45 protein-coding genes and 1 pseudogene (1 of these 46 running past the window's edge) are annotated in these 57,671 nt (G+C 66.5%); 21 read left to right on the top strand and 25 right to left on the bottom strand.

All coding sequences use genetic code 11. The features are described 5' to 3' along the window. Both ACPUER_RS17955 and add read left to right on the top strand, forming a co-directional pair. A protein-coding gene (locus tag ACPUER_RS17955; RefSeq protein WP_425131741.1) for an NCS2 family permease crosses the window boundary here: on the top strand, window positions 1-1,060 show its 3' portion. The gene continues 290 nt to the left of window position 1, outside the view; the window shows 1,060 of its 1,350 coding nt (coding positions 291-1,350); its start codon lies beyond the left edge, outside the window; its stop codon occupies window positions 1,058-1,060. Window positions 1,061-1,106: 46 nt separating this feature from the next. Further along, on the top strand, window positions 1,107-2,207 hold the full coding sequence (gene add, locus ACPUER_RS17950) for an adenosine deaminase (protein ID WP_425131740.1): 1,101 nt from the start codon (window positions 1,107-1,109) through the stop codon (window positions 2,205-2,207). 36 nt (window positions 2,208-2,243) lie between these two features. Here add and ACPUER_RS17945 read toward each other — a convergent pair whose 3' ends face one another. Together ACPUER_RS17945 and ACPUER_RS17940 are read right to left on the bottom strand one after the other, a co-directional pair. Further along, on the bottom strand, window positions 2,244-4,469 hold the full coding sequence (locus tag ACPUER_RS17945; protein WP_425131739.1) for a penicillin-binding protein 1A: 2,226 nt from the start codon (window positions 4,467-4,469) through the stop codon (window positions 2,244-2,246). Window positions 4,470-4,566: 97 nt separating this feature from the next. After that, window positions 4,567-6,102, bottom strand: a complete 1,536-nt coding sequence (locus ACPUER_RS17940) for a PLP-dependent aminotransferase family protein (RefSeq protein WP_425131738.1) — start codon at window positions 6,100-6,102, stop codon at window positions 4,567-4,569. A 123-nt stretch (window positions 6,103-6,225) separates the two neighbouring features. On the opposite strand from ACPUER_RS17940, the gene ACPUER_RS17935 reads away from it, so the two are divergent. Next, entirely contained in the window at window positions 6,226-6,864 is a 639-nt protein-coding gene (locus ACPUER_RS17935) for an FMN-binding negative transcriptional regulator (protein ID WP_425131737.1), read from the top strand. 50 nt (window positions 6,865-6,914) lie between these two features. On the opposite strand, the gene ACPUER_RS17930 is transcribed toward ACPUER_RS17935, so the two are convergent. Further along, window positions 6,915-7,496: a thioredoxin family protein gene (locus ACPUER_RS17930; protein WP_175962110.1), complete on the bottom strand. Its 582-nt coding sequence runs from the start codon at window positions 7,494-7,496 to the stop codon at window positions 6,915-6,917. A gap of 232 nt (window positions 7,497-7,728) precedes the next feature. Between ACPUER_RS17930 and ACPUER_RS17925 the strand changes: the two genes are divergently transcribed. Together ACPUER_RS17925 and ACPUER_RS17920 are read left to right on the top strand one after the other, a co-directional pair. Continuing rightward, complete coding sequence (locus ACPUER_RS17925; RefSeq protein ID WP_111018914.1) at window positions 7,729-8,469, top strand: response regulator; 741 nt, start codon at window positions 7,729-7,731, stop codon at window positions 8,467-8,469. Next, a complete protein-coding gene (locus ACPUER_RS17920) occupies window positions 8,466-9,788 on the top strand; it encodes an ATP-binding protein (protein ID WP_310143457.1) in 1,323 nt (440 codons plus the stop codon). Before ACPUER_RS17925 ends, ACPUER_RS17920 begins: the two co-directional genes overlap by 4 nt. A gap of 18 nt (window positions 9,789-9,806) precedes the next feature. Here the strand turns inward: ACPUER_RS17920 and ACPUER_RS17915 are convergent, their stop codons facing one another. The 3 genes from ACPUER_RS17915 to ACPUER_RS17905 all read right to left on the bottom strand — a co-directional run bounded on the left by ACPUER_RS17915 (window position 9,807) and on the right by ACPUER_RS17905 (window position 11,811). Further along, complete coding sequence (locus ACPUER_RS17915) at window positions 9,807-10,541, bottom strand: metallophosphoesterase family protein (RefSeq protein ID WP_425131736.1); 735 nt, start codon at window positions 10,539-10,541, stop codon at window positions 9,807-9,809. Between the two features lie 88 nt (window positions 10,542-10,629). After that, complete coding sequence (locus ACPUER_RS17910; RefSeq protein ID WP_425131735.1) at window positions 10,630-11,166, bottom strand: GNAT family N-acetyltransferase; 537 nt, start codon at window positions 11,164-11,166, stop codon at window positions 10,630-10,632. Between the two features lie 12 nt (window positions 11,167-11,178). After that, a complete protein-coding gene (locus ACPUER_RS17905) occupies window positions 11,179-11,811 on the bottom strand; it encodes a LysE family translocator (protein WP_425131734.1) in 633 nt (210 codons plus the stop codon). 303 nt (window positions 11,812-12,114) lie between these two features. Here ACPUER_RS17905 and ACPUER_RS17900 point away from each other — a divergent pair, with 303 nt between their 5' ends. The 4 genes from ACPUER_RS17900 (at window position 12,115) to ACPUER_RS17885 (ending at window position 17,178) form a co-directional block, all read left to right on the top strand. After that, window positions 12,115-13,308 (top strand): porin, encoded by a 1,194-nt coding sequence (locus tag ACPUER_RS17900; RefSeq protein WP_425131733.1) that lies wholly within the window; start codon window positions 12,115-12,117, stop codon window positions 13,306-13,308. Between the two features lie 100 nt (window positions 13,309-13,408). Further along, window positions 13,409-13,630, top strand: a complete 222-nt coding sequence (locus tag ACPUER_RS17895; protein ID WP_175962116.1) for a hypothetical protein — start codon at window positions 13,409-13,411, stop codon at window positions 13,628-13,630. Between the two features lie 474 nt (window positions 13,631-14,104). Next, window positions 14,105-16,030, top strand: coding sequence for an SMP-30/gluconolaconase/LRE-like region family protein (locus tag ACPUER_RS17890; RefSeq protein WP_425131732.1), 1,926 nt, complete (start codon window positions 14,105-14,107; stop codon window positions 16,028-16,030). 272 nt (window positions 16,031-16,302) lie between these two features. Beyond that, entirely contained in the window at window positions 16,303-17,178 is an 876-nt protein-coding gene (locus ACPUER_RS17885) for a LysR family transcriptional regulator (protein WP_175962118.1), read from the top strand. Between the two features lie 33 nt (window positions 17,179-17,211). Here ACPUER_RS17885 and ACPUER_RS17880 read toward each other — a convergent pair whose 3' ends face one another. Continuing rightward, window positions 17,212-18,414, bottom strand: a complete 1,203-nt coding sequence (locus ACPUER_RS17880; RefSeq protein ID WP_310143432.1) for a multidrug effflux MFS transporter — start codon at window positions 18,412-18,414, stop codon at window positions 17,212-17,214. 428 nt (window positions 18,415-18,842) lie between these two features. Continuing rightward, window positions 18,843-21,020, bottom strand: a complete 2,178-nt coding sequence (locus tag ACPUER_RS17875) for a TonB-dependent siderophore receptor (RefSeq protein WP_425131731.1) — start codon at window positions 21,018-21,020, stop codon at window positions 18,843-18,845. Between the two features lie 412 nt (window positions 21,021-21,432). On the opposite strand from ACPUER_RS17875, the gene ACPUER_RS17870 reads away from it, so the two are divergent. Further along, the gene (locus ACPUER_RS17870; RefSeq protein ID WP_310143429.1) at window positions 21,433-21,879 is read left to right on the top strand and encodes a hypothetical protein; all 447 of its coding nucleotides are present in this window, start codon (window positions 21,433-21,435) and stop codon (window positions 21,877-21,879) included. Window positions 21,880-21,899: 20 nt separating this feature from the next. On the opposite strand, the gene ACPUER_RS17865 is transcribed toward ACPUER_RS17870, so the two are convergent. The 5 genes from ACPUER_RS17865 to ACPUER_RS17845 all read right to left on the bottom strand — a co-directional run bounded on the left by ACPUER_RS17865 (window position 21,900) and on the right by ACPUER_RS17845 (window position 27,750). Next, the gene (locus ACPUER_RS17865; RefSeq protein WP_310143427.1) at window positions 21,900-22,994 is read right to left on the bottom strand and encodes a porin; all 1,095 of its coding nucleotides are present in this window, start codon (window positions 22,992-22,994) and stop codon (window positions 21,900-21,902) included. Window positions 22,995-23,096: 102 nt separating this feature from the next. Beyond that, window positions 23,097-24,440, bottom strand: coding sequence for an MFS transporter (locus ACPUER_RS17860; RefSeq protein WP_425131730.1), 1,344 nt, complete (start codon window positions 24,438-24,440; stop codon window positions 23,097-23,099). 158 nt (window positions 24,441-24,598) lie between these two features. After that, window positions 24,599-25,660 (bottom strand): Rieske 2Fe-2S domain-containing protein, encoded by a 1,062-nt coding sequence (locus ACPUER_RS17855; protein WP_425131729.1) that lies wholly within the window; start codon window positions 25,658-25,660, stop codon window positions 24,599-24,601. Window positions 25,661-25,708: 48 nt separating this feature from the next. Further along, complete coding sequence (locus ACPUER_RS17850; protein WP_425131728.1) at window positions 25,709-26,674, bottom strand: PDR/VanB family oxidoreductase; 966 nt, start codon at window positions 26,672-26,674, stop codon at window positions 25,709-25,711. Beyond that, complete coding sequence (locus ACPUER_RS17845; RefSeq protein WP_425131748.1) at window positions 26,671-27,750, bottom strand: Rieske 2Fe-2S domain-containing protein; 1,080 nt, start codon at window positions 27,748-27,750, stop codon at window positions 26,671-26,673. The genes ACPUER_RS17850 and ACPUER_RS17845 overlap by 4 nt, the downstream gene beginning before the upstream one ends. Window positions 27,751-27,948: 198 nt before the next feature. Here ACPUER_RS17845 and ACPUER_RS17840 point away from each other — a divergent pair, with 198 nt between their 5' ends. Then, window positions 27,949-28,437: a MarR family winged helix-turn-helix transcriptional regulator gene (locus ACPUER_RS17840; RefSeq protein WP_175962127.1), complete on the top strand. Its 489-nt coding sequence runs from the start codon at window positions 27,949-27,951 to the stop codon at window positions 28,435-28,437. Between the two features lie 69 nt (window positions 28,438-28,506). On the opposite strand, the gene ACPUER_RS17835 is transcribed toward ACPUER_RS17840, so the two are convergent. Next, a complete protein-coding gene (locus ACPUER_RS17835) occupies window positions 28,507-29,253 on the bottom strand; it encodes a TetR/AcrR family transcriptional regulator (RefSeq protein ID WP_175962128.1) in 747 nt (248 codons plus the stop codon). 170 nt (window positions 29,254-29,423) lie between these two features. Here ACPUER_RS17835 and ACPUER_RS17830 point away from each other — a divergent pair, with 170 nt between their 5' ends. The 6 genes from ACPUER_RS17830 (at window position 29,424) to ACPUER_RS17805 (ending at window position 37,767) form a co-directional block, all read left to right on the top strand. Beyond that, window positions 29,424-30,605 (top strand): isovaleryl-CoA dehydrogenase, encoded by a 1,182-nt coding sequence (locus tag ACPUER_RS17830; protein WP_034180867.1) that lies wholly within the window; start codon window positions 29,424-29,426, stop codon window positions 30,603-30,605. A gap of 31 nt (window positions 30,606-30,636) precedes the next feature. Beyond that, a complete protein-coding gene (locus ACPUER_RS17825; protein ID WP_425131727.1) occupies window positions 30,637-32,244 on the top strand; it encodes a carboxyl transferase domain-containing protein in 1,608 nt (535 codons plus the stop codon). Window positions 32,245-32,261: 17 nt separating this feature from the next. Next, a complete protein-coding gene (locus ACPUER_RS17820; RefSeq protein WP_425131726.1) occupies window positions 32,262-33,047 on the top strand; it encodes an enoyl-CoA hydratase/isomerase family protein in 786 nt (261 codons plus the stop codon). Between the two features lie 39 nt (window positions 33,048-33,086). Beyond that, window positions 33,087-35,084, top strand: a complete 1,998-nt coding sequence (locus ACPUER_RS17815) for an acetyl-CoA carboxylase biotin carboxylase subunit (RefSeq protein ID WP_425131725.1) — start codon at window positions 33,087-33,089, stop codon at window positions 35,082-35,084. Between the two features lie 322 nt (window positions 35,085-35,406). Continuing rightward, complete coding sequence (locus ACPUER_RS17810; RefSeq protein WP_034180863.1) at window positions 35,407-35,610, top strand: hypothetical protein; 204 nt, start codon at window positions 35,407-35,409, stop codon at window positions 35,608-35,610. Window positions 35,611-35,652: 42 nt separating this feature from the next. Then, entirely contained in the window at window positions 35,653-37,767 is a 2,115-nt protein-coding gene (locus ACPUER_RS17805; RefSeq protein ID WP_425131724.1) for a phosphocholine-specific phospholipase C, read from the top strand. A 50-nt stretch (window positions 37,768-37,817) separates the two neighbouring features. Here ACPUER_RS17805 and ACPUER_RS17800 read toward each other — a convergent pair. Further along, a pseudogene (locus tag ACPUER_RS17800) lies at window positions 37,818-38,007 on the bottom strand (galactosyl transferase GMA12/MNN10 domain protein); the annotation flags it as partial. A 107-nt stretch (window positions 38,008-38,114) separates the two neighbouring features. Here ACPUER_RS17800 and ACPUER_RS17795 point away from each other — a divergent pair. The 3 genes from ACPUER_RS17795 (at window position 38,115) to ACPUER_RS17785 (ending at window position 41,355) form a co-directional block, all read left to right on the top strand. Beyond that, window positions 38,115-39,257, top strand: coding sequence for a DUF2827 domain-containing protein (locus tag ACPUER_RS17795; RefSeq protein ID WP_310143407.1), 1,143 nt, complete (start codon window positions 38,115-38,117; stop codon window positions 39,255-39,257). Window positions 39,258-40,042: 785 nt separating this feature from the next. Next, window positions 40,043-40,846, top strand: coding sequence for an EAL domain-containing protein (locus ACPUER_RS17790; protein WP_425131723.1), 804 nt, complete (start codon window positions 40,043-40,045; stop codon window positions 40,844-40,846). Window positions 40,847-40,938: 92 nt separating this feature from the next. After that, a complete protein-coding gene (locus ACPUER_RS17785; RefSeq protein WP_425131722.1) occupies window positions 40,939-41,355 on the top strand; it encodes a hypothetical protein in 417 nt (138 codons plus the stop codon). Window positions 41,356-41,527: 172 nt separating this feature from the next. On the opposite strand, the gene ACPUER_RS17780 is transcribed toward ACPUER_RS17785, so the two are convergent. The 10 genes from ACPUER_RS17780 to ACPUER_RS17735 all read right to left on the bottom strand — a co-directional run bounded on the left by ACPUER_RS17780 (window position 41,528) and on the right by ACPUER_RS17735 (window position 56,720). Beyond that, window positions 41,528-42,664 (bottom strand): DUF2827 family protein, encoded by a 1,137-nt coding sequence (locus tag ACPUER_RS17780; RefSeq protein WP_425131721.1) that lies wholly within the window; start codon window positions 42,662-42,664, stop codon window positions 41,528-41,530. Between the two features lie 30 nt (window positions 42,665-42,694). Further along, window positions 42,695-43,162 (bottom strand): DUF4019 domain-containing protein, encoded by a 468-nt coding sequence (locus ACPUER_RS17775; RefSeq protein ID WP_425131720.1) that lies wholly within the window; start codon window positions 43,160-43,162, stop codon window positions 42,695-42,697. A 25-nt stretch (window positions 43,163-43,187) separates the two neighbouring features. Next, complete coding sequence (locus ACPUER_RS17770) at window positions 43,188-44,342, bottom strand: DUF2827 domain-containing protein (protein ID WP_425131719.1); 1,155 nt, start codon at window positions 44,340-44,342, stop codon at window positions 43,188-43,190. A gap of 14 nt (window positions 44,343-44,356) precedes the next feature. Next, on the bottom strand, window positions 44,357-45,502 hold the full coding sequence (locus tag ACPUER_RS17765; RefSeq protein ID WP_425131718.1) for a DUF2827 domain-containing protein: 1,146 nt from the start codon (window positions 45,500-45,502) through the stop codon (window positions 44,357-44,359). A 391-nt stretch (window positions 45,503-45,893) separates the two neighbouring features. Then, complete coding sequence (locus tag ACPUER_RS17760) at window positions 45,894-46,562, bottom strand: OmpA family protein (protein WP_310132098.1); 669 nt, start codon at window positions 46,560-46,562, stop codon at window positions 45,894-45,896. Between the two features lie 108 nt (window positions 46,563-46,670). After that, window positions 46,671-52,868, bottom strand: coding sequence for an ESPR-type extended signal peptide-containing protein (locus tag ACPUER_RS17755; protein WP_425131717.1), 6,198 nt, complete (start codon window positions 52,866-52,868; stop codon window positions 46,671-46,673). A 1,105-nt stretch (window positions 52,869-53,973) separates the two neighbouring features. Next, complete coding sequence (locus tag ACPUER_RS17750; protein WP_310132101.1) at window positions 53,974-54,876, bottom strand: ferritin-like domain-containing protein; 903 nt, start codon at window positions 54,874-54,876, stop codon at window positions 53,974-53,976. Between the two features lie 95 nt (window positions 54,877-54,971). Next, a complete protein-coding gene (locus ACPUER_RS17745) occupies window positions 54,972-55,190 on the bottom strand; it encodes a hypothetical protein (RefSeq protein WP_034180843.1) in 219 nt (72 codons plus the stop codon). Window positions 55,191-55,453: 263 nt separating this feature from the next. After that, window positions 55,454-56,104, bottom strand: coding sequence for an NADPH-dependent FMN reductase (locus tag ACPUER_RS17740; protein WP_425131716.1), 651 nt, complete (start codon window positions 56,102-56,104; stop codon window positions 55,454-55,456). 310 nt (window positions 56,105-56,414) lie between these two features. Next, complete coding sequence (locus ACPUER_RS17735) at window positions 56,415-56,720, bottom strand: NIPSNAP family protein (protein ID WP_175962144.1); 306 nt, start codon at window positions 56,718-56,720, stop codon at window positions 56,415-56,417. Window positions 56,721-57,001: 281 nt separating this feature from the next. Here ACPUER_RS17735 and ACPUER_RS17730 point away from each other — a divergent pair. Next, window positions 57,002-57,671 (top strand): GNAT family N-acetyltransferase (locus tag ACPUER_RS17730; protein ID WP_425131715.1); only part of this gene is annotated, 670 nt, incomplete at its 3' end.

Below are 57,671 nucleotides of genomic sequence, written 5' to 3'. Positions count from 1 at the left end.
GATCGTCGGCGTGACGCTCGCGACGACGGAGCACGTCGGCTGGCAGACGGGCCTCGGCATCGCGTGCGTGTCGGGCGTGCTGTTCTTCCTGCTGACGATCCTCGGCGCGCGCGGCGTCGTGGTGCGGCTGATTCCGGTGCAGATCAAGCTCGGGCTCGGCGCGTCGATCGGGCTGTTCGTGACGATGCTCGGGCTGCGCAATGCGGGGATGGTCGTCGCGAACGCGAAGACCAACGCGTTCGCGCTCGGCGACTTCTCGCGACCGGGCGCGCTCGTCGCGCTGGTCGGCCTCGCGGTTGCGGTCGTGCTGCAGGCGCGCAAGGTGCCCGGCGCGATCCTGATCGCGATCCTCGCCGCGGCTGCGGCCGGCGTGCCGCTCGGCGTCACGCACCTGCCCGCGTCGTTCGTGTCGCTGCCGCACAGCATCGCGCCGATCGCGTTCAAGCTCGATATCGGCAGCGCGTTGAGCCTGGCGGCCGCGCCGTATCTGTTCGCGTTCTTCGCGGCGGAATTCTTCTCGACGCTCGGCACCGCGCTCGCGGTCGGCGCGAAGGCGAACCTGCTCGACGAACACGGCAACCTGCCGGACATCAACCGGCCGTTCCTCGTCGATTCGCTCGCCGCGACGATCGGGCCCGTGTTCGGCATCCCCGCGCTGACCGCGCTGATCGAATCGGCGGCGGGCGTCGAGGCCGGCGGCCGCAGCGGGCTGTCGTCGCTGGCCGCGGCCGTGCTGTTCGCCGCGATGCTGCTGTTCGTGCCGGTCGCGCTCGCGATCCCGAAGGAGGCAACCGCGCCCGCGCTGATCCTGATCGGGCTGTCGATGTTCGCGACGATCCGCCATACGCATTTCGACGACTTCACCGATGCGCTGCCCGTGATGTCGATGGTGCTGCTCACGCTGATGTCGAACAGCTTCGGCACCGGCATCGCGGGCGGGCTGCTGTGCTACGTGCTCGTCAAGCTGCTGGCCGGCCGCTGGCGCGACGTGTCGTGGGGGCTCGTCGTGCTCGCGATTCCGCTCGGTTATTACTTCTGGACCGTCGTGAAGCCGCACTGAGAGACGGCTTTCGCGACGTATCGGCATTACCCCAAAAGAGACTGACATGAAGGGAACACCAGGCAACGTCCCGGCCGCGCGCACGGGCATCGAGATCACGCCGGCCCATCGGGCCTTCTTCCACGCGCTGCCGAAGGTCGAGCTGCATTGTCACCTGCTCGGCGCGGTGCGGCATGACACGTTCGTCGCGCTCGCGGAACGCAGCGGCGCGCCGATCGAGCGCGCGGAGATCGACGCGTTCTATGCGCGCGGCGACAAGCCGGTCGGCGTGCTGCACGTGCTGCGCGCGCTCGACAAGTATCTGCTCGCGCAGCCTGACGATCTGCGAAGGATTGCATACGAGTATCTGGAGGATGCGGCCGCACACAACGTGCGGCATGCGGAATTCTTCTGGAATCCGACCGGCACTGTGCGCGTATCGGGCATCGCGTATGCGGACGCGCAGGCCGCGATCGTGACGGCGATCCGCGATGCCGCGCGCGATTTCGGGATCGGCGCACGCCTGATCCCGAGCATCGACCGCGAGCAGGATCCCGACGAGGCGGTAGCGATCGTCGAATGGATGAAGGCGAATCGCGCGGACGAAGTGGCGGGGCTCGGGATCGACTATCGCGAGAACGACCGGCCGCCGGAACTGTTCTGGAAGGCGTACCGCAACGCGCGCGCGGCCGGTTTCCGCACGACCGCGCATGCGGGCGAGTTCGGGATGCCGTGGCGCAACGTCGAGACGGCCGTCGACCTGCTGCAGGTCGACCGCGTCGATCACGGCTATACGATCGTCGACAACCCCGAGCTGTGCGCGCGCTATGCGGAACGCGGGATCGTCTTCACCGTCGTGCCGACGAATTCGTACTATCTGCGCACGCTGCCGCCGGAGCAGTGGGCGGAACGGCATCCGATGCGCAAGATGCCGGGCCTCGGGCTGAAGATCCATCCGAACACCGACGATCCGACGCTGCACAAGGTCGATCCAAGCGAGGCGTGGGAGCTGATGTTCAGCCATTTCGGCTTCACCGTTGCCGAGCTGAAGCAGTTCATGCTGAACGGGATCGACGGCGCGTGGGTGGACGACGCGACGAAGGCCGCGTGGCGTGCGGCGTGGGCGCCGGAGTTCGATGCGCTGGCGGCCACGCTCGCGGCGGGCTAAGCGCAGTTGTATGTATATGTTCCGCCGACGGCGCGCTCAGCGGAACAACTTCAGCCAGTCGAACAGGCCGGGATGCGGGCGCCGCCTCGGCGCCGGCGCGCTGCGCGGCCGGAAGTCGGGCGAGAACTGCGCACGCGGATCGATCGCACGCGCGCGCAGCGCCGCATCGTAGAAACTGCCGACGATCGGCAGCGCGCTGTGCGCGCCCGCGCCCCAGTAGTCGCTGCGAAGCGTCACGCTGCCGTCGTCGAAGCCGACCCATGCGCCGGCCACCAGTTGCGGATGCATCAGGATGAACCAGCCGTCCGTGTTGTCCTGCGTCGTGCCCGTTTTGCCGGCGACATCCACGCGAATCCCGTAGCGCGAGCGGATGTCGGCGCCGGTGCCGCGGTCGACGACATCGCGCATCACGTCGACGAGCGTCTGCGCGGCAGGCGCCGGCAACGCGCGTTCGGGCGGTGCGCTGCCGAATGCGGCGAGCACCTTGCCGTCGCGATCCTCGATGCGCGTGATCGTCTGCGGCGCGACGTACACGCCGCGGTTCGCGATCGTGCCGTATGCGGACACCATCTCCTTCAGCGTGACGGGGCTCGTGCCAAGCGCGAGCGACGGCACCGCGTCGAGCGGACTGTCGCGCACGCCCATCGCGCGCGCGAGCTGCGCGACCTTCGCGGCGCCTTCCTGCTGCATCACCTGCGCGGTGATGCGATTGCGCGACAGCGCGAGCGCGTCGCGCAGCGTCATCGGCTCGCCGGTCGGCGGCTCCTCGTCGGTCGGGCGCCAGACCGCGCGGCCGTCGATCGGGATCGCGACCGGGCGGTCGATGAACGTATCGCCCGGCTGCATGCCGTCCGCGAACGCGGCGCCATAGACGAACGGCTTGAACGTCGAGCCCGGCTGGCGCCGCGCCTGCGCGACGTGATCGAACGGCTCGCTGCCGAAATCGGGGCTGCCGACCCATGCCCTGATCGCACCGTTGCGCGGATCGATCGCGACGAAGCCGGCCTGTACCTGCGTCTTGCGTTCGCACAGCGCATGCATGAACCCGCGATTCGCGCCGAGCTGCTTCAGCGCCGCCGCATCGGCGAGCCCCGCGTCGCGGGCGCTGCGATAGTCGGGTGTCTGGCGGATGAAGCCGCGGAACAGGTCGTTGCGCAGCCCGCAGCCGGACGGGCCGCGCCATGCGTTGTCGGCAATCGCCTGCAGCCGCTCGGTCTGCTGCGTCAGCGCCTGCGTAGCCATGTCCTGCAGCCGCGCATCGAGCGTCGTACGCACGACGAGGCCGTCCGAGTAGAGGTCGTAGTTGTTGCGGTCGGCCCACGCGATCAGCCACTTGCGAAGCTGCACCGCGAAGTGCGGCGCGAGGCCGGGCTGCGCCGTCTGCGGCTCGAAGTCGACGCGCAGCGGCTGGCGCTGCAATTTCGCGAGCTGCCGCGGCGACAGCATGCCCATCGTCGCCATCCGGTCGAGCACGATGTTGCGCCGCTGTACCGCGCGTTCCGGATTCAGCACCGGGTTGTAATAGCTGTTGCCCTTCAGCATCCTGACGAGCGTCGCGCTTTCGGCGATGTCGAGCTGGTTCGCCGATTTGCCGAAGTAGGTGCGCGCGGCCATTTCGACGCCGAACGCGTTATACAGGAACGGCACGGTATTCAGGTAGGTTTCGAGGATCTCGTCCTTGCTGTACACCGTCTCGATCTTGAACGCGGTGATCAGCTCCTTCACCTTGCGCGTGAGCGTCAGCGAGCGGCCGACTTCGTCCGGATACAGGTTGCGCGCGAGCTGCTGCGTGATCGTCGAGCCGCCCTGGCGCGCGCCCGAGAACGTATGCAGCCCGGCCGCGATCGTGCGGCGCCAGTCGATGCCGTGATGCGCGTAGAAGCGGTGATCCTCGGTCGCGATCAGCGCGTCGACCATGTGCGGCGAGATCTGCTTGAGCGGCACCCATTCGCGGTTGACGGGCCGGAACTCGGCGATCAGCTCGCCGTCGGCGGACAGCACGCGCGCGGGGCGGTCGATGCGCGCCTTGCGGATGTCGCCGATGCTCGGCGTGAACGGGACGAACGCAAGCAGGACCAGCAGGCCCAGCGCCGGTATCGCGGCGAGCGTCAGCGCCACGCCGCGCCGCGTCGGATGACGCAGGCGATGCAAGGCGCCTGCGCACAGCACGCGGGTGCGCGCACGGCAGGCGGCGGCGAGCGGTGCGACACGGGCGCGGCAACGGAGCCACGCGTCTCGAAGAAACGGCACGAAGCGATTCACGGCGGCAGGGGCGTGGACGGAAGAGGCGCGATCCTAGCAAATGGCGCACGCGTGCCGGCGGCCGAAACGGCCTTTTGCTTGCAGGAGTTACAGACGATTACGTTTGTTGCCCGCGGACAACCTTTTGCGGCGCGACCGGCCGTGATTCTCCCGACGAAACCACGTCCGCGAGCCGCTGCGCGGCCGCCTCCATCTGCGCGCGGCCGAAGCCGCCGAAGCCGAGCACGAGCCCCGGCCTGGCCGTGCCCGGCGCGAACATCGGCGACACCGCGCGCACCGCGACGCCGGCCTGCGCGGCGCGCGCGACCACGTCGAGATCGTCGATCCCTTCGGCGAGCCACAGCACGACGTGCATCCCTTGGTCGCCCGGCTGCACCCATGCGCGTTCGCGCGGCAGCCGCGCGCCGAGCGTGTCGATCAGCAGCGCGCGCTGCTCCGCGTACACGCCGCGCACGCGGCGGATGTGGCGGTCGAGATGGCCTTCCGCGATGAACGCGGCCAGCACGTGCTGGTCTGCCGTCGGCGCATGGCGATCCATCAGCACGCGCGCGCCGCAGAACGCGGGCACGAGATCGTCGGGGGCGATCACGTAGCCAAGCCGCAGCGACGGAAACAGGATCTTGCTGAACGTGCCGAGATAGATCACGCGGTCGGGCGCGAGCCCCTGCAGCGACGGGAACGGATAGCCTTCGTAGCGTAGTTCGCTGTCGTAGTCGTCCTCGACCACCCACGCGCGCCGTGCGCGTGCCCATGCAAGCAGCGCGTTGCGCCGCGCCATGCTCAGCGGCATGCCGAGCGGGTACTGGTGCGACGGCGTGACGAATGCGGCACGCGCATGCGGTGCCAGGCGGATGCCCGCGTCGACGTCGATGCCGTCGGCATCGACCGGCACGCGGACCATCGCGTCGCGCCGCCCGGTGCTTTCGAGCAGCGCGGTGATGCCGCGATAGGCCGGATTCTCGACCCACGCCTGGTCGTTCGCGCCGAGCAGCACCTGGCTCGCGAGATGCAGCCCCTGCTGCGTGCCGCTCGTGATCACGACCTGGTCGGCCGTGCAGTGCACCGAGCGCGACCGGCGCACGTAGTCGGCGATCGCCTCGCGCAGCGGCAGCGCGCCTTGCGGATCGGCATAGCCGGACGGCGCGCCGGCGCCGCGTGCGCGCAGGCGGTTGCCGAGCCGGCGCCAGATGTCGTCGGGCGCGGTGAGGCCGACCGGTACCGAGATCGCGAACGGCAGCGCCGGCAGCGGACGGAATTCGCGGGCGATCCGTGCGAAGGTTGCGGCCGGCTCCGGCAGCCCGGCGTGGGCCGGGCGCCTGCGTTTGGCGGGCGGTTCGGGTTCGTCGACGGGCGGCGGCTCGGCGAGCGCGTGCGCGACTCGCGTGCCCGCGCCGCCGCGCGATTCGAGGAAGCCTTCGGCGACCAGCTGCGCATACGCGTCGACGACGGTGCCGCGCGCGACTTGCAGCGCGGCCGCCAGCAGCCGCGTGGACGGCAGCGCATCGCCCGGACGGACGTCGCCGCGGCGCACGGCGTCGCGCAGCGCCTGCGCGAGCTGGCGACTCAGGTCGCCGGCCGCGCGATCGAGCGCGCCGAGCGACGGGATTTCGACGTTCCGGGCCGTTCTTGCCACGATTCTGGTCTGCTGAAAATGTTCCAAACCGGCTCTACAGCATAAACCAGTTTGGGGTAACAATCTGCGCAAGACGGGCCCGCGCCCGAGCCATTTCAACCGCCGCACGACCGTGGAGCCGACATGTACGTCCCCGCCGATTTCAACGAGCCCAACCCCGATGCGCTGCGCGAGCTGATCGTGCAGCATCCGTTCGGCAGTCTGATCACGCACGGGAAGCACGGGCTCGACGCGAACCACCTCCCGTTCGAGCTGCTGCCCGGCGACGGCGGGCTCGGCGAGCTGCACGCGCACGTGGCGCGCGCGAATCCGGTCTGGCAGGACGTCGCGAACGGCGACGAGGTGCTCGTGATCTTCCGCGCCGGCGACGCGTACATCTCGCCGAACTGGTACCCGAGCAAGCACGTTGCGCACCGGCAGGTGCCGACCTGGAACTACGTGGTCGTGCATGCGCACGGCCGCATCACGGTGCGCGACGACGAAAAGTTCGTGCGCGGCGTGGTCGCGCGGCTGACGCGCACGCACGAGGCGTCGCAGCCGGTGCCGTGGAAGATGGGCGACGCGCCGGCCGATTATCTCGACACGATGCTGCAGGCGATCGTCGGGCTGCAGATCGAGATCACGCGGTTCGTCGGCAAGCGCAAGCTCGGGCAGAACAAGGCGGTCGAGGATATTCGCGGCGCCGGCGACGCGCTGATCGCCGATGGGAAGCTCGCGATCGGCGAAGCGATGCTGGCGGCGGCCGACGCGAAGCGCAAGTGAGCGCATGACGCACGCGCGAGGGCGGGTGCCGTGCCCGTGCGCCGGCCCGGTTACTGCGTGCGCGTCGTTCCCGCCATCCCTTCTCCCGCCTGCGCGAGCGCAGCGCGAATCGCCGCCTCGGTCTTGTCGTACCCGCCTTCGCCATAACGCGTATAGACGACCTTGCCGTTCGCATCGATCAGGTACAGCGCGGGCCAGTACTGGTTGCCGTACGCGCGCCACGTGTCGTAGCGGTTGTCCTGCGCGACCGGATACCGGATGCCGAAGCGCTTGATCGCATCGGCGACGTTGCCCGCGTCGCGCTCGAACGGATATTCGGGCGTATGCACGCCGACCACGACGAGCCCCTGGTCGCGATACTTCCGGTACCAGTCGTTTACGTACGGAATCGTATGAATGCAGTTGATGCACGAGTACGTCCAGAAATCGACCAGCACGACCTTGCCGCGCAGCTGGTCGAGCTTGAGCGGCGCGCTGTTGTGCCAGCGGTCGATGCCGGTGAAATCGGGTGCCGGCGTGCCGGCCAGCGAGGTCGTCATGCCCGCGTCGGCGCGGGTGCCGGCGAAGGCGGCGAGCCCGGCCGTGGCGGCGAGGGCGATGACGAGGGCGGCGGTCTTGAGGCGGGGCAGCATGGCGTTCTCCTGATCGGGAGGCCGCCGCTCGGAGCGGCGGCCGGACGGGTTTCGACAGGCCCCATTAGGCTGCGCCGACGTATCTGCGATGTGTCCGGCGAGCCGCGCGTGTGCAATGTTGTGTGTCGTCGCGGCCGCGCGATACATTGGGATACAAACGCGTGTCCGCCGTGCGGTATAAATGCGGACATCGCCAGCCCGAACCACCCGACACCGACAGCGACACCGACTCATGGACAAGATCGACCACGTGCTGATCGTCGACGACGATCGCGCGATCCGCGAACTGATCGCGGGCTACCTGGAGAAGAACGGCATGCGCGTGTCGCTGGCCGCGAACGGCCGCGAGATGCGCAACGCGCTGGACGACGGCGCGCCCGACCTGATCGTGCTCGACCTGATGCTGCCGGGCGAGGACGGCCTCACGCTGTGCCGCGACCTGCGCGCCGGCAAGTTCCGCACGGTGCCCGTGCTGATGCTGACCGCGCGCGGCGAGGAAACCGACCGCATCATCGGCCTCGAGATGGGCGCCGACGACTACCTGGCCAAGCCGTTCGCGGTGCGCGAGCTGCTCGCACGGATTCGCTCGGTGCTGCGCCGCGCGCGCATGCTGCCGCCCGGCATGCAGGTGACGGAAACGGCCGAGCTGCTCGCGTTCGGCGAATGGCGGCTCGACACGACGGGGCGCCACCTGCTCGACGCCGAAGGCACGCTGGTCGCGCTGAGCGGCGCCGAATACCGGCTGCTGCGCGTGTTCCTCGACCATCCGCAGCGCGTGCTGACGCGCGACCAGCTGCTCAACCTCACGCAGGGGCGGCAGTCCGACCCGTTTGACCGGTCGATCGACCTGCTCGTGAGCCGGCTGCGCCAGCGGCTGCGCGACGGCGCGCGCGAACCGCGCTACATCAAGACGCTGCGCAACGAGGGCTACGTGTTCTCGTCGGCCGTGACCGCCGTCGACGGTACGTCATGAGCGCGCGCACGCTGTGGCACTGGCCGCGCTCGCTGTTCGCGCGGCTCGCGCTGATCCTGTGCGTGGGCCTCGCGCTCGCGCAGACGCTGTCGTTCTGGCTCACGGTGACCGAGCGCGACCAGGCGACCACCAACCTGATGATGGGCTACATCGAGCGCGAGGTCGCGAGCACGGTCGCGCTGCTCGATCACCTGCCGCCCGCCGAGCGCGCCGCGTGGCTGCCGCGCCTCGCGCGGCGCAGCTATACGTTCATCCTCGGGCCCGGCGAAACGGGCACCCCGCCGGAAGCGCGGCTGTCGGCGCGCGTCGAGCGGTCGATTTCCGACGGCATCGGCGGCGACTACCCGCTGACCGCGAACGCAATCCCCGGCGACCGCGAACATCTGCAGGTGCACCTGCGGCTGACCGACGGGTCGCCGCTGACGATCGACATTCATCCGATGTCGACGGTGCCGCTGTCGGGCTGGCTGCCGGTCGTGCTCGTGCTGCAGCTCGCGGTGCTGGCCGCGTGCTGCTGGCTCGCGGTGCGGCTCGCGACGCGTCCGCTCAAGCAGCTCGCGCAGGCCGCCGACGCGCTCGGCCCCGACCTGAAGGGCGAACGCCTGAACGAAGACGGGCCGTCCGAGGTCGCACGCGCCGCGCGTGCGTTCAACGCGATGCAGGATCGCATCGCGCAGTACATGGCCGAACGCATGCAGATCCTCGCGTCGATCTCGCACGACCTGCAGACGCCGATCACGCGGATGCGGCTGCGCGTCGACGTGATGGACGACGACGTGCAGGGCACGAAGCTGCGCCAGGACCTGCTCGAGATGGAGCATCTGGTGAAGGAGGGCGTCGCGTATGCGCGGACGCTGCACGGCACCGAGGAAGCCGCGCGCCGCATCGATCTCGATGCGCTGCTCGACAGCATCGTGTGCGACTACACGGATGCGGGGCAGGACGTCGCGCTGCACAGCCGCGCGCCGCTCGCGCTCGTCACGCGGCCGAAGGCGCTGCGCCGCATCGTCGGCAACCTCGTCGACAACGCGCTGAAGTTCGCGGGCGCGGCCGAGATCGACGTGCACGCCGCGCCGGATGGCGGCGCGGTCATCGCCGTGCTCGACCGCGGGCCCGGCATTCCGGACGATCAGCTCGACGCGGTGTTCGAGCCGTTCCGGCGCGTGGAGACGTCGCGCAACCGCGAGACGGGCGGCACGGGGCTCGGTCTTGCGATCGCACGGCAACTGGCGCTCGCGATGGGCGGCACGCTCACGCTGAACAACCGGCCGGACGGCGGCGGGCTGGAGGCGAGGCTGACGCTGAGGAATGCGGGATAACGGCGCGGCGCGGGTGCGTCAGCACCGGCCGGTGCGCAGCGCGACGGCCCAGTCGTCGCGCCCGCGCGCTGCCGCGGTGGCGGCGGCCGTGTGCCAGTCGTATTCGACCGCATGGAATTCGACGCTCCAGCCGGCCGGCGTGCGCGACACCATCGCATAGCGCGCATGCGGCGAGCCGGTTTCGATCCGGTGCGGATGCGGCAGGTCGTCCGTGTACGCCTGCAGCCCGACGCTGCCCGGGTTGACGATCAGCCGGCCGTCGGCGAGCTTTGCGGTGCGTGGCACATGCGTGTGGCCGCACAGGATCAGCGACGCCGGCGTGTCGCCCGCGCGCTGCGCGATCTCGTCGGGCGTGGCCGCGCGGCAGCCGTCGGGCGTGACCGTTTCGAGGAAATAGACGAGGTCGCTGGCCGGCGTGCCGTGCACCATCAGCACGTCGTCGTCGAGCGTCACGCGTTCGGGCAGCGCGGCGATCCAGTCGAGATGGTCGGCGCGCAGCGTGTCGCGCGCCCAGCGATCCGACAGCCCCATCGACTCGCGATCGCCGGCGAGCAGTTGCCGTTCGTGATTGCCCTTGACGGTCGGCAGGTCGAGCGCGATCAGGCGGTCGGCCGTTTCGGCCGGATGGAGCGCGCCCGACACGATGTCGCCGAGATTGACGATCACGTCGGCGCCGCGGCGGCGGACGTCGTCGAGCACAGCGTCGAGCGCGGCGAGATTGCCGTGGATGTCGGAGAGCGCGGCGATTTTCATGGCGGACCGTCGAGGCAGGGAACGGCGATTGTCGTCAATTCGGCGCGGGCTGTCCAATCGCGCCCGCGGTGTAGCCCGGTGCGGCGCGTCAGTCGGTCGCGAGCCGCGCGTACATCGCGAAATCGCCCGGCGTGCCGCGCACTATCCGGTACGCGCGCAGCAGCCCTTCGTAGCGGTAGCCGCACTTCTGCAGCACGCGCGCGGAGCCGGCGTTGCTGGTCAGCACGACGCCCTGGACGCGCATGAAACCGCCGTCGGCGAATGCCCACGCGGTGACGGCTTCGCACACTGCACTCGCGATTCCGCGCCCCCAGTGCGCCGGCGCAAGGTCGTACGCGATTTCCGCCGAGCGGTTCGCGGTGGACACCGTATGCAGCCCGATCGTCCCGGCGAGCGCGCCCGATGCGGTGTCGACGATCGCAAGACGCCGGATCGAATCGGGGCCGGCCGATTCGATGTTGTCGAACAGCGGCAGCAGATCGTCGCGCGAGCGCAGGTTCCAGCTCGTGTGGCGGATCACGTCGGGGTTCGACAGGTGCGCGTACCACGCGTCGAGATCCGCGCGTTCGAGCTGCCTGAGCGACAGGCCCGGAAAGCCGGAGTGGGGCGGTGCGTCGACTCTCATCGGAACCCGCCCCTACGCGGCATGGCGCCGGTACAGCGCCAGCGAACCGGCGAGCGCGAGCAGCATCGCGCCGCATGTGCGTTCGAGCCACAGCGCGCCCGAGCGCTTCAGCAGCCGCACCGCGCGTGCGCCGAGCAGCGCATAGCCGAACATCACCGCGCCGTCGAGCAGCGCGAACGTGACCGAGAGCGCGACGTATTGCGGCGCGAGCGGCGCGGACGGATCGAGGAATTGCGGCAGGAACGCGGAGAAGAACAGATAGCCCTTCGGGTTCGTCACCGCGGTCAGGAAGCTCTTCGCGAAGATCGACGCGTTGCGCCCGGGCGCCGCGCCGCGATGCGCGGCGGCGACGTCAAGCGAACCCTTCGACGTCAGCAGCCGGATGCCGACATACGCGAGGTACGCCGCGCCGAGCCACTTCACCACCGAGAACCAGAACGCCGACGCCATCAGCAGCGCACCGAGGCCGAGCGCGACCGCGACGATCAGCACGAAGTCGGACAGCATCGCGCCGGCGAAACCGTACGCGGCGCGGCGCACGCCGTAGCGCGAGCCGTTGGTCAGCGCGAGCAGCACGGTCGGGCCGGGTGTCGCGATGCCGACGAACGCGACGGCGGCGAAGATCAGCAGGGTCGTTTCATTCATGAAGGAACTCCCGATGGAAGGCGTGCGTTCGATTATCGGGGGCGCGCACCCGCGCTGTACAGGCACGGCAGCCGTGCGGCCCGTCGCGCTTTCGACTATCTCGATTCTGGCAAGAAACTGTTTTCACTATTGCGCTTTAGTCCGGGACCGGTTCCATCTACCATGGCGGCCGCAGCGGGCCTGCCCGCCGCGACGCCGCGCGCGGACGCCGCCGGCCTCGCACTGCCGGCGGATCTCGCCGCCCGCGCGCCACTCGCAACATCAAGCCAGAACAACGGGTTCACCGCCCGGAGACACAAAGCCATGAACAAGCAACTGATCGCAGCACCGCTGCTGCTCTCGCTCGCGGGCAGCGTTTTCGCACAAAGCTCCGTCACGCTGTACGGCATCGTCGACGCGGGCGTGACCTATCGCAGCAACGAACGGGTCGGCTCGGCGGGCGCATACGCCGGGCATTCGAGCGTCGGGCTCACGACCGGCAACCTGTCCGGCAGCCGCTGGGGCATCAAGGGGTTCGAGGATCTCGGCGGCGGGATGCGCGCGCTGTTCGTCCTCGAGAACGGCTTCGACATCGCCAACGGCACGTCGGGCCAGGGCGGCCGCCAGTTCGGCCGGCAGGCGTTCGTCGGCATTGGCAGCGACCGCTACGGCTCGGTCACGCTCGGCCGCCAGGACACGTCGCTCGACGACTTCGTGAGCCCGGTCGGCCCGTCGTCGTTCATCGGCGGGTTCGGCGCGCACCCGGGCGACATCGACGATCTCGACCAGACCGCGCGCGTCGACAGCTCGATCAAGTACACGAGCGCCAACTACGCGGGCTTCACGTTCGGCGCGCTGTACGGTTTCGGCGGCCAGCCGGGCAGCATGAAGCAGCGCAACACGTGGAGCGTCGGCGCGGCATACGCGGCGGGCCCGCTGCGTGTCGGCGTCGGCTACGAGCGCTCGGACAACAGCAAGACGGGCGCGACCGACCCGACGACGGGCAAGTGGCAGAGCACCGACGACGGCCTGTTCAACTCGTCGATCAACGAAGGCCATGCGAGCGCGCAGTCGCAGCAGGTCGTCGCGACGGGCGCGACGTACGACTTCGGCCCGGCCGTCGTCGGCGTGAACTATAGCAACGTGCAATACCGCAGCGGCGACCGTTCGCTGTTCGCCGGCCACGCGACGTTCAACGTCGCGGGCGTGTTCACGCGCTGGAACGTGCGGCCGCAGACGCAGCTGTTCGCCGGCTACAGCTACACGCGCGGCAGCGATGTCGATGGCGTCGACGACCGCGCGCAGTATCACAACGTCACGCTCGGTGCCGTCTACGACCTGTCGAAGCGCACCAGCGTGTACCTGCTCGGCGCGTACCAGCATGCGTCGGGCATGACGCTCGACGTGCTCGGCCGGCCGGTGGCCGCGACCGCGTCGGTGTCCGACAAGGCGAACGGCCATTCGTCGGACTCGCGGTCGCAGGCGATCGTCAGCCTCGGGCTGCGCCAGAAGTTCTGACGCGCAGCGGTCGTTGCGGCCGCAACGTCGTTCGCAGCCGGTGCGGGCGACGTTGCACGCCTGCTCCTGTACTGTCGCCTCCTTTCTTCGAGGAGACGACATGACCCGAACGCAATCCGCGCGCTGCCTGTGCGGTGCCGTCACCGTCACGCTGCGCGGCGAGCCGAACAGCCTGACCGCGCGTGCGCACGGCGGGCAACTGCCGGGCGACCTGCAGCCGACGATGCATCTGTTCTACCGGCAGCGCGTGATCGACGTCGTCGATGCGCTGCCGAAATACCTCGACGGTTGGGACGGCCCGACGCTCGACAACGCGAACTGAACGATCGCGACCGCGTGCCGGCACGGTCGGCGCGCGGCTTGTTCCGCCGCATCCTTCTTCAGCTTTCCTTCCTTTCTTCCGCCCGCCGCGTTCGCGGCACGCCCGATGCGCCAGTTTGCGAAATGCCGATTGCGTCGGATAATATTTTTTCTCTTTCATTTTAATTTCGATTTGTAATCATCGAGCCTCTTTCCGGCGGAATGAAAAGGCAATGCGGGCATGTCAGAAAAAATGACGCATTCGCATTGAGCGACCCGGAAGAAAATGCCGGGGAAAAGCGCCGAAATCGCGCTGCCGGCGGGCCGTTGCGGTGTGGCGAGCGGGTTTGACCATCATTGACGAAAAAGCGCCGGACGGCATAAAGCACGCGGTGAATAATTCGGGATGACGGCGAATGCGCTTTTGCCTGAATCACCAAGATTTCATGCGTCGCAATTTACAGTGTCGACACACGATCGTCCGGGAGCATTATTCATGTCAATGAAACAAATTCGCGCGGCATTGCTGGGAATGTGCATGGCCGTGCTGGCGCCCGCGAGTCACGCGCAGGCGCAATACTCGACTGACTGGCTCGCGAACACGTTCGGTACGCTGGCCGCGCACGTGGGCAACGGCGCGCGCTCGATGTGGGTCGCGCCCGAGGGCGTGATCTACACGGCGTCGCGCTGGGACGAGAACGCGGGCGGCGTCGCGATCTACCAGAACGGCCAGCCGCTCGGCACGATCGGCATCCACGACGAATTCCAGGGCGGCGCGATCACCGGCAATTCGTCGTCGCTGTTCGTCGCGCTCGGCTACAACCGCACGTTCGGCAGCGGCTCGGTGGGCCGCTACAACCGCGGCACGAACCAGCGCGACCTGCGCATCCCGGTCAGTGTGTGGACGGGCGTCCAGTACGCGGACGTGATCACGGGCCTCGCGACGGCCGGCAACCTGCTGTACGTGAGCGACTTCTACGGCAACCGCGTGCGCGTCTATACGACGGACGGCGTCTGGCAGCGCGACATCGGCGTATCGGGGCCGGGCGCGCTGGCGCTCGACGCCGCCGGCAACCTGTGGGTCGCGCGCAAGAGCGCGGGCGTCGTCGCGCAGTTCAGCGCGACCGGCACGGCGATGAACACGATCCAGATGGCGGCCGGCGCGCGGCCGGCGTCGCTGTACTTCGATGCGTCGATGGGCCAGCTGATGGTGGGCGACGAAGGGCCCGACATGAACATCAAGGTCTACAGCGGGCTCCTCGGCCTGCCGGTCCAGGTCGGCACGTTCGGCGTGCAGGGCGGTTATCTCGACACGACGACGGGCATCAAGGGGCAGGTCGGCGACAAGCGCTTCACGCGCGTCGCCGCGCTCGGCAAGGATTCGGCCGGCAACCTGTACGTGCTGAACAACGCATGGGGCGGCGGCTGGGATCTCGGCCGCAACGGCAGCACCGACCTGCATTCGTACAGCCCGACGGGCGCGCTGCAATGGAAGCTGCAGGCGCTGAACTTCGAGGGGGTCGCCGCGCCCGATCCGGTGACGGACGGCGCGTTCTTCTACAGCGGCAACAACGTGTACACGGGTTCGGCGGGCGGCACGTTCGTCGCGAACACGGTCGACCCGTTCACCTATCCGAAGGACCCGCGCCTCGACATGAAAGACTATCAGCGCGGCCAGCACTTCGGCCAGCTCGTGATGGTCGGCGGCAAACGGATTCTCGTCGCGTCGGGCCAGAACCCGGGCAACTTCAACTTCTATTACTTCAACACGGCGAGCGGCTATATCGCGATTCCGGCCGGCTCGCTGCCCGGCAAGCCGTTCAACACGACGCTGCAGGTGACGGCCGGTTTCGCGATCGACGACAACGGCGACGTGTGGGCAGGGCTGGACGGATCCAACGCGATTTCCCGCTACCCGATGACGGGCTTCGACGCGACCGGCAAGCCATCCTGGGGCAAGCCGACGACGACGCCCGTGCCGAGCACCGTGTCGCCTGTCACGCGAATCATCTACCAGGCGGACAGCGACACGATGATCCTCGCACAGGGCCTCGCGGGCAATTGGGACTGGACCGCGATGAACGGGCACATCGAGGTCTATCACGGCTGGAAGAACGGCAACACGAGCGCGCCGAACCCGGTGATCAACCTGACGAGCGCGAATCCGAAATCGATCGCGGCGGCCGGCCACTACCTGTTCGTCGGCTACGTGCACACGGTGCCGAACATCGACGTGTTCGACCTGAACACCGGTGCGCTCGTCACCACGCTGACGAATTCGAACACGTCGGCGATGGACGTCGGCAACGACGTCGACTCGATGTACGGCGTGCGTGCGTATCTGCGCTCGACCGGCGAGTACGTGATTACCAAGGACAACTACAACGGGTCGAGCATCGTCGTGTATCGCTGGCGTCCGTGATCGCGCCGGCGGGGCGTCATGGCGTACCGGGCGCGCGGCCGGCCAGCAGCGGCGGCGCGCACCGGCGTCGCCGTGTGTCGACCTTATCGAAAACGAGTCGAATACACCGGCTGTGTTTTAAAACCTATGGCGAGGGAAATCGCGGTTTCCGGAACGACACGAAATCCAATTTGATACGGATGCCTGATTATCTCTGTTGGAGAGCATGGACTCAACTTGTATAATTGCATCCAAAGAATGCAAAAGTGCTTTACCGAGAGAGAACGTTATTCATGAATTGGGACGATGCACGTGTCTTTTTGGCAGTTTATCGCGCCGGGACGCTGCGCGAGGCTGCGGTCGCTCTCGATGTCGATCAGGCAACCGTGGGGCGGAGGCTGACGGCACTGGAGAAGGCGCTGGGTGCGAAGCTGTTTCTCAAGACGTCGTCCGGCTATGTCGTGACGCAGATCGGCGAGCATTCGCTGCAGGCCGCGGAAGAGATGGAGCGAGCGGCATGCGAGTTCGAGCGTCGCGCGCATGGCTCGGACGACCGGCTCGAAGGCGAGGTTCGGGTAACGACAACCGATTCCCTGGCGATGGATTTTGTCGTTCCCGCGATACGGGCGTTACGGCGGAAATGTCCCGGGATACACGTGGTCCTGACGACTTCCGTGCAGGTGCTCAACCTGACGCGACGTGATGCGGATCTCGCAATTCGAACCGTGATGCCGGAAAATCCCGATCTCGTACGCCGGAAGCTGGCCGAATGGGAGGTCGGGCTGTTCGCGAGTCGCGAGTATCTGAATGCGCGTGGCGCCCCCGCGATCGGATCCGCTTTCGCAGGTCATGATCTGGTGGTCTACCAGCCTTCCATCACGTCCAACCAGGGGTTCTCGCTGTGCGGCGAGTCGATGGAACAAGGGCGCGTCGTCGCGCAAGTGAGTTCGAGCCTGATGCTGGCGACCTCGATCCGGTCGGGCATCGGAATAGGCGAGCTCCCGGTATATATGGCGCAGGCGGACGATTCGCTCGTGCGAATCTGGCCTGACAGGACTCGAACCGCGCCGTACCAGGTCTGGCTCGTGTCGCATACGGACCTGAACCGGACGGCGCGCGTTCGCGCGGTCACCGACGAGATCGCTGCTTCGTTCGACCGTTATCGATAGCGGCCGGAATCTCGTCGGTGCAAGGCCGGGTGCTTAACGTGGCAGGGTCTTGCGCATCGAGAGCGTGCGCCGCGCGGCATACCAGCGGGGGACGATCGCGACCGCGGCGACGATCGCGAAGAACGGAATCGCCGTCGCCAGCACGTGGCTTCCGGTACCGAGCAGTCCGCTGGACACGGTGGCCGCGAGCGACGCACTTCCGATCTGGAAGAAGCCGACCAGTCCGGACGCCGTGGCGGCGCGCCCATGTTCGCTCGCGATGGCGCCCGAGACGGCGAGCGACAGCGACGATCCGTTTGACAGGCTGACGAGGAACATCGGCATCACGATTGCGATGATGTTTTTGAAGTGCCACGACTCGCACAAGGCGAACGCGATGCCGCCGGCGACGAAGCAGCACACCCCAGCCACGACGATCGAGTCGTAGGACATCCGGTCGAGCATGCGGCGCGAGATCATGTTGGCCGAAATGATGCCGGCGGTAAGCGGCAGATAAAGCCAGCCGCTTTGCTGTTCCGAAAGACCGAGGCCCGAAAAGATGAAGGGCGATTGCGTCAGGTAGACGAACCACGCGCAATAGATTGCACAGACGACGAGCGTATACCGGATGAACACGCGATCTCCGAGCACGTCGGAGAAGCCGGCCAGCGGAACTGCGCGATGTTGGCCCGGCGCGACGGGCGGCCGCGTTTCTTTCAGAAGAAGCTGTACCAGCGCGAGCGCGACTACGCCAAACCCGGCGACGAAAATGAAATCGCTCCGCCACCCGAACCAGGCGGCCAGATATCCGCCAATCGCTGGGGCGATCGCCGGAGACAGCGAGACGAGCGGATACACGATGCTGTAGACCTTTGCGGATTCCTTTTTGTCGCAGGTGTCGGCGATGATTGCGCGGCCGATGACGAGACCGGAAGCCGCGCCGAGGGCCTCGAGCACTCGCCATCCGAGAAAGCTCGCGAAGCCGCCGGCACTGGCGCAGCCGATCGAGCCAAGAATGTACAGAAGGATTCCGACCGTCAGCACGGGTTTGCGCCCCCATCGATCGGAGAGGGGACCGTAGAACAGTTGGGCACAGGCGAGCGCGATCAGGTAGGCCGATACCGTCTGCGGCATCTGCCATGCGCCGATTGAAAATTCATGGGCCATCGATGGCATGGCGGGCAGGTAGACGTCGGACGCGATCAGGCCAAAGGCGCTCAACATTGAGACGACGAGTATGAGTGAGAAGTTGGACATATTCGCTGGGTTGTTGTGGCGAAACGCGTAAGCGGATGGAGATGGCGACGCGCATTGGGCGGCCTTGAGAAAAGGCCGGGGGGATCATACGGCGTACGATGCGGTTCGCGATCAGACGGAGTTGCATCGCTGGGATGCATTTTCGCGGTCGTCGGGGCCGATGCCGGGGAGGCGTGCGAATGACGGAGTTGGGTGTCGCGCCGGTCGCCTGTCAACAGGAATCCGGCGTTGTCTCGAGCGACTTTCGGTCGCCGCGTTTTCGTCCGGCACAACGCGCGTGCGTCTGCCGCGACCGGTCATGAAGCGGCCGGGATGCTGCGCCGAAGGTAATGCAGCCGAGCGCCGCGTCGCGAGAGCGACGCATCGATGCGGGGTTCGCGCGTGGGCCGCCGCTTGCGGGCCGACCCGCCCACGCGCGTGTCAGGACGTCAGAACGACACCGTCGTCGTCAGCGTGACGAGCCGCGGCTCGCCGACCGCAACGATCAGGTTGTTGTTGCTCGACGGGTAGTAGGTCTTGTCGAGCAGGTTCTTCACGTTGAGCTGGAAGCGCGTCGGGAACTTGCCGATCGTCGTTTCGTAGGCCGCGAACGCGTCGACGGTCACGTAGCCGGGCAGCGTGAAGCTGTTCGCGGTGTCGCCGGAGCGTGCGCCGACAAGGCGCGCGCCGCCGCCGAAGCGCCAGCGGCCGGGCAGGTTCGCGATCGCCGTGTCGTACACCGCGAACAGGCTGCCCGTGTGGCGCGCGACGTTGACGAGCGGCGTATTGCTGTCGCGATCGGTCGCGTTCGTATACGCATAGCTGCCGATCACGCTCAGGTGGCGCGTGATCTGCCCCGCGACGTCGAGTTCGATCCCGCGCGAGCGCGCGGTGCCGATCGTCGACGTGATGTCGCCGTTCGTGATCGCGACGTTGCGCTTGTCGATCTGGTAGACCGCGAGCGTGCCCGTGATCGCGGGCTTCACGCTGAACTTCAGCCCGGCCTCGAGCACGCGGCCGTATTCAGGCGCGAGCGGCGCGGCGACGTTCGTTGCGACGTTCGGCTTGAACGAACGGCTCACGTTCGCATACGCGGTCAGCGCCGGCGTGAGCGCATACGCGAGCCCGAACTGCGGCAGCCAGACATTGCCGCGCGAGCGGTCGGCGAACACGAACGGCCGCCCCATCCCCGATTCCTGCTGCCAGTTTTCCCAGCGCAGCCCGCCGACCGCGGTGAGACGCTCGGTGAGCTTCACCGAGTCCTGCACGACCATCGAATATGCATGCACCACCGAGCGCGAATCGCTTTGCTTCGGGTTGGGTATGCCGCCCGGTGCGAGCAGGCCGTACACGGGATCGTAGAGATTGAAGCCCGTCGTCGCCTTGCCGCGAATCGTGTCGCCGCGGAAGCTGCGCTGTCGCTCGTATTCGCCGCCGATGTAGATCGCGTGGTTCATCCCGGCAAGCGTCACGTTGCCGAGCAGGCCGAGCGTCGCGATCTGGTCGGAGTCGTTGCGCCCGAGGTTTGCATCGGACGAGCGCGTCAGCGCGCCGGTCCTGCTGTTGAACGCGGTGGCGCGGGTGATGGTCTGGTCGTAGCGGTCGCGGCCCCAGCCGTAGGTCGCGCGCACGCGCCACGCGTCGGAGAAGCGGTGCTCGATGCGCGCGCGCAGCGTTTCCTGGATGCCGCTGCTCTGCGACCACGCTTCCTCGTAGCGGCGATAGCGCAGCGCATCGTCGAGCTGGCCGTTCACGAGCACGGTGCCGCGATCGAACGGCGTCGTGTAGTCGACGTACTGGTAGCTGACGTCGACCGACGTGTTCGCGTCGTGCCACGACAGCGCGGGCGCGATCAGCGCGTCGCGCTGGCGGCCGAAGCTGCGCCAGTAGCCGCTCGTATCGTATTCGCCGGTCAGCCGGAACGCGAGCGTGCCGCCGGCGACCTGGCCGGGCTTGCCGAGCGGGCCCGTGAGATCGAACAGCGCGCTGCTGCCGCCGTGGCTCGTGCGCGACGCGGAGATCGAGCCGCCGAACGTGTCTTCCGGCTTGCGCGTGACGAGGTTGATCACGCCGCCCGGGTCCTGCATCCCGTAGAGCAGCGAAGCGGGGCCCTTCAGCACTTCGACGCGGTCGATCGTCGCGAGATAGCTGTGCAGCACCGGCGTGCGCACGCCGTCGACGAGCACGGAGCCGTCGTTGTTCGATCCGAAGCCGCGCTTGGTGAACGCGTCGCGCGTGCCGCCGAGCGTGTTCGTCTGCGTGACGCCGCTGATGTTGCCGAGCACGTCGTCGAGCGAGCGCGCCTGCTGGTCCTGCATCACGCTGCTGCTGACCACCGCGACCGATTGCGGAATCTCCTTGAGCGGGCGGTCGCTGCCGCCCGCGATGCTGCTGGTGCGCGGCTGATAGCCGATCGTCGGATCGACGGCCGCCGATGCGTTGACGCTGATGGCCGGCAGTTCGTGTTCGGCGGGCGTCGATGCGGGCGTGGAGGCGGATGCGGACGCAACGGGTTCGGCGGCGTCGGCATGCGCGCCGCTTGCGACGCAAAGAGTGATCAGGGCAGGCAGGCTCGTGCGCCACGGACGAAGGGTCCGGGCGCGGCGGGTTGTTCGACGGGATGGCATGAATCGATGCAGGACGGAGTGCTAAGGATCGTGTCGCGGGCCGCAGCACTGCGCCGCAACCGGGATGCGGATGATATCTGTAATGAGAATTATTTGCAATTGTAATGAGGCGGTCGGCGGCGGGCGGGCCTTGGTTGCCGGGCCGTCGGCCGTCTGCTACCGTAGCGGCCAAAATCAGACGCAGTGAAATTCAATGAGAGCCGGGGGCCGCACCATGTCATCTTCCTGTCACGTCGCGTTCGGCGCGACGCAACGTACCGCACTCGACCTTGCGGGTGGTGAAGTGATCGCAGCCGTGTTCCGCCATTCGAACGATTAAAACGGAAGCGAATTCATCCGGCGTTATGCCGGGCAGCCGGCACCGCGCCGCTTTCAATCACTTCAACCACCAAGCCTGACGGGAGACCACCCAATGAAAAAGATTTCCGCGCCGTTCGCGGCGGCCGCGCTTGCTGCGTGCGCGATGCTGGCGGGCGTTCACCAGGACGCCTGCGCCGCACCGGCGGACGAGCCCGCGATCGACGCGCATTACAGTGCCGTGATCGAGGCCTATACGCAGGACATCGCCGCCGCGAAGACGAAATACGACGGCAAGCGCCTCGCGTTCGTCGGCGCGGTGATCCGGATGGGCAGCGATCCGGGCGGCACGTACTTCGGCGCGCTGACGACCGACGGCGGGCAGTTCGACACGCATTTCGACGCGGCCGACCAGGCTGCGCTGAAGCCGAAATTCCCCGGCGGCGAGATCAAGCCGTTCACGGCGTCCGCGAATTTCCGGTTCAGCTGCGTGAACGAAGGCTATATCGACGCGCCGGTGCTGCCGGGGTTGAAGCTCTCGCATTGCCGGCTCGCCGATTGAGGTAGTGCGGCGGCCGGCGTTCAGAACTTCTGCTGGATGCCGGCCATCACGCCGAGCTGATTCATCCCGGTGCCGACCGTTCCGCCGGCGGCGACCGCGTTCGCGGCCAGCGTGCTGTTGAACATGTAGCCCGCCGACGTATAAACGGTCGTCCGCTTCGACAGGAAATAGTTCGCGCGGCCGACGAGCAGCGTGGCGTTCGTGCCGCCTTCGCTGGTTTCGCGACGCTGCAGGTAGCGTACGCCCTGCAGGTCGAGCGCGAGGTAGGGCGTCGCGTAGTACGTGCCGCCGGCGAACACGATGTCGGCCTGCAGGTGTTGGGCCGCCGCGAGGTTGCGGCGGATCCACCCGGCGCCCAGTTTCGCGGGGCCGAATTTCACGTAGCCGGCGACGATGTCGCGCGTGTCGGTGTACGCCGGATTGTTCAGCGGCGCGAGCGCGCCGCCGCCGCCGCGCATCACGTCGTGCGATGCGGCCAGCCCGAAATTGCTCGCGTCGTAGGCGAGCATCGCCGTGTATTGACGACAGGCGACGATGTCGCCGGGCACCTGTCCGGCGCAGCCCGTCGCCGACGGTCCTGCCGGCCCGGCCGCGTCGCGGCCGAAACTGTAGGTGGCGCCGAGCGTCACGCCGTGGAACGTGCCCTTGTAGCCGATTGCATTGTCGCTGCGCGCGTTCGGCAGATAGGAGTCGAAATTCGCCATCGAATGAATCGACGGACCGATCACATCGGCATTGGTCAGCACGATCATCGACATGTTCATCTGGCGGCCGAGGGTCAGCGCGCCGAAGGGGCTGTTCACGCCCACGTTCGCCTGCCGCCCGAACAGGCGCCCGCCGTAGTTCAGCGCGCCGGTGCCGGGCTGGAAGCCGTTTTCGAGCACGAAGAAGGCCTGGTAGCCGCCGCCGAGATCCTCCGCGCCTTTCAGGCCCCAGCGTGACGGCACCTCGCCGGTCAGCGTCGGCATCCCGGTGAACGACCCGCCGTGCGCGGCGTTGTTGTAGTAGGACACGCCGGTATCGATGATCCCGTACAGCGTGACGCTGCTTTGCGCGCAGGCCGGTCCGGCCAGCGCCATCGCCGTCGCGAGTGCGGCGCCCAGTTTCGTTTTCATGGCTGTCTCCAAACAGTATGTAGATATGCTTATCGATTTTTTTAGTGCCCCGGACATGTCCGGGATACCGACGGGTATCGGCAAGACTGCGGGCGTCGCGCGTTACGGCATCGCCGGATCGCGTTGCCGGTGCGGTGCCGCGGCACGCGCGCCCACCACGGCGACGGCGATCGCCGCGCCGATCATCGGCACGAGGAACGCGAGATAGAGATGAGGCACGGTCCAGCCGTCGTCCAGCAGCGCACCGACCGTCATCGGCGACAGGATCGCGCCAAGGCGGCCGATGCCGACCGCGAGGCCGATGCCGGTCGTGCGGATTTCGGCGGGATACGGCGTCGGCGACAGCGCATACATGCCGGCCACGCACGCATTGATCACGGCACCGAGGAGCACCGCGACGGTCATCCCGATGCCGAGGGAGCCCGTGTTCGCACCGAACACGACCATCAGCGTGCCGCCCAGCAGCAGCGTCGCGCCCAGCAGGTTACGCAGGCCGAACCGCGTCGACAGCAGGCTGAAGAGCGAGGCGCCCGCAATGCCGCCGAGATTGAGCAGCACGCCGCCGGTCACGCCCTGCGACGCCGACAGTCCGGCCTGGACCAGCAGCTTCGGCGTCCAGCTCACAACGAAGTAGAAGCTGCCCATCACGAGAAAGAACGCGATCCACAGCGCGATCGTGCGGCGCGTGAGCGGTGCGCGCAGCACGGCCGTCCAGCTCGACGCGGGGTTCGACGTGTCGATGGGAGCAGTCGCAGCCGGCAGCGTGTCGATCGGCGCGCGCTTCATTCTCGCGAGGATGCGGTTGATTTTCTGCAGCGCGTTGTCCGGACGCCTCGCCAGCAGGAAGTCGAGCGATTCCGGCAGCAGCGCGAGCACCATCGGGATCGCCATCAAAGTCAGGATGCCGCCGAACGCGAACACGCTGCGCCATCCCCACACCGACAGCAGATAGCCGGCGACGACGCCGCCGGCGGTGGCGCCGATCGCGTAGCCGGTCGACTGCATGCCGATCGCGGCGCTGCGCCATTTGTTCGATGCATACTCGCCGCTGATGACGGTCAGGCTCGCCAGCATGCCGCCGATGCCGAGCCCCGTATAGGCACGCGCGACCGCGAGTTGCAGCGTGCTGTGCGTGGCCGCGCAGGCGAGCATCCCGGTCGAGATCACGGCGAGGCAGAGCAGGATGATGCGGCGGCGGCCGACCCGGTCGGCCAGCGGCGCGATCAGCACCGAGCCGATGCCCATGCCGGCCAGCCCGGCACTCAGCAGCAGGCCGATTTCCTTGCCGCTCAGTTTCCATTCGGCCGCCAGGTGCGGCGCGGCAAACGCGATGGCCAGCACGTCGAACCCGTCGAGCATGTTCAGTACGACGCAGGCTGCGACAGCCGTCGTCTGGAACGCGCTCATCGGGGATTCGTCGAGCGTATTGCGGATATTTGCGTTCACGTCAAAGATCCTTCATAAAAAATAGTATGCCTAATTGAATAGGATGAAATCGAAGCCGGCAGTAGCGAATGGGACGAAAACGAATGCGCGGGTTGACGGGCAATCCCAGGTAACGCCCGCCGCGACCGGCAGGCGTCGTTCGCGCGCCGGCGCGATGGTTACGCGGGTTCGGGTTGCAGCAGCAGCCGCTCGATCACGCGCCGTGCGCGATTGGGCCCCGCGTCGACGTGAATGTCGATCTGGTGGCGGCCCGGAAACCGCATCTGATTCCGGTATTGCGCTTCGATCACGGTCTTGTCCTCATCGAACGTCGCCGCGGATTGCTCGATGACCGTTTGCGCGACGCGTTCGACATCGTGTTGCGGATTGGTCGCAACGGTCCAGAAGTAGTGCGTCGTGGTGTCCGTCTCGGGCGTGATGCCGTGGAAGCCGCGCATGTGAAAGCCGCCGCGCGCCGGATCGAGCAGGTCGCCGGTGCCGGCGTCCATCGCGCCGGTCCAGATCCGGATGTGCGACACGTGGAATTCGATTTCCTGCCAGCGATCGACGCGGCCCGCGAACGGCCAGGCGGCGGTGTAGGTCGGTGGCGGGGCGGAATCCGGCATCCGGCGGACCAGCGTCACCGTGTCGCCGTCGGTGCTGACGCGGGTTTCCGCGCCCATGTGCAGCGACGCGTTGCCGCCGATCGTTTTCAGATGGACATAGCCGAGGTGGCTCAGGTCCATCAGGTTGTCGTGAATCAGCTGATACGGTGCGTCGTAATGGTAGTTGCCGCCGCCGAACCGGTATTGCGGATTCGTGTGGAACGCGTAGCGCGGCGGCGCGCAGGTCGGTTGGGCGTGCGCGTCGGCGCCGATCCAGATCCACACGATGGCGTCCTGTTCCTGCACCGGATACGACGATACGCACGCCTTCGACGGAATCCGGTCCTGGCCGGGAATCTCCACGCATGTGCCGCCGCGGTCGAACAGCAGCCCGTGGTAGCCGCAGCGCAGGCCGCGCGCGTCGAGCGAGCCGCACGACAGCGGCAGCGACTTGTGGCAGCAGCGATCCTCCAGCGCGCCGACTTCCCCGGACGGCAACCGGAACAGGACGACCGGGCGGCCGAGCAGGGTGCGGGCGACGGGTTTGTCCGTCAGTTCGGATGACAGCGCGGCGACCCACCATCGGTCGATCGGGAACTTGGCAGTATTGATCGGTGGTCGGGCATCTTGCTCCATTGATCGTCTCCGGTATTGTTGTTGGCCGCCGCGTGTCGGGCGGTCCGTCTACAGGTCGAGTACCAGCAGGTCGGTTCGGGATCGCGAACAGCACGGCATGAACTGGTCGCCGGCCGCTTGTTCCGCTTCCGTCAGATACGAATCGCGATGATCGGGCTCGCCTTGCAGCACGCGCGTCACGCAGGTCCCGCATACGCCTTGCTCGCACGACGTCAGCACGTCGACGCCGTTGGCCGCCAGCGCCGCGATGACCGTGCATTCGGCCGGCACGTCGATCACCTTGCCGCTGCTCGCGATCCGCACCTGGAACGCGCGATCCGTGCCGGACGTCGCAACCGCGCCGCCGAAGAACTCGTAGTGCAGCCGCTCGTCGGCCCAGTTGCGCTCGCGCGCTGCGTTCAGCACCGCATCCATGAAGCCGCGCGGGCCGCATACGTACAGGTGCGTGCCGTCAGGCGCGGCAGCGAGCACGGAGGCCAGGTCGAAGCGTTGCGCGGGGTCGCCGTCGTCGACATGAAAGCGGGCGCGGTCGTTGAACCCGGCTGCGTTGATCCGCTCGACGAAGGCCATGCGATCGGTCGAACGCGCGCAGTAGTGCATGTCGAATGGCATGCCGGACGAAAACAGCCGTTCCGCCATGCAGAGAATCGGCGTGACGCCGATCCCGCCCGCGAGCAACAGGTGGTGCGGTGCGTCGGGGGCGAGCGGGAATTGATTGCGCGGCATGCCGATCCGCACGGTGTCGCCTTGCCGGACTTCGTCGTGAATGGCGCGCGACCCGCCGCGGCCCTCGGCATCGCGCAGCACGGCGATCTGATAGCGATCGCCGTGTTCCGGGTGATTGCACAGCGAGTACTGGCGCACGAGCCCGCCCGGCAAATGCACGTCGATATGGGCGCCGGCGTCGAAGCGCGGCAATGGCGAACCGTCGTCGCTGACGAATTCGAAGCCGCAGATGTCGCGCGCTTCCTGCCACTTGCGGGCCACCCGGACCGTCAGCGTCGCGGCGCTCATGACGCCTCCTTGATGTGCGCGAGCGGAATCACGGGCCGCGGCGGGTTCGACGCGTTTTCATCGGCGAGCAGCCGTTCGATCACCTTGCGCGACAGCACGCCGCCGGCGTCGATGTTGAGCTTGAGCAGCTTGCGGTCCGGCCACTTCTCGAGATTGAGCTGCTGGCGCTCGAGCATCTCGAGATCCTCGGCGAAGATCTTGCCCTGGCCTTCGCGGATCTCGGCGGTCAGCGCGTGATCGTCGGGCCGGAAGTTGCGCGCCATCCCCCAGAAGTACCAGATCGAGGTGTCCGTCTCGGGCGTGATGAAGTCGACCACGATCGACGACGCCTTCAGGTCGGCCGGCGCGTCGTAGCCGCCGTGGCCCGCATGCGCGACGCCCACTTCGATCATCACGTGGCTCGGCGGCGTGAAGCGACAGATCTGCCAGCGGTCGACCGGCACGTCGTCGGCGAGGCCGTTGCCGCGCAGCGCCATCTTCCAGAACGGCGGCGGCATCACGTTCTTCATGAAGCGGCTCGTGACGACTTCGTCGCCATGGCTGGTCGTCTTCGGCGGCGCTTCGTCGATTTCCTTCTGGCCGATGCTCGTCGCATGCACGTAGGTCTCGTGCGTGAGGTCCATCAGGTTGTCGATCATCAGCCGGTAGTCGCAACGGATGTGATACAGGCCGCCGCCGTGCGCCCAGGCCGGATCTTCGGCCCACGACAGCGCGGGCAGCTTGCCGGGATCGGCTTCGGACGCATCGCCCGGCCAGACCCAGACGAATCCGTACCGCTCGACTACCGGGAAGCTGCGGATCGACGGGAATCCGCCGACGCGCTGGCCCGGCATGCCGGCTGTCTTGCCGTTGCAGCCCATTTCCAGCCCGTGATAGCCGCACACGAGCACGCCGTCGCGCACGAATCCCAGCGACAGCGGCGCGCCGCGGTGCGGGCAGAAGTCCTCGAGCGCGGCGGCCTGGCCGTCCGCCGCGCGGTAAAACACCATCGATTCGTTGCAAATCCTGCGGCCCAGCGGCTTGCCGTCGATTTCATCGGGCGTGCACGCCACATACCAAGCGTTCTTGAGAAACACGTTCATCGTCTCCTTCGGGGCGGTGCCGCTGGTACGCGGCAGTTCTTCATTCAGTGTGCTGAATGTGATTCAGTGTACTCATCGAGATTGGCCGGGGCAAGGCGAGCGGTATACTGGTTTTCCCGGGAAATGGCGCGAGGCAGCGCCATGCCGTGAGCGCACGCAACAGCGTGCGCCGCCTACGTCATCGACTCATTCATGGAAAAAACGAATCCCGCCGACGCACCGGCTTTCCCGCTCGATCTGTACGATGAACCCGGGCACCTGATCCGGCGCGCGCATCAGATCGCGGTTGCAATGTTCTACGAGAAGCTGGGCCGGGACGTGACGCCGGTGCAGTACGCGGTCCTGCGGATGCTGTACGAGTGTCCGGGGCTCGATCAGGTGACGCTCGCGCAGCGGGTGGCGCTCGACACGTCGACGACCGCGGACCTCGCGGTCCGGCTCGAAGCGAAAGGATTGATCGTCCGCGAAGTGCTGCCGCGGCGTCAGCGGCGCTTGCTGCTGACGCCGGAGGGCGTCGAACTGCTCACGCACCTGATTCCGTCGGTGAAGGAGCTGCGTGCCGGCCTGCTCGACGGCATGGGCGAGGACGATTCGCAGGAACTGATGCGCCTGTTGCGCAAGTTCGTCCATTTGAACAACGAGCAGAGCCGCGCGCCGCTGCGGGTCGGCGAGGAGTCGTAGCGGCTGATTTCCGCGCGATGGAAGAGCAGATGCGGCAAGGCGGCAGCAGCTTCGCGCCGCCTGCCTGCATTACGGGCGTGACGCTTCCCCTTCCAGCCGCCGCACCGCTTCCGCGACCTCGTTCCTGAAGCGCACGAGCGCCGCCTGTTCCGGCGCGGGCGGCTGCACGGCGGCCCACAGCATGTCGACCAGCTGCGTGGCCATCGTTTCCGTATCGAGCTTGCGGTGTCCGAGGATCGCATCCCACAGCACGTGCTCGATCGGCCCGAACACCATCGAGCGCAGCAGGCTCAGCGGCAGGTCCGCGCGAACCTGCCCGGCCGCCTGGCCGCGCGCGAGCACGTCCATCAGCGGCGCCGTATAGCGGCGCTGCAGCGCGGTGAGCTCGTCGCTCAGCGCATGCTGCTTCGCACGGCCTTCCGACAGCACCAGCGCGCACAGCCCCGTGCCGTTCACGAGCATCAGCCGCAGGTGGGTGCGCACGATGAACGCGAACTGCTGCTGCACCGACGCATCCTGCGGCATCCCGTGCTCGAACGCGGCGATGATTTCGTCGTACCAGTCCGCGATGACGCGCGCGCACAGCTCGCGCTTGCCGCGGAAGTAGCTGAACACCGTCGCCTCGGATACCCCGACGCGCTGCGCGATCTCGGCGGCCGTCGCATGCTCGTAGCCTTTTTCGGCAAACACTTCACGACCGGCGCGCAGGATGTCCTGCACGCGCTGCTGGGATTTGCGCCCGGCGGGCGCGCGCGGCGTGTCGGCGCGGTCGGTTTTGACGGTGGCGGTCATGGTGTCGGCGGTAGCGGCTGTCATGTCGGCATGATATCTGAGTGTCACTCAAAAAACTATTGACGCAGAACCGGGCGAGGCGCGAAACTGTGCAAAATTTCCGCTGTATTGGTAAATGAATCGACGCATTCATTCGATTTGAGCGAAACTCAGAAATCGGTGCGTGCGACACACTTTCTGGAGACGGAGGAGACATGATCAACCTGCCCGGCGTGCAATTCATGCTCGGTGAAGACATCGAGATGCTGCGCGATGCCGTCGCGACGTTCGCGGCGAAGGAAATCACGCCGCGCGCGGCGGAAGTCGACCGCACCGACCAGTTTCCGATGGATCTGTGGAAGAAGTTCGGCGATCTCGGCGTGCTCGGCATGACGGTCGCCGAGGAATACGGCGGCGCGAACATGGGCTACACCGCGCACATGGTCGCGATGGAAGAGATTTCGCGCGCATCGGCGTCGATCGGCCTGTCGTACGGTGCGCACTCGAACCTGTGCGTGAACCAGATTCACCGCAACGGCACCGAAGCGCAAAAGCAGAAGTACCTGCCGAAGCTCGTGTCGGGCGAACACATCGGCGCGCTCGCGATGAGCGAACCGAATGCCGGCTCCGACGTCGTCAGCATGAAGCTGCGCGCCGACAAGCGCGGCGACCGCTACGTGCTGAACGGCACGAAGATGTGGATCACCAACGGCCCCGATTGCGACACGCTCGTCGTCTACGCGAAGACGGACGTCGAAGCGAATGCGCGCGGCATCACCGCGTTCATCGTCGAGAAGGGGATGAAGGGCTTCTCGGTCGCGCAGAAGCTCGACAAGCTCGGCATGCGCGGCTCGCACACGGGCGAGCTGGTATTCCAGGACGTCGAGGTGCCGGAAGAGAACATCCTCGGCCAGCTCAACGGCGGCGTGAAGGTGCTGATGAGCGGCCTCGACTACGAGCGCGCGGTGCTGTCGGGCGGCCCGACGGGCATCATGGCCGCATGCCTCGACGCGGTCGTGCCGTATATCCACGACCGCAAGCAGTTCGGCCAGGCGATCGGCGAATTCCAGCTGATCCAGGGCAAGGTCGCCGACATGTACACCACGTTCCAGGCGTGCCGCGCGTATCTGTACGCGGTCGGCCGCCATCTCGACTCGGCAGGCAGCGACCACATCCGCCAGGTGCGCAAGGACTGCGCGGGCGTGATTCTCTATACGGCCGAGAAGGCGACGTGGATGGCCGGCGAGGCGATCCAGATCCTCGGCGGCAACGGCTACATCAACGAATACCCGGTCGGCCGCCTGTGGCGTGATGCGAAGCTCTATGAAATCGGCGCCGGCACGAGCGAGATCCGCCGGATGCTGATCGGCCGCGAGCTGTTCGCGGAAACGATGTAACGCCCCACGTCACGCGAACGGAGCCCCGTCGATGCCGATCATCGAATCCAGACTGAACCCGCGTTCGGAAGACTTCCGCGCGAACACCGCGGCGCTCGAGGCGGTTGTCGCCGACCTGCGCGCGAAGATCGAACGGCTCGCGCAGGGCGGCGGCCAGGTCGCGCGCGACAAGCACCTGTCGCGCGGCAAGCTGCTGCCGCGCGAGCGCATCGCGCAACTGCTCGATCCGGGCGCGCCGTTTCTCGAGCTGTCGCAGCTCGCGGCGAACGGCATGTACAACGATGACGCGCCGGGCGCGGGCGTCATCACCGGGATCGGCCGGATCGCGGGCCGCGAGTGCGTGATCGTGTGCAACGACGCGACGGTCAAGGGCGGCACCTACTACCCGATGACCGTGAAGAAGCACGTGCGCGCGCAGGAAATCGCCGCGGAAAACCGGCTGCCGTGCGTGTACCTCGTCGATTCGGGCGGCGCGAACCTGCCGAACCAGGACGACGTATTCCCCGATCGCGACCACTTCGGCCGCATCTTCTTCAACCAGGCGACGATGTCGGCCGCGGGAATCGCGCAGATCGCCGTCGTGATGGGCTCGTGCACGGCGGGCGGCGCGTATGTGCCCGCGATGAGCGACGAGTCGATCATCGTGAAGGATCAGGGCACGATTTTCCTCGGCGGGCCGCCGCTCGTGAAGGCCGCGACCGGCGAGGAAGTGAGCGCCGAGGATCTCGGCGGCGGCGACGTGCACACGCGCCTGTCGGGCGTGGCCGATCATCTCGCGCAGAATGACGCGCATGCGCTGTCGATCGCGCGCAACATCGTCGATCATCTCGCACCGAAGATCGCGTCGCCGGTGACGCTGCGCGAGCCGAAGCCGCCGCGCTACGACGCGAAGAGCCTGTACGGCGTGATTCCCGTCGATACGCGCAAGCCGTTCGACGTGCGCGAGGTGATCGCACGCATCGTCGACGATTCCGAGTTCGACGAATTCAAGGCGCGCTACGGCACGACGCTCGTCACGGGCTTCGCGCACATCTGGGGCCATCCGGTCGGGATCGTCGCGAACAACGGCATCCTGTTTTCCGAATCGGCGGTGAAGGGCGCGCATTTCATCGAGCTGTGCTGCCAGCGCAAGATCCCGCTCGTGTTCCTGCAGAACATCACGGGCTTCATGGTCGGGCGCAAGTACGAGAACGAAGGCATCGCGCGGCACGGCGCGAAGATGGTCACTGCCGTGTCGAACGCGAAGGTACCGAAGTTCACCGTGATCATCGGCGGCTCGTTCGGTGCCGGCAATTACGGGATGTGCGGCCGCGCATTCGGGCCGCGCTTCCTGTGGATGTGGCCGAACGCGCGCATCTCGGTGATGGGCGGCGAGCAGGCCGCGTCGGTGCTCGCGACCGTTCGCCGCGACGGCATCGAGGCGAAGGGCGGCGCGTGGTCGACCGACGAAGAGGAAGCGTTCAAGCAGCCGATCCGCGACCAGTACGAGCGCCAGGGCCATCCGTACTACGCGAGCGCGCGGCTGTGGGACGACGGCGTGATCGATCCCGCGCAGACACGCGACGTGCTCGGGCTCGGTCTTGCCGCATCGATGAACGCGCCGATCGACGATACGCGCTTCGGCGTGTTCCGGATGTAACGAGCAAGGAGCGGACGATGCGATACGAAACCATCAAGGTAGCCGAAGCAAACCGCGTCGCGACCGTCACGCTCGCGCGTCCCGACGTGCGCAACGCGTTCAACGAGACGACGATCGCGGAGCTGACCACCGCGTTCGAATGGCTCGATGCGCACGAAGGCGTGCGCGCGATCGTGCTCGCGGCGGAAGGCACCGCGTTCTGCGCGGGCGCGGACCTGAACTGGATGAAGAAGATGGCCGGGTACACGGACGACGAGAACCGTGCCGATGCGCGCAAGCTCGCGCGGATGCTCGAGGCGATCCACCGCTGCGGCAAGCCGGTGATCGCGCGCGTGCATGGCGACGCGTATGCGGGCGGCGTGGGCCTCGTCGCGGCGGCCGATATTGCGATCGCCGCCGACGGCGTGAAGTTCTGCCTGTCCGAAGCGCGGCTCGGGCTGATTCCTGCGACGATCGCACCGTACGTCGTACGCGCGATGGGCGAGCGCGCGGCGCGCCGCTACTTCACGACGGCCGAGGTATTCGACAGCGCGCGCGCCGCATCGCTCGGCTTCATTCACGACGCGGTGCCGGCCAACGCGCTCGACGAAACGGTCGCGAAGCTGGCCGCGACGCTCGTCGCGAACGGCCCCGACGCGGTGCGTGCGTGCAAGCGGCTCGTCGCCGATGTCGCCGGCCGCGCGCTCGACGCGACGCTGATCGAGCAGACCGCCGACTGGATCGCGCGCACCCGCGCAGGCGCGGAAGCGCGCGAAGGGATCGCGGCCTTCCTCGAGAAACGCACGCCGTCGTGGCGTGAATGACGTCGTCGTGACCTACCCTTTCCGGACGAAACCGAAGCCATGTTCGACAAGATTCTGATCGCCAACCGCGGCGAAATCGCGTGCCGCGTCGCCGCGACGTGCAAACGTCTCGGGATCGCGAGCGTCGCCGTCTATTCCGACGCCGATGCGAACGCGAAGCACGTTGCCGCATGCGACGAAGCCGTGCATATCGGCGGCTCGGCGGCCGCGGACAGCTATCTGCGCATCGAGCGCATCATCGAAGCCGCGCGCGCGACCGGCGCGCAGGCGATCCACCCCGGCTACGGCTTCCTGTCGGAGAACGAAGATTTCGCGCATGCGTGCGAAGCGGCCGGCATCGCGTTCATCGGGCCGCCGGTCGACGCGATCGCGGCGATGGGGTCGAAGGCCGCCGCGAAGGCGCTGATGCACGCGGCCGCCGTGCCGCTCGTGCCCGGCTATCACGGCGACGACCAGGACGCGGGCAACCTGCATCGCGAAGCCGACGAGATCGGCTATCCGGTGCTGCTGAAGGCCAGCGCGGGCGGCGGCGGCAAGGGGATGCGCGTGGTCGAGCGCTCCGACGATTTTCCTGCGGCGCTCGCGTCGTGCCAGCGCGAGGCCGCGAGCAGTTTCGGCAACGACCGCGTGCTGATCGAGAAATACCTGACGCGCCCGCGCCACGTCGAGGTGCAGGTGTTCGGCGACACGCACGGCAATACCGTTTACCTGTTCGACCGCGACTGCTCGGTGCAGCGCCGTCATCAGAAGGTGCTCGAGGAAGCGCCGGCGCCGGGCCTGCACGACGACGTGCGCCGCGCGATGGGCGAGGCGGCCGTCGCGGCCGCGCGCGCGGTCGGTTATGTCGGCGCGGGCACCGTCGAATTCATCATGACGGGCGACGCGTTCTACTTCATGGAAATGAACACGCGCCTGCAGGTCGAGCATCCGGTCACCGAGATGGTCACCGGGCTCGATCTCGTCGAATGGCAACTGCGTGTCGCGTCCGGCGAGCCGCTGCCGCTGAAGCAGGACGAACTGCGCGTGCAGGGTCACGCGCTCGAGGCACGCCTTTACGCGGAGAACCCCGCACGCGGCTTCCTGCCGTCCACGGGCACGCTGAAGCACCTGCGGCTGCCGGAGGGCGTCGAGTTCGACATCGGCGCAGCGGTGCGCGTCGACAGCGGCGTGCGCGAAGGCGATGCGATCACGCCGTTCTACGATCCGATGATCGCGAAGCTGATTGTTCATGGCGCGGACCGCACGGCAGCGCTGGGCCTGATGCTGCGCGCGCTGCGCGCGTGCGAGGTGGTCGGCCTGCACACGAACGCCGCGTTCCTGCAGCGGATCGTCGCGTGCGAGCCGTTCGCGACGGCCGATCTCGACACGGGCCTGATCGAGCGCAACCACGACGCGCTGTTCGCACCGCAACAGCCGCCGCGCGCGACGCTCGCGCTCGCTTGCGCGGCGCTGCTCGCGCGCGAACGCGGCCCGGCCGCACCGGGTGCATCGCCATGGGGCGCGCTGCCGGACTGGCGACTGAACGGCGGTTATCGTCGCACGCTCGAATGGCATGCGGTCGATCGCGACGCTGACGTGACCGTCGCGTACGAAGACGACGGCGCCGTTGCGCGCATCGCGTCCGGCGACGCGGCCCCACAGCCGTTCGCGTGGACGCGCGGCGCAACGCCGCTCGATTTCGATGTGACGCTCGGCGGCGTGCGCAGCAGCGGCCGCGTGTATGCGGACGGCGACACGTTCCATGTGTTCACGCAGGGCGCGGCCGAGACGTTCGAATGGCGCAACCTGCTCGCGCATGCGGGCGACGCCGAACAGGGCGGCGGGCGTTTGACCGCGCCGATGCCCGGCAAGGTGATCGCGGTGCTGGTCGAACCGGGCCAGAAGGTCGAAGCCGGCACGCCGCTGATCGTGATGGAAGCGATGAAGATGGAGCACACGATCGGCGCGCCGGGCGCGGGCATTGTCGCGGAAGTGCTGTACGGCGTCGGCGACCAGGTCGCGGATGGCGCGCAGTTGCTGATGATGGCGGAAGGCTGATCGACGCTTTCGCTGTGCGCGGGCCGGCGGCTGCCGGCCCGTGAAAACCGCTTCGCGAATCACCGCACGCAGGTGGTTGCGACAGGTACTGCTTCGATTGCGTCGACACGCCGGCGCCGCACGAATCTTTCGATCGAATTACGTTTTGCCGGCGAAATCCATACTTCCGTCGAACGCGTGGCCCGTTGCGCCACACCCTCCCGCCGCACGTCCATCTCCACTCGACACCGTCGTGTAACAAGTCGAACATAGCATCTCGCCGTCGATATGACCGACGCGGGTTCGCGTCCGTGTCACTTCATCACGTCCACGGAGATACGTTATGCGAACGTCGGCCCTACGGCCTTTCGCGGTCGCCGGCCTGGTCGCGCTGATAGCACTCCTCAGCGCCTGCGGCGACGACCTGAATGCAGACCCTGCGCCCGTCGCGCAGCAGAAGGCCGCCTGCGGCGGCGCCGCCGTCGCCACCGCGCAGATGCGCTGCCCGCCGGGTTTCACCGCGCCCGCATCGTCGCCCGCTTCCTGATACCGGTCGTTCCAACCAGAAATCCAATCGAGAGCAACCAGCATGGCCACTCATTCGCGACGCGATTTTCTGAAGTTCTCCGCCGGCCTCGCCGGCGCGACCGCCGCCACCGCACTGCTTCCCGAATCGATCCGCAAGGCGCTCGCGATCGAGCCGAATACCGTGACGGGCACGATCCAGGATGTTCAGCACATCGTCGTGTTCATGCAGGAAAACCGCTCGTTCGACCACTACCTCGGGCACCTGAGCGGCGTGCGCGGCTATAACGACCGCTTCCCGGTCACGCTGCCGAACGGCAAACCGGTCTGGTTCCAGCCGCGGCAGGAGGACAAGGCGGGCGTGATCGCGCCGTTCCGCTACGACACGACCAACCCGGGCGTGAACGCGCAGTGCATCGGCGGCCTGCCGCATACGTGGGCGACGACGCACGGCGCGATCGACAACGGCCGCGCGGACCAATGGGCGGTGCAGAAGTCCAACATGACGATGGGCTACCACGTCCGCGACGACATCCCGTTCCACTACGCGCTCGCGGATGCGTTCACGGTGTGCGACAACTACTTCTGCTCGATCCCGGGCAACACGCACCCGAACCGCATGTACCTGATGACGGGCATGGTCGATCCGCTCGGCACGGGCGGCGGCCCGCTGCTCGACAACACCGACTACATCGACAACCAGTTCGACAAGATCAAGTTGCCGCCCTTCAGTTGGACGACCTACCCGGAGCGGCTCGAACAGGCCGGCATCTCGTGGCAGGTCTACCAGCAGGGTACCGGGTTCGACAACTTCACCGGCAACTACGGCACGAACATGCTGGCGTGCTTCGACAACTTCGTGAATGCGCCGGCCGGTTCGTCGCTGCAGACGCGCGGAATGAGCACGCGCCCGATCACGCAACTGAAAGCCGACGTGCAGGCGAACGCGCTGCCGCAGGTATCGTGGCTGCTGCCGCCCGCCGCGTATTCGGAACACCCGAAGTTCACGCCGCTGTACGGCGCCTACTACCTGTCGACGATCCTCGATGCGCTGACGTCCAATCCGGACGTATGGAGCAAGACCGTCCTGCTCGTCATGTACGACGAGAACGACGGCTTCTTCGACCATGTCGTGCCGCCGCAGGCGCCGACGCTGCCGGGATCCGGCATGAGCACCGTGGACGTGTCGCTCGAGCGGCACAACGTCGTGACCTCGACGCAGACCGGCACGTATACCGCCGACAACCTGCCGTACGGCCTCGGCCCGCGCGTGCCGATGTTCGTCGTGTCGCCGTGGTCGAAGGGCGGCTTCGTCTGCTCGCAGGTCTTCGATCACACGTCGGTGCTGCAATTCATCGAGAAGCGCTTCGGCGTGATGGAAACGAACATCTCGCCGTGGCGCCGCGCGATCTGCGGCGACCTGACGTCGGCGCTCGACTTCTCGAAACCGGATGCGACGCTGCCGACCTTGCCGAGCACGCAGGCGTATGTCGCGCAGGCGGACCTGCAATGCTCGCGTGCGTCGTCGCAGACCGCGCCGGCCAGCACCGCGCAGCAGGTCGTGACCGCGCAGGAACCCGGCACGCGGCCGGCGCGCGCGCTGCCGTACGAACTGCACGTCACCGGCCAGCTCGGCGCGCAAGGCTACGCGCTGACGTTCGCGAATACCGGCACGCAAGGCGCGCACTTCTGGGTCTATACGGGCGACGCCACCGCGATGCCGCGCCGCTACACAGTCGAAGCGGGCAAGCAGTTGACCGATACGTGGGCGCTCGACGCGAACGGCAACTACCTGGTGAGCGTCTGGGGCCCGAACGGCTATTTCCGGCGCTTTGCGGGGTCCGCTGCCGCGGACGCGGCCGCGAAGCCTGAAATCACCGCGTGCTACGACGCCGCGAACGGCGACGTTTACGTGACCTTCGCCAATGCGGGCAGCAGCGCGCTGACGGTCACGGCGACCGATGTCGCGTACGGCGGGGCGGCGCGCACGCTGACGATTCCAGCGGGGCAGCGCGTCGAGGCGCACTGGGATCTGTCGTGCAGCAGCCACTGGTACGACCTGCAGTTCGCGGTTGCGGGGAATGCGGGCTGGATGCGCCGCATCGCGGGGCACGTCGAAACCGGCAAGGCCAGCATCACCGATCCGGCCGCCGTCGCGCCGACGATCACGGCGATCTGACGGCAAGCGGCCGGCGCGGGCGCCGCGGTTTCGATTCCGAAGCGGCGGCTTCAGCACAGCGGTCCGTCGTCGTGCGCCATCGTTGGCGCGCGTGGCGGACCGCATCCCGTAGTAATGCACGATGTAGCTGTCCGCGCGGCGAAACAGCCAGGGCGTGTTGAAGCTGACGAGATCGGCCACGCCTTCGCCGTGCAACTGCCCGTCACGCTCCATCGCGCGAATGAAATGCAGCTGGTCGCCGGCGATTCGCTAGAATGCCCGGTTGCCGCCGCAGCTTGACGCGGGCGGCGCTTCGCGCGCTACACTGCGTTCATTCCATTCCCATCCAACCTTCCATCCCGCCGACGATGACGTCTCCTGTCCTGAACGGCCTGCGCATCGGTATCACGATCGGATTGCGTGCCCCCGACGAAAGCCTGTGGATCAACGGCATCAAGCAGAACGCGCTGTTTCTCGCGAAGCTGTTGATGGCGTCGCCGCACGGCTACCGCGTGACGCTGGTCAACACGACCGACGTGCCACTTACCGACGCGCTGCCGTGGGATCGCGCCGTGTACGACACGCGCGCGTTCGCCGACATGAAGGATTCGCTCGACGTGGTGATCGAGCTCGGCGGGCAGATCGACGGCGAGCAGACGGCCTACCTGAAAGCGCGCGGCGCGAAGCTCGTCAGCTATTGCTGCGGCGTCGAATACATCAACGCGATGGAGTCGATGCTGTTCGGCCGCCGGCTGTGGGACACGCTGTTCATCAACCGCGGCTACGACGAGGTGTGGGCGATCCCGCAGATCGCGCCGTCGTCGCTGCCGTTCCTGCAATCGCTGCGCCGCTGCCCGGGGCGCGTCGTGCCGTTCGTGTGGGATCCGATGTTCCTGAGCGCACGCGCGCAATCGCTGCCGGAGCACGGCGAATACCGGCCGCGCAGCGAGCCAGGCAAGCGACTGACGGTAATGGAGCCGAACCACAACGTCGTGAAGTTCTGCGTGTATCCGATGCTGATCATCGACGAGGCGTATCGCCGCGACCCCGATGCGATCTGCTTCACGCACGTGACGAACGCCGATCGCCTCGCGCACGACAGCCCCGAGTTCGTGATGCTGATGAATTACCTGGACATCGTGCGCGCGGGCAAGGCGAGCTTCGTCGGGCGCTTCGATACGCCGTTGTTCCTGGCCGACCTGACCGATATCGTCGTGTCGCATCAATGGTCGAACCCGCTCAACTATTTCTATTTCGACGTGTGCTGGCAGGGCTATCCGCTTGTGCACAACGCGAGCCTCGCGCCCGATCTCGGCTACTACTATCCGGACAACGACGTGCAGCAGGGCGCCGATGCGCTGCTGCGCGCGCTGCATACGCATGACGACGACTGGGAAGCGTACACGCGGCGCCAGCGCGACATCCTCGGCCGCTATACGTCGGCGAATCCCGCACTCGTCGCCGAATACGATGCGCTGCTCGCGAACCTGATCGGCGCGACGGCCGCATAAGGCCGTTTTTTCGACGCGCTTGCCCGCTGCGCCGCGGGCCGCCACCGGCGGTTGTCCCACCCTGATGTCTGACGAATTAATGCCCTTAAAAAAGAAACCGTCGAACCCGTTCGGGTCGACGGTTTTTGAAGGCACGAATTTGACGGCTCCGAGGGAAGTCCGTCGAAAACAAGTTTATAGGTTAACAAGTCGGAAAGATTGTTAAATTTGTTTCGATAGATAATCATCATATAATTAAAATTGATATTATTGATTCGAGGCGGTTTGATTCTGTTTTGAAATTAAATAATTTCGTCTGAAAATGGAAAATTGCATGCTGCGACGATCGAATGATCGCGCGGCGGCGGTTTTCAGCGGGTGATGGCCCGGGCCACTGGCCACGGCGGTTGGCTTGGCATCGAGTGCGGGCGGCGCTTCATCGCACCGGCATTTATCTGATCAATTGAGAAATTCCCGATTTTAGAGGCTGGCATATCGCGGAAAATCGATTCGGATGAAGTTGTTTCGACGAAAAAGACAAGCGGTTTCCGGATTGGGTTTCCGTCATTTGCGTTGTGTAACCTGTCGCACTGTCGGTGTCGTGCATACATGTTGTATTCCCAGTAACTGAATATCATTGAAAATATCGAATTTGACGGCGCGCCGAAGCGATAAGTACGCTCCCGGAAAAGATCGACATAACAGGATGGGCCGGGTAGGCGGCGGAGCGCGCCATGGTCGGTTCGCTCCGCATGTTTGTTGAGGTCGAGCCGTCTTCGGCGGCTCGCCATTTGCCGGAGCGCCGGATGAATGCGGTCGAAGCTCGCCTGGAGGCGAATCGGGAAGCGAATCGTGACGAAATCGATCTCGTGTTCGGCGCACCCGACGATCATCCCGACCTCGCGTCGGTACGCAGTTTCGTGGAAAGCCGGCTCGGGTTCGCGCACGAGCCGGTGTGCCGATCCGACCTGTCGGGCGGCGTGCTGTACCAGGAATGCCTGGCTCGGTTGCGCTGGGGCGAGCGCGATGTGCTGCCGCCGGTCGCGTTCCTGCCGCGCCTCGAGGCGCTCGGGCTGATGCGCTGGTTCGACCGGCTCGTGGTGAGCCGGACGATCGACGGGCTGCGCGCCGATCCGGGCGCCGTCTACGGGTGCAACGTCGCGGCGGCGAGCGCGGTCGTCGACGATGTGTGGCTCGCGATTTTCAGGCGGCTCGAGCGCGAACCGTCGGTCGCGGCGCGTCTGGTGGTCGAGATCACGGAGACGGGGCCGCTGAATCCCGTCGCGGGCCGGTCGTTCGTGAACCGCTTCCGGCAGGCCGGGTGCCGGATCGCGATCGACGATTTCGGCGTCGGCTTCAGCGCCGTGAACAATCTGGTGGTCGGCAATCCCGACATCGTGAAGCTCGACCGGTCGGTCCTGTCGATGATCAAGCGCAACGCGATCGGGCGCTACCAGTTCCGCAGGCTGATCGCGTTCGCGCATGAAGGCGCGCGGCACGTCGTCGTCGAAGGCGTGGAGAACGAGATCGACCGGCAGATCATCGTGGATGCCGGCGTCGCATGGGCGCAGGGCATCCGTTTTACATGGCGGCCGCCGGCCGCCGCGTGACGGCGCGGGAACAGGCGGGCGGCATGCGTGATGCGCGCCGGAGTCGGTTGGGGCCGGCGCGTAGCCGGGATGAATCGCAAAGGGGCGTGGACATGGCGGAGACGAAGACTGGAGGCGGAACGGGCACGCAGGCGACCGATGCGCGCGACCTGGTCGCGCTCGCCGAGCTGGCCGACATGCTGTGGCAACTGGGTGCCGAATCGACCGATGTGCCGATCGACGTTGCACCGTATCTCGACGGCCTGAAGGCGGTCGCGCGCCGCATTCGGCGGATGACGCCGCTCGACGCCAACGGCCGCGAGCTGGCGGCGCGGCACTATTACGCGGGCGTCATCGCGGGCGCGTGCGGCGACGAATCGGCGATCGCGCGCGGCGTGTCCGACAGCCTCGTGAAGCAATCCGGCGGCGCAAGCCGGCCGGCGGCCCGTTGCTTCGCCGTGCTCGCTCGCACGGGGCGGCGGCATGGCCGCGCATTCGCCGCGCAAAGCGGCGCTCGGGTGCTGGTGTAGCGCATCCGGAGTGTGTACGGGCCGGCATGCGGCCGGCTTCGACATCGTCCGGGCCCGGCCAGCCTGCCGCCCGGACGCTCAACAAATCGATCGATCCATTCCGACGCCGCCGAGCACGAGCGCCATCGCGCGGTCGATCGCGTCGTATGGGCAGGGGCGTGCGCGAATGCGGTCAGCCGGGCGCGCGGCCGGCGAACAACTGCTGGATCTGCGCGGAATACGCGCGGACGTTGTGTTCGGCGAGCGTGTCGACCTGGTGCAGGCAGCGGCGGGCGGCCGCCGCATAGTCGTCGAGCCGCGCGTCGTGCGTTTGCGCGGCGGTCGTGATCGCGCGCGCCGCGTCGAAGATCTCGAAGTCCGGATAGTAGTAGCCGACGTCGCGCAGGAACGGCGAGTTGTGCACGAGCGGGTAGTTGCCGTACAGCGCGTCGTACAGCAGGTAGTTGAGGCCGTTTTCCCAGTGATGCGACACGACGATGTCGGTGTGATGCGCGGCCCACGCGACGAACGGCGCGCGCACGTCGGCCGTCGCCTTGCCGTCGCGCACCATCTCTAGACCGAGCGCGAGATGCTTGAAGGCGACGTTCTCCTTCTTGTCGAACGTGTTGGTCATGTACACGTGCTCGACGAGCTCCGGATGCTCGACGTAGCACGCGTTCGCGGCGAGCATCGGCACGATCGAACTCTTCACGACGTTCAGGTTCGGTTCGAAGAACGCGATGCGCTTTGCCGGGCCGTGATTCCGGTAGCCGAAGCGGGCCTTCAGTTCGGGGTCGGCGTCGAGGCTGCGCTCGATGAAATACGGCGACCAGATGTGCGGCAGCTCGATCACCGGCGCGCGATACACGGCCTGGAAATAGGCCGCGCAAGTATGCATGTGCTGCGGGTTGGTCCAGATCTCGTCGAACTGCACGCGGTGCGGGTTCGGCCGCCAGTCGTTCTTCTCGAAGTTGATCGTCTCGACCGCGATCACGTAGTCGTTGCCGAAGCGGTACGACACGCACTTGCCGCCGCGCCGGCGCACGACGTCCGTGTGCGACGGGTCGATGAACGCGTTCATCTCGATCAACAGGTCGGTCTGGTGGACGACCGACGACAGCGGCCGCAGCGCGTCGCCGAACGCGTCCATCATCAGCGCCTGCGGATAGTCGGTGACGCCGTCGTCGTGCGCGAGCCAGACCTCGCCGATCAGCGGCGACTGCTTCAGCAGCATGTACAGGTACACGCAATGCTGGTTCGCGCCGTTGTACCAGATCGACTGCGTCGCGTCGCGCTGCACGTTCATCGTTATCGCGACATTGAGTTTCATAGCGGCTCCGTGAGGCGGGCGGTGCGCGGCTTACTGCACGGCGCCTTGCGACTGGCGCGGCACGTATCCCGTCAGGTGCCAGCGGCCGTCGTCGTCGAGGCGAAAGCTCAGCTTCTCGTACACGGTTGCGCCGCTCGTCAGCGTGGTTGCATAGTCGACGTTCGCGTAGATCCCGTCGGGCATCGCCGATGCGTTCGTGTAGCGGATGCGCGTGATCTGCGCCCAGCCGCGATGGCTGACCGTACCGACGGACTGGCGCGCATGCTGCATGTCGGCCGCGAACTGGTCCTGCTTGATGCGCGCCTTCACGAACGCGGCGGCGTCGCTCCACACCGCGCCGTACTGGCCGGCGTCGAGCTGCTTGAACACTGCATCCGAATCTCGAAGCAGCGTGTCGGCCGATTCGCCGGCGGATTGCGCGTGCGCGCCGATCGCGATCGAAGCGACGGCGCAGCCGATCAGCCATTTGGCGCGGGTGAGGGGCGTGCGTGCATTCATATCGGAGTCCGGAAAGAGCGGCGCGTCATGCGTCGCGATAGAGGGTGGCGATCGCGTCCGTGTAGGCGGCGACGTTCTCGGGGTTGTAGATGCTGACCGAGCTGAGCACGTGCTTCGATTGCTCGCGGTAGGCTTCCAGGTTCGCGTCGTGCTCGGCAAACGCCTGCAGCAGCGCGCGTCCGCCGGCCTGGCAGTCGAAGTCCGGATAGAAATACCCGGCCTTGCCGAGGAACGGCGAGTTGTGGATCAGCGGATAGTCGCCGTACAGCAGTTCGTAGTACAGGTAGTTCTGCGCGTTTTCCCACGTGTGCGACACCACCGCATCGCCGTACGCGGCCATGAACTCGTACACCGCATAGCGGCTTTCGAACGTCGTGATGCCATGGTTCACGATGTCGAGGCTCTTCGCGAAGTGGACGAAGGTTGCGTGCTCCTTGATGTGGATCGTGTTGCACACGCGCACGAACTCAAGGAATTTCGGATCGGCGCGGTATGCCTCTTCCGTGACCAGCATCGGGATGATGCTCGTCTTCACCATGCAGATGTTCGGCTCGAACATCGTCACGCGCCAGCGCGGCTTGCCGGGCCGATAGCCGTACGACAAACCGGTGCCGAGCGTCGCGCGCGCCTTGTCGAACAGCATCGGGTGCCAGATGTGCGGGACGATCGTGACCGGTGCACGCAGCCCCGTCTGGTAATAGTGCAGGCACGAGCGCTCGAATTCGGGAATCGTCCACACCGCGTCGTACGGCGCGCCCGAGAACAGGAAGCCCGACGGCTTGTTGAACATCGCGCGCTCGATGTCGATCACGTAGTCGTTGCCGACCCGCATCGTGACGACCTTGCCGCCGCGCTCGCGGAACGCGCACAGGTAGTCCGCGCCGAACTGCGCGCTCATTTCGATCAGCACGTCGCAGCGTTGCAGCGCTTCGTCCATCGACAGCAGCGGCACGTCCCATTCGCCGAGCATCATCTGCGGATCGGCGACCTGTTCGCCGCCGTTCACCATCACGGCTTCCGCGACGAGCGGCGACTGGCGCAGCAGCAGGATCAGCAGCAGGCAGTTCTGGAAGATGCCGTTTTCCCACAGCGACTGGCCGGCGCCGCGGACGAACAGCGACACGCCGACGACGAGACGCTTGCCCTCGCCGGGCGCTTGACGGGCATTGGAGTCCGACATGCGTATGCTCCGGTTCAGGCGACCAGACGCGAGACGAACGCGTCGAGGTTCGCGGGGTTGTCGATCGAGACCGACTGCAGCAGCCGGCCGGCCTTCGCACGGTAGTCGTCGAGGCGTTCGTCGTGATGCAGCCACGCGTCGAGCAGCGCGCGGCCGCCCGCGGCCGAGTCGAAGTCCGGGTAGTAATAGCCGGCGTCGCCGAGCAGCGTCGAGTTGTGGATCAGCGGATAACCGCCGTGCAGCACGTCGTAATACAGGTAGTTCTGCCCGTTTTCCCAGTGGTGCGACACGACCGCGTCCGCATGGCGCGCCATGAAGCCCGGCAGGTCGATGCGCGGTTCGAAGGTCGCCTTGTGCTGGCGCACGAGATCGAGGCTGTTCGCGAAGTGCACGAAGGTCGGATGCTCCTTCATGTGCATCGCGTTGACGACGAACATGTGTTGCACCGCGTCCGGCCGCGCGCGGTAGAACTCGTCGCACGCGAGCATCGGGTAGTGGCAGGACTTGACGACCGAGATGTTCGGCTCGAGCATCGCCAGGCGCCACGGGCGGCGGCCGGGCCGATAGCCGAACGTCGCGCCTTCGCTCGCCAGCGCGGCGATGCGGCGATCGAGAAAGTACGGCGACCAGATGTGCGGCATCAGGTGCACCGGCGCGCGCAGGATGGTCTGCAGCATCGGCGCCGCGGTCTTGTCGTATTGCGGCAGCAGCCACACTTCGTCGAACGGCGCGCCGTTGAAGATATGCCCCGACGGTTTTTCGAAGATCGGGGTTTCGCACAGGCCGGCATACATGTGCCCGCAGAAGAACGCGGCGATTTTCTTGCCGAGCGCCTTCATGTGCCTGAGCCATTCGACCGGCAACTGCGCGCCCATTTCGATCACGACGTCGAGTTCGTGCGTGACGTCGGCGGGATTCACGAGCGGGATGTCGAGGCCGTCGAGTTCGAGGCCGGCCGGCAGTGCGTTGGCGTCGCCGCCGTTCAGGAAATAGACGGGGCCGACCCGATCCGAGCGCTTGAGCATCATCGCGAGGAACGCGATGTTCTGGTGAATGCCGTTTTCCCAGATCGCCTGGCCGTCCCGCGCAAACAGCGAGATGCCGACGGCCGGCCGTTGCTTGCGGGTGCCGCCCGAGGCGGCTTCATTGATGTCCGTCACCGGTTGGTTTCCTCTGCGGCGTCGTGCGTCCGGGCATGGCGTCGAGCGTCTGGCCCGGAAGCGGCGCGCCGTGGATTGTCATGGTTGCATTCGCGCCGGTGCGCCGCGGCGCGCGAATCGGGCGACGTGGTTCGCGAGGGCGGCAGCCGGATTCCGGCGTGTCGTCGGGCACGCCTGGCACGGCGTGCGATTCGGGCAGGCTGCCCCGGCGACTGTCTGCGGCGATTGTGGCACGGAAATCGCCGGTTTGTGGAGGGCGTGACGAACTTTGACATAGCCGGCGGCCAGCGGAAACGGGGCGCCGGCGCAGCGGCGCCCGCGTTGATCGGCGGATGTCCGGCGCGGCGCTGGCGGCTTGCCGGATCGGCCGCCGCGCGCGGCGGTCGCCCGCTCAGTGCTGCAGCGTGATTTCGACGCGGCGGTTGCTGGCACGGCCTTCGGGCGTCGCGTTGGACGCGACCGGATCGGCCTTGCCGCGGCCCGTGACCGTCAGCGTGTCGGCCTTCAGCCCGTGCGCCTTCAGATAGGCGGCGACGGATTCGGCACGGCGCTTCGACAGCGCAAGGTTGTAGTCGTCGCTGCCCACCGTATCCGTAAAGCCGGTGATCGTCACCTGCGAGTACGTGCGGTCCGCGCGCTCGCTCAGCAGCCGGTCGAGAGATTCGCGCGCGGTCGGTGCGAGCGTCGCGTGGTCGGTCGCGAACAGCGCGTCGCCCGACAGGTTCACGCGTTCGACGGCGGCAGGTGCCGGTTCGGCGGCCGAGGCCGCAGCCGCTTCGGCCGGCGCGGCGCCGCACTGGAAGACCAGCGTCGCGGGATCGGATGTGTCGCGCAGCGCGCGGGCCGAGTCGACGGCACGCACCGGCTGGTCGCCGCAGATCTTGCGGGCGGCCTTCATGCAGGTCTGCGGGCCGGACAGCAGGCCGTGGCAGTCCACCTGGAACGTGCGCATGCCGTCGCGCGACTGCAGTTCGGAGGCGCTGAAGGTCGGGCCGGATGCGGTCGAGCACGCGGCGAGGGCCATTGCGGAAAGCGCGAGCGCAAAAGCGAGTTTGTTCACGGTTACGTCCTCAAAGCTTGAGTTGACAGAAGCCGGCCGCGGGCTGCGCGGCCGGCTCGTCCTGCCGTCGGGGCCGCCGCGGGCCGGGCGGCCTGGCGGCGCGACGCGTTATTTCCATTGGTACAGCATGCCGGCGCCGATCACCTTCTGACCGCCGCTGAAGCCGCCGTTGATCGACGCCTTCAGGTTCTCCGTGATGCGGGCCTGCATGTTGACCGCCATCGCCTTCTGGCCGAGGAAGGTCGACGTGCCGACACCCATGCCGAAGTTGGCGTCGCGATCGAGCTGCGGGATCGACGCCATCGCGCCGACGGCTGCGATACCCTGCTTCGCCATCTGGTCGGTCTGCTGCAGTTGCGAACCCAGCGAGTTGATCTGCGCCTGCTGGCCCGACAGTGCCGTCGACAGCGTCGTCTGCACCTGCGTCAGCTGGTTCACGTTCACTGCGTCGGTGCCTTGCGTACCCGGCGCGACGTTCACGATCTGGCGCTGCTGCGTGTCGCTGCCGACCGAGACGACGTTCGAGCGGCCGCCGTCCGTCGAATTCGAACCGATCGCCACCGAGTTCGAGCCGGCGGTGACGGTCGGGTGATCGCTGCCGGTACCGTTCATGTCGGCGGCGATGCCGTTGTTGTTCACCGCACGCGTCTGGTTGTTGTTGATCGTCGTCGACAGCTGGTTCAACTGGTTGTTGATGTTCGTCACGCCGGTCGACAGCGAGGCGACCGTGCTGTTCGTCGAGCTCAGTCCGGTGGACAGCGAACCGATGCCGGTCGACGTCGACGTGGACAGCGACGACACGTTGCTGTTCGTCGCGCTGAGGCCCGTCGACAGCGAGCTGATCGCGGTCGAGGTCGACGTGGACAGCGACGTGAGGTTGCTGTTCGTCGAGCTGAGACCCGTGGACAGCGAGTTGATACCGGTCGACAGAGACGCGACGTTCGACGCGGTGGACGTCGACAGCGCGGTGACCGCGTTGTTCGTCGCGTTGAGCTGGCTGCCGTTGATCGCGTCCGTGCTGCTGGCCGAGATCCGGCCGGCCGCGACGTTCGTGATCTGGCGCGTGGCGCCCGTGGTTGCGTCACCGACGCTGACCACGCCGACCGGCGAGCTGCCCGCGAAGAAGTACGTGGCGCCGCCGATCGTGGCGCTCGACGTCGGGTTCGCGGCACTCGTGACCGAGTTCGCACCGAGCGCGATCGAGTTGGCGACGTTGGCTTGCGCGTTCGTGCCGAAGGCGAGCGCGTCGGCGGCCGTGGCCTTGGCGCCCGAGCCGTAGGCTTGTGCGCCGGTGGCGCTGGCCGTGGACTGGTTGCCCAGCGCGATCGTGTTGTCCGCGGTGGCCTGGTTCGAGCTTCCGAGTGCGAGTGCGCTGGCGCCGTTTGCGGTGTTCGCGTTGCCGAGCGCCACTGCGCCGTTGCCGGTCGCCGTGTCGTTCGCGCCCATCGCTACCGCGCCGGTGCCGGTGGCCACGCTCGGATCGCCGATCGCGACTGCGCCGTCTCCGCTCGCGGTGTTGCCGGAGCCGATCGACACGGCCTTGCCGCCCGTTGCCGATGCGTTCTGGCCGATCGCGACCGCGCCTGCCGATTGCGCGTTCGAGCCGTCGCCGACTGCGACGCTGCTGGCGCCTGCCGCGCTGGCGTTGACACCTGCGGCGAGGGCGTTGGGGCCCGTCGCGCCGTCGTTGGCGTAGTTGCTTTGCTGCACGCCGTTGTCGTTGACGCTGTAGTAGTGCGTCTTCGCGGCGTTGATCGCGGTCGAGGTCGAGGTCGACAGCGACGACACCGAGCTGTTCGTCGAGCTCAGGCCGGTGGACAGCGAGCCGATGCCGGTCGAGGTCGAAGTGGACAGCGAAGTGATCGAGCTGTTGGCCGAGGACAGGCCGGTCGACGTGGAGGTCGACAGCGAAGTCACCGAGCTGTTGGTCGAGCTCAGGCCGGTGGACAGCGAGTTGATGCCCGTCGAAGTCGAAGTGGACAGTGACGTTATCGAGCTATTCGCCGAAGACAGGCCGGTCGACAGCGAGTTGATGCCCGTCGAAGTCGACGTGGACAGCGACGTGATCGAGCTGTTAGCCGACGACAGGCCCGTCGAAGTCGAGGTCGACAGCGACGTGATCGAGCTATTGGCCGACGACAGACCCGTCGACGTCGAGGTCGACAGCGACGTGATCGAGCTATTGGCCGACGACAGACCCGTCGACGTGGAAGTCGACAGCGAATCGATCGAGCTATTGGCCGACGAGAGGCCGGTCGACGTGGAGGTCGAAAGCGAAGTCACCGAGCTATTGGTCGAGCTGAGGCCGGTGGACAGCGAATTGATGCCGGTCGAGGTCGAAGTGGACAGCGACGTAATCGAGCTGTTGGCCGACGACAGACCCGTCGAGGTGGAAGTCGACAGCGACGACACCGAGCTGTTGGTCGAGCTCAGGCCGGTGGACAGTGAATTGATGCCGGTCGAAGTCGAAGTGGACAGCGACGTGATCGAGCTGCTGGCGGACGACAGGCCTGTCGAGGTCGAGGTGGACAACGACGTGATCGAGCTGTTAGCCGAAGACAGGCCGGTCGACGTGGAGGTTGAGAGCGAAGTCACCGAACTGTCGGTCGAGCTGAGGCCGGTGGACAGCGAGTTGATGCCGGTCGAGGTCGAGGTGGACAGCGAAGTGATCGAACTATTCGCCGAAGACAAGCCCGTCGAAGTCGAGGTGGACAACGACGTGATCGAGCTGTTAGCCGACGACAGGCCCGTTGACGTGGAAGTCGACAGCGACGACACCGAGCTGTTGGTCGAGCTCAGGCCCGTGGACAGCGAATTGATGCCGGTCGAGGTCGAGGTGGACAGCGACGAAATGGCGCTGGTCGCGGTACCAACCTGTTGGGCAACCGAATAAAGCTGGCTGCCATTGATCGCGTCGGTACTGGTCTGCGTCACCTGGCCGGCGGCGACGTTGGTGATTTGTCGCTCGTTGCCCGGGCTGCCGACGCTAACGGTGCCGACCGGCGCGGTGCCTGCGAATCCTCCGAACGTGACGCCGTTGACGGTCGCGCTGCTCGTGGGATTGGCCGCGGCGGTCTGCGAGTTGGCGCCGAGCGCGACGGAATTGTTGGTGCCGGCTGTGGCGCCGCTGCCGATGGCGACGGCGTCGGTGCCGGTCGCGACGCTGTCGGCACCGGTCGACTTCGCGTGGAAGTACTTGATGCCCTGGCTGTTGATGTTGTCGATCGCCGAGCCGACGCTGTTGGCGGTCGACGTCGTGCCGTTCGCGTTGTAGGTCGTGTACGCCGGTGCGGAGACCGTCCCGGTCGTCGGGTCGTACGTGGAGCCGCCGCCGAGTGCCGATGCCGTGCTGTTGCCGAGGTTGTCCGTCTTGGTCGTGACCGTGCTCAGGCCGGTGGACAGCGAGTTGATGCCGGTCGAGGTCGAGGTCGAAAGCGACGAGATCGAGCTATTAGCCGACGACAGACCCGTCGACGTGGAAGTCGACAGCGAAGTGATCGAGCTGTTAGCCGACGAGAGACCCGTCGATGTCGAGGTGGACAGCGAAGTCACCGAGCTGTTGGCCGAGCTCAGGCCAGTGGACAGCGAATTGATGCCGGTCGAGGTCGAAGTGGACAACGACGTGATCGAGCTGTTAGCCGACGAGAGGCCGGTCGAGGTCGAGCTGGACAGCGACGTGATCGAGCTATTCGCCGAAGACAGACCGGTCGAGGTCGACGTGGAGAGCGACGTGATGGAGCTGTTGGCCGACGACAAGCCGGTCGACGTGGAAGTGGACAGCGAAGTCACCGAGCTGTTGGCCGAGCTCAGGCCAGTAGACAGCGAATTGATGCCGGTCGAGGTCGAAGTGGACAACGACGTGATCGAGCTGTTGGCCGAACTCAGGCCGGTGGACAGCGAGTTGATGCCGGTCGAGGTCGAGGTGGACAGCGACGTGATGGAGCTGTTCGCCGAGGACAGGCCCGTCGAGGTCGAGGTGGACAGCGACGTGACCGAGCTGTTGGTCGAGCTGAGACCGGTCGACAGCGAAGTGATGCCCGTCGACAGCGACGAGATCGCGCTGCTGGACGACGACACCGTCGTCGACAGCGAATTCACGACCGAATTGGTTGCAAAGAGCTGGGAGCCGTTGATCGCGTCGGTGCTGTTCGCCGTGATTTGGCCGGCCGCGACATTGGTGATCTGGCGCGTGGTACTCGTGCTCGCGTTGCCGACACTGATCACGCTGCTCGGATTACCGCCCGCGAACGTGCTGGTCACGCCGCCGACGGTACCGGTCGGTGTCGGGTTGGCTGCCGCGGTGACGGAGCCGCTGCCGAGCGCGACGTCGCCGGCGTTGTTGGCGATTGCTTTCGGGCCGATCGCGACCGAGTCGGTCCCGAGGGCCTGGCTGTCCGCCGCCGTCGAGTTCGCGTGGAAGTACTTGATGCCCTGGCTGTTGATGTTGTCGATCGCCGAGCCGACGCTGTTGGCAGTCGACGTCGTGCCGTTCGCGTTGTAGGTCGTGTACGCCGGCGCGGAGACCGTCCCGGTCGTCGGGTCGTACGTGGCGCCGCCGCCGAGTGCCGATGCCGTGCTGGTGCCGAGATTGTCCGTCTTGGTCGTGACCGTGCTCAGGCCGGTCGACAGCGAGCTGATGCCGGTCGAGGTCGACGTGGACAGGGAAGTGATCGAGCTATTAGCCGACGACAGGCCCGTCGACGTGGAAGTCGACAGTGAAGTGATCGAACTGTTAGCCGACGAGAGACCGGTCGATGTCGAGGTGGACAGCGAGGTGATCGAGCTATTGGCCGCCGAGAGACCCGTCGATGTCGAGGTGGACAGCGAAGTCACCGAGCTGTTGACCGAGCTGAGGCCGGTGGACAGCGAATTGATGCCGGTCGACGTCGAGGTCGACAGCGAACCGATCGAGCTGTTAGCCGACGAGAGGCCGGTCGAGGTCGAAGTGGACAGCGAAGTCACCGAGCTGTTGGCCGAGCTGAGGCCGGTGGACAGCGAATTGATGCCGGTCGACGTCGAGGTCGACAGCGAACCGATCGAGCTATTTGCCGACGACAGGCCAGTCGACGTGGAAGTCGACAGCGAAGTGATCGAGCTGCTAGCCGAAGACAGGCCGGTCGAGGTCGACGTGGAGAGCGACGTGATGGAGCTGTTGGCCGACGAGAGGCCGGTCGACGTGGAGGTCGACAACGAGGTGATCGAACTATTAGCCGACGACAGGCCGGTCGACGCCGAAGTCGACAGCGACGAGATGCCGGTCGAAGTCGAAGTCGACAACGAAGTGATCGAGCTGTTAGCCGACGACAAACCCGTCGACGTTGAGGTCGACAGACTGGTGATATTCGACGTCGTCGTGCTCGCGACTGCGTAGAGCTGGCTACCGTTGATCGCGTCGGTGCTGTTTGCACTGACGAGGCCTGCTGCGACGTTCTGGATACGACGCTCTGCGTTCACCGCACCGACGCTGACCACGCCGCCTGCCGAATTCGCGCCTGCATACGTGCCAAAGGTCTGACTACCGATCGTCGTGTTGCTGACCGCGCCCGTGCCGCCGGTCGTGGTGCCTGCGGCGGAGGTCGTGATCGAGTTGCTGCCAAGTGCAACCGAGTTTGCAACAGTCGCGCTCGAATTGACGCCGATTGCGATCCCCGACGTGGCGGCCGAAGTAACTGCCGACTGGCCGCCGATCGCGATGCTGTCCGAAGCGGCCGACTGTGCGCCCTTCGTTGCATTGCTGCCGATTGCGATCGAGCCCGCGCCGGATGCAATGGTCGAGTTCGCCTGCGACAGAGGCGTGGTGCCGTTGCCGCCCGCGCCGCCGATCGCGACGGAGTTCAGCGCGTTCGCCGTCGAGCCGAAGCCGAGTGCGGTCGCGCCGGCACCGCTGGCGGTGGTTTCGAGGCCGGCTGCGACGCCCCACAGGCCAGCTGACGACAGCATGCCGGTGGCGACGGCGCCGTTACCGGTCGCTTGCGCGAATGAACCGTAAACCGTGACGCCGGTCCAGCCGTTGCCGTTGGAGTTACAGCCGGCCACGACCGAATACGTACCGGAGCCGTCCCCTGCCTGGTTCGCCGTGCCGCCCGGGTTGACGCGGCCGACTACGCCGTTGCTTCCCGTAAAGCAGGTCTGCTGTGTGTTGAGCGTATTGGCCTCGGCGAGCCCCGGCAGGCCGATCGCCAGTGCTGCGACTGCGGCGACCACGACGGCCGACTTGTTCGGCTTGCCCCGGGCCGAATCGTGTTCCGATGCCGCGACCCAGGCGCCAAGCGCTTCGTTCCAGATCGAGCGGTATGTGCGGTTCATGTCCTGCTACCTCCAAATGTGCACGCCACACACCGGTCTCTTTTGTTAGAGGAATACTCCGTGCGCTAGCGCGAATCTCAAAATTGATGGGGCGGAGTTTATTGGAGGTGCATTTACGAGATTGACAAACAGTGCTAAATGAAGTGGTTTTAAAGTTAAAGAATGGTTAATGGATCGCGTTTTGATACATTTGTTGTGTATGCAAATGAAAGATTCAAGAATGAGCATTGTATGGTTGGGTTTTTTCGGCCTACTCACGTAATTTTGTATAAAAATCAACTAGTTATGATTGATGTGTGCGGTGGGTAACACAAGCGGATGGTCAATAAGTAAGACAAATTAAATGGCAAACGTTTGCGCGAGCTACCATTCTTTCATTTTTGAAATGAATGATTGTGTGTCGAATGATAATATATGTACCTTATTTTTAACTTGTTAATTTGTATTGTTATTGGGATTTTATTTCTGCTGTTTATGATTATCTTTAAATAAATTTAATCTGAAGTGCCGGATATCTGGCTGTGCTGATTTGCGCATCTCGTCCGTCGTGGCTGCCCGTGTGGCGGGCGTTCCGGGCAGGCTGGCTCGTCGAATGTGTAAAAAATTGCTACAAAGCGACAGATAGTGTTCCTTGCATTCAACTATCGGATTTGTCCTATTGACGATATCGGTGATGTTGGTATGAGCGCGAAATGGGGAGGCGTGCCAGATAGTCGGGGAGACGGCTCCGCAGCGGCGCCCCACGCGGCGTCGACAGGTTGTTGAAGACCGCCGGTCAGCGCCGGGGATGACGCACCTGAAATGTCAGAATCGGCTGCGGCAATTTGCTCCCACGCCGGGGCGCGCCAAAGCGTCGGAGGAAAAATAGGGTGGGATGAGATGTATCGGGCGCGCCACATTCGGTCCGCGGAGGTGAGCCGAAGCCGTCGTTCACCGCATGCAACGAACTGGCTTCGGGCAGCAGGGGCGTCGATTCGTGCGGAGTGCGGCGCGAGCGTTCCGGATCGAATCGGCCGCGATGGCGACGGTCAACCCGCGCTGCGCGGACGCACGGCACCTCGCACGAAGGGGGCCCCCCGCATGACCTGCGGCCGCGCCCTCGACCTTACTTCTTGAGAAACCGCAGCGCGAACCGCGCCATCCGCGGCACGAACATCGGGCGCAGCAGGCGCTTGTCGTAACCGGCCATTCGCCGGTCGTTCTCGACCAGACACAGCTCGATCAACTCGCGCGGGTTCAGCGCATCGCCGATGTCGGCGGTGCTCGTTGCCGGGAAGTTTGCATCGTGCGCGACGCCGTCGGCGTCGATGCCGCGTGCGATGCCGATGCGTTCCCATATCAGGAACGCCCAGACGGCCGCGACGCGGGCGAAGAACCGCGGCCGGCGCCACCACGGCAAATTGCGCCAGTACCATGCGAACCAGTTCACGAAAAACAGGATGTGCCGCCCTTCCTCCTGGATCACCGGCTCGAAGGTTTCGACGAGCTCGGGCGGGAAATAACCGGAGCGCTGCGCGGAGCGGAACAGGCCGAACGCGAAGAAGCTGTCGATGCATTCGCTGAAGCCGGTGACCATCCACGACCACTCGGGGTCCTTCGGCGCCGGGTAGGCCGGCTCGGGCTCGAGCCGGATGCCGTAGGCCTCGACGAGCTTCGACAATACGACCTTGTGACGCGCTTCCTCGCCGCCGTCCATCTCGAGCGCGCGGCGCAGCAGCGGATCGCCGACCGTCGCTGCGTAGGTCGCCACGCGAATCGACGCGCGGCCTTCGGTTTGCACCGCGATGTCCCAGATCGGCAGCGACGTGAGCCGCCTGAGCTCGTCGGGCTTGAGCGCCGGCCAGTCGATCACGGCCGGCTTGTACGGGTTGTGTGTGTCGAGCAGCATGCGACAGAACATCTGCTTGTGCGCATCGGAACCGATCCTGACCGGACCATGACTCTCGAAGGTCCAGTTGCGCATCGCGTGATCTGCGGCTGCGTGCTCTTCCTGCAGCGTGTCAGTCATGGCTGTTGTTATGCGATTACGGGTCGAAAGATTCTTGCATAGCTTCCGTAAACGCGTATTTTCGTGCGGCCATGCGCACGCCGGCCAGGCGTGCGTCACGCGTGCGTGTCGACCCAGAGGCGGCCCCAGCGGGACGCATAAGCGAGCGCGTGTTCTTCTTCGAAGAAGAAATCGATCGCGTCGAACGAAACGGAGCGCGGCGACGGCCCGCCGCCCGCTCGCTCGATCGTCAGGTTGGCGGCGAACAGCCCGTTCGGCAACCGGGCGGCGGCGGGGGCGACTTCATAGCCCTTGTAGCGGATCGTACGGTTCATGGCGTGCGCGGAGAAAGTTCGGACTTTCAGCGTACGAAAACCCGCCGGCCGCGTGAACCAATCTTTCGGCCAATGCAAATCACGCGGCGGGCCGAATCGATATCGAGAGGGCATGCCGGGAAAGGGGATTCGACGCGAAGCGTCGGTGTGGTTTGTGCGTGGCGCGGTGCCGGCGCGCGCAGCACATCGCCGCGCGTCCGAAGACGCGCCGCCCGCGCACGGCGGACCTTGTCGGCCGGGCGCGGGCGGCGGAGTGAAGGGGATTACTGGTTGGCGACCTTCAGCACGGGTGCGAGCGCGTCGACCGATGCCGCGTGTGTGGTCGCGCGATGCGACGCGAATGCGAGCGCGAACTCGGCGGCTTGCGCGCCGACCGTCTCGAGCTGCGCGACGACCTTCGGATCCGAGCAGCTGTCGGCGCTTTCGAAACGCGTTTCGAGCGTGTTCACGGTCGCGCCGAACGGCGTCGGCCAGCCGCGCAGCGCATGGACGATCGAACGCAGCGACGTCAGCACGGTGCCGGCTGCCTGCCAGCCGTACGCGGTGACGATCAGGCCGACCGCGCGGCCGTCGAGATAGGGGCGATCGTCCGCGCGCAGTTCCTCGAGCGTGTCGAGTGCGTTCTTCACGAGGCCGGAGACGCCGCCGTGATAGCCGGGCGTCGCGATGATGATCGCGTCGGCTTGGCGCACGGCGTCGATCAGTTCGCGCTGCGCGTCGGTCAGCGTTTTGTGTTCGGGGGCGTAGTGCGGCAGCGTATGCAGGAACGGGCCGTCGAACAGGCGCGTGCGTGCGCCGGCGGCCTGCGCGCCGCGCAGCGCGAACGACAGCGCGCGTTCGGTCGACGACGCTGCTCGGGGGGTACCGCCGATGCCGACGACGAACGGGCGGCGGTGTTGATCGAATGCAGTCAAGGGGCGCTCCTCGGGGATGGCTTGCCCGGCTAAGCACAGGCTTAAAACCAGATGGTAACGACCCCATCGCCACTCTGAAAACGACTTTTCGTTCTATCGATATGCCGCGCGGCGGGGGCAATCGTGTGCGCGGCCGCGCAGATCGATAGCAGAAATGCTTGGTTGGGACGGTGCGCCGCGGTCGATAAGATGGGCCCGTCTCCTCCATGATGTCTCTACTGACATGGGTTGGCCCCGCCGCGCGGATGCAGGCGGGGCTTTTTTTCGTCCCGGTCAGGAAAAGGGGCGCGATGCCGGCGGCCGTTGCCGGTTACTCGAATACCGGCCGGAAGAAGCTGCGTTCGTAGCTGACGATGCAGCGCGTTTCCTCCGCGTAGCGGAACGCGGCCTGGCATGCCGGATCGTCCTTCGAGCGTTCGCGGTAGCGCTCGTACTCGGCGAGGCTCGGGAACGAGAACATCGCGAGCGCGATGTCGCTCGCGCCTTCGGACGGCAGGAAGTAGCCGTGATGCGTGCCGCCGAACTTTTCGACGAGCGGAATCCACATCTTGCCGTAGGTTTCGAACTGGTCGAGCTTGTACGGATCGATGACGTAGCGGAGGAAGCAGGTGACCATGTGCGCTCGCGGTGCGGTGACGGAACAGCGAGTCTGGATCGCGTCGCCGCAGGTGTCAACGGAGCGCGTGCGGGGCGTCGACGCCGTCGCGGGATTTGTTGCTTGCGCGCACAACGATCGGCGCATTCTCATGCGTTCGCAACGACGCCGGCAGAGCGGTGGCACGTATCTTCGTTGCCGTTTTTCCTGCAAGTATTTCCCCGAACTTTTACGACATTTTTTCTTGCGACGGCGGTCGGCGCGCTCATAGACTTCGGGCATCCCAACCACGGAGCACTGCGATGTCGATACCCTGGAACGCGATTGCCGAACGTCTCCCTGCCGCGCCGCCTTCCGTGTGCGCCGACCGGGTGGTCGTACGGCGTTTCGATCCGGCAGTCGACAGCTATGCGCAACTCACGCCGATGCTGCATCGCGCGTTCGCGCGGCTCGGCGCGATGGGGCTCAACTGCACGTGCGTCGATCAGGACGAAGACGTCACGCGCCGCCGCGCGGAAGCGGGCGAGTGCTACGTCGCCGTGTGCGGCGGGCGCGTGATCGGCACGGCCACGCTGTATGGGACCGATCCGTCTTCGGCCTGCTCGCTGTACCGGCGGGAAGGCGTCGCGAGCGTGCGCCAGGTGGCCGTGGATCCCGATTGCCAGAGTCGCGGGATCGGCGCATTGCTGCTGTCGTTCGCCGAGCAGTGGGCCGCGTTGCGCGGCTATACGCTGCTCGCGCTGGATACGCCGCATCCCGCGTCGCATCTGCTGGCGTTCTACGGCGCGCAAGGTTTCGAGGTCGTCGACGTGATGCGCTTCGCCGGCAAGCGCTACGACAGCGCGATCCTCTGCAAGCGGCCCGTCGTGCACGTCGTGCGCCGCGTGCCGCCGGCGTCGCGGCTGGCCGTGCGCGTGGCGGCCGTGCGGCGTCTGGCGCATGCGTTGCCGGCGCGCGTTGTGGCAGCGGCAC

This window comes from Burkholderia sp. DN3021, assembly GCF_049805555.1.
In the GTDB taxonomy this organism is placed as follows: domain Bacteria; phylum Pseudomonadota; class Gammaproteobacteria; order Burkholderiales; family Burkholderiaceae; genus Burkholderia; species Burkholderia pyrrocinia_C.
The sequence above is the reverse complement of the archived record's forward strand: the minus strand, read 5'-3'. Positions and strand labels throughout refer to the sequence as shown.

Bases quoted from the DNA above. Each gene is read 5' to 3' on its own strand.
- ACPUER_RS17935 (WP_425131737.1), top strand. From the start codon at position 6,226: ATGTACGTCCCCGCCGATTTCAACGAGCCCAACCCCGATGCGCTGCGC.
- ACPUER_RS17735 (WP_175962144.1), bottom strand. From the start codon at position 56,720: ATGGTCACCTGCTTCCTCCGCTACGTCATCGATCCGTACAAGCTCGAC.
- ACPUER_RS17855 (WP_425131729.1), bottom strand. From the start codon at position 25,660: ATGGAGCAAGATGCCCGACCACCGATCAATACTGCCAAGTTCCCGATC.
- ACPUER_RS17865 (WP_310143427.1), bottom strand. From the start codon at position 22,994: ATGAAAACGAAACTGGGCGCCGCACTCGCGACGGCGATGGCGCTGGCC.
- ACPUER_RS17910 (WP_425131735.1), bottom strand. From the start codon at position 11,166: ATGAGAGTCGACGCACCGCCCCACTCCGGCTTTCCGGGCCTGTCGCTC.
- ACPUER_RS17850 (WP_425131728.1), bottom strand. From the start codon at position 26,674: ATGAGCGCCGCGACGCTGACGGTCCGGGTGGCCCGCAAGTGGCAGGAA.
- ACPUER_RS17925 (WP_111018914.1), top strand. From the start codon at position 7,729: ATGGACAAGATCGACCACGTGCTGATCGTCGACGACGATCGCGCGATC.
- ACPUER_RS17745 (WP_034180843.1), bottom strand. From the start codon at position 55,190: ATGAACCGTACGATCCGCTACAAGGGCTATGAAGTCGCCCCCGCCGCC.
- ACPUER_RS17890 (WP_425131732.1), top strand. From the start codon at position 14,105: ATGTCAATGAAACAAATTCGCGCGGCATTGCTGGGAATGTGCATGGCC.
- ACPUER_RS17880 (WP_310143432.1), bottom strand. From the start codon at position 18,414: ATGTCCAACTTCTCACTCATACTCGTCGTCTCAATGTTGAGCGCCTTT.
- ACPUER_RS17795 (WP_310143407.1), top strand. From the start codon at position 38,115: ATGACGTCTCCTGTCCTGAACGGCCTGCGCATCGGTATCACGATCGGA.
- ACPUER_RS17885 (WP_175962118.1), top strand. From the start codon at position 16,303: ATGAATTGGGACGATGCACGTGTCTTTTTGGCAGTTTATCGCGCCGGG.
- ACPUER_RS17930 (WP_175962110.1), bottom strand. From the start codon at position 7,496: ATGCTGCCCCGCCTCAAGACCGCCGCCCTCGTCATCGCCCTCGCCGCC.
- ACPUER_RS17810 (WP_034180863.1), top strand. From the start codon at position 35,407: ATGCGAACGTCGGCCCTACGGCCTTTCGCGGTCGCCGGCCTGGTCGCG.
- ACPUER_RS17825 (WP_425131727.1), top strand. From the start codon at position 30,637: ATGCCGATCATCGAATCCAGACTGAACCCGCGTTCGGAAGACTTCCGC.
- ACPUER_RS17915 (WP_425131736.1), bottom strand. From the start codon at position 10,541: ATGAAAATCGCCGCGCTCTCCGACATCCACGGCAATCTCGCCGCGCTC.
- add (WP_425131740.1), top strand. From the start codon at position 1,107: ATGAAGGGAACACCAGGCAACGTCCCGGCCGCGCGCACGGGCATCGAG.
- ACPUER_RS17805 (WP_425131724.1), top strand. From the start codon at position 35,653: ATGGCCACTCATTCGCGACGCGATTTTCTGAAGTTCTCCGCCGGCCTC.
- ACPUER_RS17820 (WP_425131726.1), top strand. From the start codon at position 32,262: ATGCGATACGAAACCATCAAGGTAGCCGAAGCAAACCGCGTCGCGACC.
- ACPUER_RS17840 (WP_175962127.1), top strand. From the start codon at position 27,949: ATGGAAAAAACGAATCCCGCCGACGCACCGGCTTTCCCGCTCGATCTG.
- ACPUER_RS17750 (WP_310132101.1), bottom strand. From the start codon at position 54,876: ATGACTGACACGCTGCAGGAAGAGCACGCAGCCGCAGATCACGCGATG.
- ACPUER_RS17790 (WP_425131723.1), top strand. From the start codon at position 40,043: ATGAATGCGGTCGAAGCTCGCCTGGAGGCGAATCGGGAAGCGAATCGT.
- ACPUER_RS17830 (WP_034180867.1), top strand. From the start codon at position 29,424: ATGATCAACCTGCCCGGCGTGCAATTCATGCTCGGTGAAGACATCGAG.
- ACPUER_RS17815 (WP_425131725.1), top strand. From the start codon at position 33,087: ATGTTCGACAAGATTCTGATCGCCAACCGCGGCGAAATCGCGTGCCGC.
- ACPUER_RS17875 (WP_425131731.1), bottom strand. From the start codon at position 21,020: ATGCCATCCCGTCGAACAACCCGCCGCGCCCGGACCCTTCGTCCGTGG.
- ACPUER_RS17920 (WP_310143457.1), top strand. From the start codon at position 8,466: ATGAGCGCGCGCACGCTGTGGCACTGGCCGCGCTCGCTGTTCGCGCGG.
- ACPUER_RS17775 (WP_425131720.1), bottom strand. From the start codon at position 43,162: ATGAATGCACGCACGCCCCTCACCCGCGCCAAATGGCTGATCGGCTGC.
- ACPUER_RS17770 (WP_425131719.1), bottom strand. From the start codon at position 44,342: ATGTCGGACTCCAATGCCCGTCAAGCGCCCGGCGAGGGCAAGCGTCTC.
- ACPUER_RS17900 (WP_425131733.1), top strand. From the start codon at position 12,115: ATGAACAAGCAACTGATCGCAGCACCGCTGCTGCTCTCGCTCGCGGGC.
- ACPUER_RS17870 (WP_310143429.1), top strand. From the start codon at position 21,433: ATGAAAAAGATTTCCGCGCCGTTCGCGGCGGCCGCGCTTGCTGCGTGC.
- ACPUER_RS17895 (WP_175962116.1), top strand. From the start codon at position 13,409: ATGACCCGAACGCAATCCGCGCGCTGCCTGTGCGGTGCCGTCACCGTC.
- ACPUER_RS17780 (WP_425131721.1), bottom strand. From the start codon at position 42,664: ATGAAACTCAATGTCGCGATAACGATGAACGTGCAGCGCGACGCGACG.
- ACPUER_RS17755 (WP_425131717.1), bottom strand. From the start codon at position 52,868: ATGAACCGCACATACCGCTCGATCTGGAACGAAGCGCTTGGCGCCTGG.
- ACPUER_RS17785 (WP_425131722.1), top strand. From the start codon at position 40,939: ATGGCGGAGACGAAGACTGGAGGCGGAACGGGCACGCAGGCGACCGAT.
- ACPUER_RS17835 (WP_175962128.1), bottom strand. From the start codon at position 29,253: ATGACAGCCGCTACCGCCGACACCATGACCGCCACCGTCAAAACCGAC.
- ACPUER_RS17905 (WP_425131734.1), bottom strand. From the start codon at position 11,811: ATGAATGAAACGACCCTGCTGATCTTCGCCGCCGTCGCGTTCGTCGGC.